General features: G+C 36.3%; 51 protein-coding genes (1 of these 51 running past the window's edge). 18 read left to right on the top strand and 33 right to left on the bottom strand.

From position 1 onward, the window contains the following. The 3 genes in view from FD31_RS01240 to FD31_RS01230 are tightly spaced (at most 12 nt apart) and all read right to left on the bottom strand, a layout consistent with a single transcriptional unit that may run on beyond the window. Positions 1-190 carry the 5' end (the start) of a hypothetical protein gene (locus tag FD31_RS01240; RefSeq protein WP_057890951.1) on the bottom strand. 197 nt of this gene lie to the left of the window's left edge, so 190 of the gene's 387 nt are visible here — the first part of the coding sequence; its start codon is at positions 188-190; its stop codon lies off the left edge, out of view. An 11-nt stretch (positions 191-201) separates the two neighbouring features. Continuing rightward, positions 202-1122 carry a site-specific tyrosine recombinase XerD gene (xerD, locus tag FD31_RS01235; RefSeq protein WP_186811219.1) on the bottom strand — a complete coding sequence of 307 codons (921 nt, stop codon included), beginning with the start codon at positions 1120-1122 and terminating at the stop codon, positions 202-204. Positions 1123-1134: 12 nt separating this feature from the next. After that, positions 1135-2004, bottom strand: a complete 870-nt coding sequence (locus FD31_RS01230; RefSeq protein ID WP_057890950.1) for a CvfB family protein — start codon at positions 2002-2004, stop codon at positions 1135-1137. A 347-nt stretch (positions 2005-2351) separates the two neighbouring features. Here FD31_RS01230 and FD31_RS01225 point away from each other — a divergent pair, with 347 nt between their 5' ends. After that, complete coding sequence (locus tag FD31_RS01225) at positions 2352-3473, top strand: NAD(P)-dependent alcohol dehydrogenase (RefSeq protein ID WP_057890949.1); 1122 nt, start codon at positions 2352-2354, stop codon at positions 3471-3473. A gap of 322 nt (positions 3474-3795) precedes the next feature. Beyond that, positions 3796-4215, top strand: coding sequence for a hypothetical protein (locus FD31_RS01220; protein ID WP_057890948.1), 420 nt, complete (start codon positions 3796-3798; stop codon positions 4213-4215). Positions 4216-4465: 250 nt separating this feature from the next. On the opposite strand, the gene FD31_RS01215 is transcribed toward FD31_RS01220, so the two are convergent. The 4 genes from FD31_RS01215 to dnaE form a co-directional block, all read right to left on the bottom strand. Further along, positions 4466-5278 (bottom strand): DUF4931 domain-containing protein, encoded by an 813-nt coding sequence (locus FD31_RS01215; protein WP_057890947.1) that lies wholly within the window; start codon positions 5276-5278, stop codon positions 4466-4468. Between the two features lie 201 nt (positions 5279-5479). Next, positions 5480-7249, bottom strand: coding sequence for a pyruvate kinase (gene pyk, locus FD31_RS01210; RefSeq protein WP_057890946.1), 1770 nt, complete (start codon positions 7247-7249; stop codon positions 5480-5482). Between the two features lie 70 nt (positions 7250-7319). After that, the gene (pfkA, locus tag FD31_RS01205) at positions 7320-8279 is read right to left on the bottom strand and encodes a 6-phosphofructokinase (protein WP_057890945.1); all 960 of its coding nucleotides are present in this window, start codon (positions 8277-8279) and stop codon (positions 7320-7322) included. A 99-nt stretch (positions 8280-8378) separates the two neighbouring features. Then, a complete protein-coding gene (gene dnaE / locus FD31_RS01200) occupies positions 8379-11702 on the bottom strand; it encodes a DNA polymerase III subunit alpha (RefSeq protein ID WP_057890944.1) in 3324 nt (1107 codons plus the stop codon). A 102-nt stretch (positions 11703-11804) separates the two neighbouring features. On the opposite strand from dnaE, the gene FD31_RS01195 reads away from it, so the two are divergent. Both FD31_RS01195 and FD31_RS01190 read left to right on the top strand, forming a co-directional pair. Further along, a complete protein-coding gene (locus tag FD31_RS01195) occupies positions 11805-12002 on the top strand; it encodes a YjzD family protein (RefSeq protein WP_057890943.1) in 198 nt (65 codons plus the stop codon). A 258-nt stretch (positions 12003-12260) separates the two neighbouring features. Beyond that, entirely contained in the window at positions 12261-12644 is a 384-nt protein-coding gene (locus tag FD31_RS01190; protein ID WP_057890942.1) for a VOC family protein, read from the top strand. Positions 12645-12959: 315 nt separating this feature from the next. On the opposite strand, the gene FD31_RS01185 is transcribed toward FD31_RS01190, so the two are convergent. From FD31_RS01185 to obgE, 7 genes are all read right to left on the bottom strand, one after another. Further along, entirely contained in the window at positions 12960-13694 is a 735-nt protein-coding gene (locus tag FD31_RS01185) for a hypothetical protein (protein WP_057890941.1), read from the bottom strand. Positions 13695-13754: 60 nt separating this feature from the next. Continuing rightward, positions 13755-13937 (bottom strand): 50S ribosomal protein L32, encoded by a 183-nt coding sequence (gene rpmF / locus FD31_RS01180; protein WP_057890940.1) that lies wholly within the window; start codon positions 13935-13937, stop codon positions 13755-13757. Between the two features lie 87 nt (positions 13938-14024). Further along, positions 14025-14339, bottom strand: coding sequence for a lipopolysaccharide assembly protein LapA domain-containing protein (locus tag FD31_RS01175; protein WP_057890939.1), 315 nt, complete (start codon positions 14337-14339; stop codon positions 14025-14027). A 12-nt stretch (positions 14340-14351) separates the two neighbouring features. Continuing rightward, entirely contained in the window at positions 14352-15149 is a 798-nt protein-coding gene (locus tag FD31_RS01170) for an SDR family NAD(P)-dependent oxidoreductase (RefSeq protein ID WP_057890938.1), read from the bottom strand. Positions 15150-15164: 15 nt separating this feature from the next. Next, entirely contained in the window at positions 15165-16091 is a 927-nt protein-coding gene (gene rnz, locus FD31_RS01165) for a ribonuclease Z (protein WP_057890937.1), read from the bottom strand. A gap of 16 nt (positions 16092-16107) precedes the next feature. Then, a complete protein-coding gene (locus FD31_RS01160) occupies positions 16108-18036 on the bottom strand; it encodes an acyltransferase family protein (RefSeq protein WP_057890936.1) in 1929 nt (642 codons plus the stop codon). Positions 18037-18050: 14 nt separating this feature from the next. Further along, on the bottom strand, positions 18051-19325 hold the full coding sequence (gene obgE / locus FD31_RS01155) for a GTPase ObgE (protein ID WP_057890935.1): 1275 nt from the start codon (positions 19323-19325) through the stop codon (positions 18051-18053). A 201-nt stretch (positions 19326-19526) separates the two neighbouring features. Between obgE and FD31_RS01150 the strand changes: the two genes are divergently transcribed. Genes FD31_RS01150 through FD31_RS01140 form a run of 3 tightly spaced genes read left to right on the top strand, consistent with a single transcriptional unit; the run spans position 19527 to position 23153 of the window. Beyond that, positions 19527-20279 (top strand): DeoR/GlpR family DNA-binding transcription regulator, encoded by a 753-nt coding sequence (locus FD31_RS01150; RefSeq protein WP_057890934.1) that lies wholly within the window; start codon positions 19527-19529, stop codon positions 20277-20279. Then, the gene (pfkB, locus tag FD31_RS01145; RefSeq protein WP_057890933.1) at positions 20280-21200 is read left to right on the top strand and encodes a 1-phosphofructokinase; all 921 of its coding nucleotides are present in this window, start codon (positions 20280-20282) and stop codon (positions 21198-21200) included. A gap of 18 nt (positions 21201-21218) precedes the next feature. Then, positions 21219-23153, top strand: a complete 1935-nt coding sequence (locus FD31_RS01140) for a PTS fructose transporter subunit IIABC (RefSeq protein ID WP_057890932.1) — start codon at positions 21219-21221, stop codon at positions 23151-23153. 302 nt (positions 23154-23455) lie between these two features. Here FD31_RS01140 and FD31_RS01135 read toward each other — a convergent pair whose 3' ends face one another. The 5 genes from FD31_RS01135 to uvrC all read right to left on the bottom strand — a co-directional run bounded on the left by FD31_RS01135 (position 23456) and on the right by uvrC (position 29337). Beyond that, positions 23456-23890 (bottom strand): hypothetical protein, encoded by a 435-nt coding sequence (locus FD31_RS01135; protein ID WP_057890931.1) that lies wholly within the window; start codon positions 23888-23890, stop codon positions 23456-23458. 230 nt (positions 23891-24120) lie between these two features. Next, positions 24121-25101, bottom strand: coding sequence for a GH25 family lysozyme (locus FD31_RS01130; protein WP_057890930.1), 981 nt, complete (start codon positions 25099-25101; stop codon positions 24121-24123). Positions 25102-25223: 122 nt separating this feature from the next. Next, positions 25224-26585 carry a PTS transporter subunit IIC gene (locus FD31_RS01125; protein ID WP_222592670.1) on the bottom strand — a complete coding sequence of 454 codons (1362 nt, stop codon included), beginning with the start codon at positions 26583-26585 and terminating at the stop codon, positions 25224-25226. Between the two features lie 73 nt (positions 26586-26658). After that, positions 26659-27501 (bottom strand): type I methionyl aminopeptidase, encoded by an 843-nt coding sequence (gene map / locus FD31_RS01120; protein ID WP_057890929.1) that lies wholly within the window; start codon positions 27499-27501, stop codon positions 26659-26661. 18 nt (positions 27502-27519) lie between these two features. After that, entirely contained in the window at positions 27520-29337 is a 1818-nt protein-coding gene (gene uvrC, locus FD31_RS01115; RefSeq protein WP_057890928.1) for an excinuclease ABC subunit UvrC, read from the bottom strand. Between the two features lie 317 nt (positions 29338-29654). On the opposite strand from uvrC, the gene FD31_RS14265 reads away from it, so the two are divergent. Beyond that, positions 29655-29807 (top strand): SPJ_0845 family protein, encoded by a 153-nt coding sequence (locus FD31_RS14265; protein ID WP_164480478.1) that lies wholly within the window; start codon positions 29655-29657, stop codon positions 29805-29807. A gap of 136 nt (positions 29808-29943) precedes the next feature. Here FD31_RS14265 and FD31_RS01110 read toward each other — a convergent pair whose 3' ends face one another. The 6 genes from FD31_RS01110 to pfkB (FD31_RS01085) all read right to left on the bottom strand — a co-directional run bounded on the left by FD31_RS01110 (position 29944) and on the right by pfkB (FD31_RS01085) (position 36024). Next, the gene (locus tag FD31_RS01110) at positions 29944-30540 is read right to left on the bottom strand and encodes a TMEM175 family protein (protein ID WP_057890927.1); all 597 of its coding nucleotides are present in this window, start codon (positions 30538-30540) and stop codon (positions 29944-29946) included. Positions 30541-30965: 425 nt separating this feature from the next. Then, positions 30966-31493 (bottom strand): hypothetical protein, encoded by a 528-nt coding sequence (locus tag FD31_RS01105; protein WP_057890926.1) that lies wholly within the window; start codon positions 31491-31493, stop codon positions 30966-30968. 136 nt (positions 31494-31629) lie between these two features. Next, a complete protein-coding gene (locus FD31_RS01100; RefSeq protein ID WP_057890925.1) occupies positions 31630-32334 on the bottom strand; it encodes an MgtC/SapB family protein in 705 nt (234 codons plus the stop codon). A 91-nt stretch (positions 32335-32425) separates the two neighbouring features. Then, positions 32426-32971, bottom strand: a complete 546-nt coding sequence (locus tag FD31_RS01095) for a PTS sugar transporter subunit IIA (protein WP_057890924.1) — start codon at positions 32969-32971, stop codon at positions 32426-32428. A 197-nt stretch (positions 32972-33168) separates the two neighbouring features. Beyond that, on the bottom strand, positions 33169-35091 hold the full coding sequence (locus FD31_RS01090; RefSeq protein ID WP_057890923.1) for a fructose-specific PTS transporter subunit EIIC: 1923 nt from the start codon (positions 35089-35091) through the stop codon (positions 33169-33171). Between the two features lie 3 nt (positions 35092-35094). Further along, on the bottom strand, positions 35095-36024 hold the full coding sequence (gene pfkB, locus FD31_RS01085; RefSeq protein WP_057890922.1) for a 1-phosphofructokinase: 930 nt from the start codon (positions 36022-36024) through the stop codon (positions 35095-35097). Between the two features lie 476 nt (positions 36025-36500). On the opposite strand from pfkB (FD31_RS01085), the gene FD31_RS01080 reads away from it, so the two are divergent. Beyond that, entirely contained in the window at positions 36501-37247 is a 747-nt protein-coding gene (locus FD31_RS01080; RefSeq protein WP_057890921.1) for a MurR/RpiR family transcriptional regulator, read from the top strand. A gap of 75 nt (positions 37248-37322) precedes the next feature. Here FD31_RS01080 and FD31_RS01075 read toward each other — a convergent pair whose 3' ends face one another. From FD31_RS01075 to FD31_RS01065, 3 genes are all read right to left on the bottom strand, one after another. After that, on the bottom strand, positions 37323-40193 hold the full coding sequence (locus FD31_RS01075; protein ID WP_147007258.1) for a hypothetical protein: 2871 nt from the start codon (positions 40191-40193) through the stop codon (positions 37323-37325). A 404-nt stretch (positions 40194-40597) separates the two neighbouring features. Beyond that, positions 40598-41053, bottom strand: coding sequence for a low molecular weight protein-tyrosine-phosphatase (locus tag FD31_RS01070; RefSeq protein ID WP_057890919.1), 456 nt, complete (start codon positions 41051-41053; stop codon positions 40598-40600). Next, a complete protein-coding gene (locus FD31_RS01065; protein WP_057890918.1) occupies positions 41054-41341 on the bottom strand; it encodes a helix-turn-helix domain-containing protein in 288 nt (95 codons plus the stop codon). Positions 41342-41507: 166 nt separating this feature from the next. On the opposite strand from FD31_RS01065, the gene FD31_RS01060 reads away from it, so the two are divergent. Then, positions 41508-41960, top strand: a complete 453-nt coding sequence (locus FD31_RS01060) for an NUDIX hydrolase (protein ID WP_057890917.1) — start codon at positions 41508-41510, stop codon at positions 41958-41960. 598 nt (positions 41961-42558) lie between these two features. On the opposite strand, the gene FD31_RS01055 is transcribed toward FD31_RS01060, so the two are convergent. After that, positions 42559-43437, bottom strand: a complete 879-nt coding sequence (locus FD31_RS01055; protein WP_057891037.1) for a LysR family transcriptional regulator — start codon at positions 43435-43437, stop codon at positions 42559-42561. Positions 43438-44211: 774 nt separating this feature from the next. Here FD31_RS01055 and FD31_RS01045 point away from each other — a divergent pair. The 3 genes from FD31_RS01045 to FD31_RS01035 all read left to right on the top strand — a co-directional run bounded on the left by FD31_RS01045 (position 44212) and on the right by FD31_RS01035 (position 47503). Beyond that, the gene (locus FD31_RS01045) at positions 44212-45834 is read left to right on the top strand and encodes a malolactic enzyme (RefSeq protein WP_057890915.1); all 1623 of its coding nucleotides are present in this window, start codon (positions 44212-44214) and stop codon (positions 45832-45834) included. Between the two features lie 34 nt (positions 45835-45868). Further along, a complete protein-coding gene (locus tag FD31_RS01040) occupies positions 45869-46834 on the top strand; it encodes an AEC family transporter (protein WP_057890914.1) in 966 nt (321 codons plus the stop codon). Between the two features lie 207 nt (positions 46835-47041). After that, a complete protein-coding gene (locus FD31_RS01035; RefSeq protein ID WP_057890913.1) occupies positions 47042-47503 on the top strand; it encodes a helix-turn-helix transcriptional regulator in 462 nt (153 codons plus the stop codon). 223 nt (positions 47504-47726) lie between these two features. Here the strand turns inward: FD31_RS01035 and FD31_RS01030 are convergent, their stop codons facing one another. Together FD31_RS01030 and FD31_RS01025 are read right to left on the bottom strand one after the other, a co-directional pair. Then, the gene (locus tag FD31_RS01030) at positions 47727-48056 is read right to left on the bottom strand and encodes a hypothetical protein (RefSeq protein WP_057890912.1); all 330 of its coding nucleotides are present in this window, start codon (positions 48054-48056) and stop codon (positions 47727-47729) included. A 48-nt stretch (positions 48057-48104) separates the two neighbouring features. Continuing rightward, positions 48105-50366, bottom strand: coding sequence for an ATP-binding cassette domain-containing protein (locus FD31_RS01025; RefSeq protein ID WP_057890911.1), 2262 nt, complete (start codon positions 50364-50366; stop codon positions 48105-48107). 441 nt (positions 50367-50807) lie between these two features. On the opposite strand from FD31_RS01025, the gene FD31_RS01020 reads away from it, so the two are divergent. Continuing rightward, positions 50808-51257 carry a GNAT family N-acetyltransferase gene (locus FD31_RS01020; RefSeq protein WP_057890910.1) on the top strand — a complete coding sequence of 150 codons (450 nt, stop codon included), beginning with the start codon at positions 50808-50810 and terminating at the stop codon, positions 51255-51257. 72 nt (positions 51258-51329) lie between these two features. Here the strand turns inward: FD31_RS01020 and FD31_RS01015 are convergent, their stop codons facing one another. Continuing rightward, the gene (locus FD31_RS01015) at positions 51330-52475 is read right to left on the bottom strand and encodes a glycerate kinase family protein (protein ID WP_057890909.1); all 1146 of its coding nucleotides are present in this window, start codon (positions 52473-52475) and stop codon (positions 51330-51332) included. A 14-nt stretch (positions 52476-52489) separates the two neighbouring features. Beyond that, complete coding sequence (locus tag FD31_RS01010; protein ID WP_057890908.1) at positions 52490-53773, bottom strand: GntP family permease; 1284 nt, start codon at positions 53771-53773, stop codon at positions 52490-52492. 266 nt (positions 53774-54039) lie between these two features. Between FD31_RS01010 and FD31_RS01005 the strand changes: the two genes are divergently transcribed. The 4 genes from FD31_RS01005 to FD31_RS00990 form a co-directional block, all read left to right on the top strand. Continuing rightward, positions 54040-55089, top strand: a complete 1050-nt coding sequence (locus FD31_RS01005) for a CdaR family transcriptional regulator (RefSeq protein ID WP_057890907.1) — start codon at positions 54040-54042, stop codon at positions 55087-55089. 411 nt (positions 55090-55500) lie between these two features. Beyond that, positions 55501-56226 (top strand): alpha/beta hydrolase, encoded by a 726-nt coding sequence (locus FD31_RS01000; protein ID WP_057890906.1) that lies wholly within the window; start codon positions 55501-55503, stop codon positions 56224-56226. An 89-nt stretch (positions 56227-56315) separates the two neighbouring features. Beyond that, on the top strand, positions 56316-56972 hold the full coding sequence (locus FD31_RS00995; RefSeq protein ID WP_057890905.1) for an HAD family hydrolase: 657 nt from the start codon (positions 56316-56318) through the stop codon (positions 56970-56972). Between the two features lie 223 nt (positions 56973-57195). Further along, positions 57196-57671, top strand: a 476-nt coding sequence (locus FD31_RS00990; RefSeq protein ID WP_157049136.1) for an RNA-guided endonuclease TnpB family protein, incomplete at its 3' end; no start/stop codon positions are given.

Below are 57671 nucleotides of genomic sequence, written 5' to 3'. Positions count from 1 at the left end.
CAGAAAATGACAAGGCGACGATTCCTGAAAAATCATCTAAATTACTTTTCCAAAGATATAATTGTCGATTGTCATCTTCTGAATACAGCTCTAATTCTTGTTCCATATTATCCAAATCTTTGAGATCGTTAATATACGACAGAAATCCCATCGCAATTTTTTTATTCTCGTCGCTATACTTATTAAGCATTGACTCTCCTCCTAAGCACGTGGAAATGATTCGTTATACACTTGTTTCATGTGTGTTTTGTTAACGTGCGTATAAATTTGGGTTGTCGAAATATCCGAGTGTCCTAATAACTCTTGAACAACTCGCAAATCGGCGCCATTCTCTAATAAATTAGTTGCAAATGAATGCCGCAAAGTATGAGGTGTTACATCCTTTTTAATCCCCACTTGGGCAATGTACTTCTTGATCATTCGCCAAATAGATTGTCGTGTCAGTTTTTTACCACGAAAGTTCAAGAAGACCTCTTTTTGAGCACCATATTTACCTACTAGTTCAGCTCGTGTTTCCACAAAATACTTCTTAAGCCAAGTAATAGCAGTATCACCAATTGGCAACAAACGCTCTTTATCACCCTTACCAAGTGTTTTAATCAATCCTAAGTCTAAATGCAAGTCATCCATACTCAAGTTGACCAATTCACTAACACGCAAGCCTGTCGCATACATTACTTCAAAAATCGTCCGATCTCTAACACCTAAAGGTGTTGAAACATCAGGTGATTCAATCAATGAATTGACTTCATCCATTGACAAGACAACTGGTAAATGTGTCCCCTTCTTAGGTGCATCCAGTTCATTCATCGGATTAACTGAAATCTTATCAACAATCTCCATCCATTGATAAAACTTCCGGAGCGAAGAAAACATCCGCATTTGGGATGTTTTTGACTTAGCTTGTTTATCCTGTTCAGCAAAAAATTGTGTCACCACAAAGTGATCCTCAGGATAAAATTTCATTTGTTTCTTTTCTAAAAAGCTACTGAATTCTAATAAATCAGTTTGATAAGAAATAATCGTATTTTTCGACAATCCCCGATCAAGCCGTAAATAACGGGCGTAATCAGCAATCGTATCAATCATAACTTGATTCTTGATGGATAATTTATCACTCATAAATTATCACCTCTATTTGAGATACGTGTAGCCATCTTTTTGCTCGATCTTGCGTTGTTTCATCAAGTTACCGAGTGCACGTTTAAAGCTACCCTTACTAATACCAAAGTATTCCATAATATCATCGGGATCGCTCTTGTCAGTATAAGGCATTTTCTTATCACGTGAGTGTTCCAAAACGGCAACAATCATTTGAGCATCTGGTGTAATTTCTTCATAGGCACGAGGTTTCATTGATAAATTCAAACGTCTGTGGCTTGAGCCAATGACACGAGCCTTAACATGTTGGCCAATGTGCAATGGTTGACCTTGTTCAGTCTTATGGATAAAGGCCATATAATAACTTTCAGTCATCACAAAAGCACCAGATTCTCTGATAGCAATCACAGTTCCCTCTTCATCCTTATTAAGCAAAGTTTTCATTTCACGTTCAGGACTACGAGCAATTTGCGTATATAGTTCAATGTCAGCTAATTTACCCCAGAGACGGCCCTTGTGGTCAATATCCAACTTAACCATTAATTTATCGCCTTTTTTAGGCCATTCATTGTGTTCCAAAGGTAAGTCATCTAGTGAAACAACAAAATCCTTATCTTCCAAACCAACATTTACGAAAGCACCCAAGTCAGTTCTGACATCAGTTACTTCAGCAAAATCCCAAACACCTTGTGTCACAAAAGGCATGACAGTAGTCATTTTATTTTTATGAGCCTGATTTTCATAAACAAAACCAGCAACTTCATCGCCTAGTTCGGGAACTTCAGTTAATTCATTAATATCCAAAGCAAAAGTGTATCCTTCGATTTGAACAAATGCTTCATCTTTATTAAGGTCAGTTACTGTCCCTGATAGTACTTGACCATACATTTCTGTTATATCCATTTTTCACCATAATCTTTTATATTTAACGCATGTCACTAATTCAACATCACCCTTTAGACACTCACGGGAACCGACCTTTGTTAACTAAAGGAATTTTGGGGTTCTTAAGATGGTAGATTTAATTAATATTACGCGTTATTTAATCAGTATCTATCTTACCGTACTTCGACGTTACATAACACTTTTTTCGTCGTTAATTCTAAATAAATTATCAACAATTTTTCAATAACATTTATAAAAATTGGCTTTTTTTAAAATGCAAGATTGAATTTAAGTGCCAATAGTGAAATAATTTTCAATGTGGTAAGCGTTTTCAAATATATTATTTATTGAGAGAAGGATTTTATATGAAAATTACAGCTGCTGTTGTTGATAAAGTAAATGATCCATTTGTTATTAAGGATGATGTCGAATTAGCTGATATGACTGATGACGGACTACAAGTTAAGGTCGTCGCATCAGGTATTTGCCACTATGACGAAGCCTTACGTAAAGGTGACGCCGCCTTCAGTTTCCCCGTTGTGCTTGGACACGAGGGTTCAGGAATTGTCGAAAAAGTCGGTAAAAACGTCAAGAACTTTCAACCTGGCGACCATATCATTATGTCATTTTATTCATGTGGCGAATGTGATAATTGTCTCAAAGGTAAACCAACCCAATGTCGTAAATATGCGGCATCGAATCTCTCTGGAACTCGCCCAGATGGCTCTGACCACTTCACTGAAGATGGTCACCATGTCAGTGATATGTTCAATCAATCATCATTTACAACTCACACCGTGATTGATAAACGTAACGCCGTCAAAGTTCCAAAGAACCTCGATTTAAGAAAACTGGGACCTCTTGGCTGTGGCTATGTTACTGGTAGTGGAACTGTCTTCAATACCTTACAACCAAAACCAGGTGATACAATTGCCGTCTTTGGTACTGGTGCCGTTGGTTTAGCCGCAATGATGGCCGGTAAAATTTCTGGTTGTGTCAATGTCATTGCTGTTGATATCGTGGACTCACGTTTGGAATTAGCTAAAAAGATGGGTGCAACCGATATCGTTAATAGTAAGAATGAAGATCCTGTTGCTGCCATTAAGAAAATCACCGGTGGTCTAGGTGTTGACTGGGCCGTTGATACAACTGGTGTTGCAACTGTAATGACCGATTCTATTGCTGCCTTAACTCAAGGTGGTACTACCGCAACAATCGCCGTTACTCCACACAATATTGAAATTAGCACATGGAATGACCTTTGTGTCGATGATAAGAAGATTGTCGGTGTTAACATGGGTGATTCAATTCCTCAAGTCGACATTCCTCGTCTCATCAAGTTTTACCAAATGGGTGTCTTCCCCTTCGACCTAACAGAAAAAATGTATGATTTTGATCAAATTAATGAAGCTGACGCCGATTCTGTTAGTGGAAAGACAATCAAACCTATTTTGGTAATTGACAAAGATTATCAGCCTGAAGCTTAACTTTTAAGAATTTTGAACATAATTAGATTCTAAATATTAGAGAGTGGAACAAAATAGGTTCATTCGAGCATTAAGGCAAATAGTTCCAGTAATCCGATTTTGGATTGCTGGAGCTATTTGTTTTAAGCGGAAAAGGCTATGTTTTGTTCCACGTTTATGCAGCACGTTTAAAAATAATAATAGTTTTGTCCCAGACTATTTCTGATATCCTATTTTTCAACCTTTTGTTCATATTATTAGGTTTTCGAAAAGATCTGTGGTTAAATACTCTCAAGTCAATATTGACTGGTTACTTAATTCATACCATATGGAGGAATTTTTCATGAAAAGCATGAAGAATTTAACAGTTGCACTGTTAGCCTTATCACTACCACTAACTACCCTACCTTTGACAAGCAGTACCACTGCTCTGGCTGCCACAAACTCACAAAAAGCCGAAAAGCATACATATACAGGCAATGGCTCTGTCAAAAAAATGACCAAAACCGCATATCATTCTAAGGATTCAAAAGGAAACATTTATTCAGCTTTATTTATGGCTGATAAACCAACCGTTGAATTAACTAAAAAGACAACTTTAAATCAGTATCGGACGACTTGGTATGCTACTAAAAAAATGTCAGTTCGTGTTGATAAGCACCATTCACGAACATACTATTACGTAACATCCAGTGATAAAAAGGTTTCTGGTTGGACTTGGAGTGGTTACTTAACTAAAGGAATCTTCAAATCAGCTGATTAATTGAAACAATATAATTAAAATGCTCCAGCAAAATACTTCATGATTGTTAGAAATAAATCTAATAGTTATGAAGTATTTTTTTGGTTTTTTCATCATCTTATTTTATAATTTGTTACTGGTTTTGTTTTTGTATTATATGTTTTCGTAAAACATATAGTTTTACACTAATATCGTATTCATTAAGGTTACATAACCTTTCTTCTCCGAAGTAAATAAAAAACGTTCAACTTTTTACAATTGAACGTTTGTATTATTCTAAATTTTTAATTTCATCAGATTGAGCATCATTTTGTAATTTCTTCAGTAAAACCGCTGCAATCTCATTAACCTGCTTATCACCATCGCGTTGTGATAGTCGATAACCCACAAAATATGGTGAAACAACGTATCTGGCGGTTAATTTACAAATAATTTTCCGGCCATCACGATAAAAGAAGATATTGTAGGAATCAAACTTCCCACCATAAAAATCATCTAAAATATACTTCACAGTTACGCGTGCAAACTCAGCTAAATCAGCCAAATACTGTGGATTATTAATGACAATATTAAATTCAACAAATCCCATAACCGGCTTATCAGAAATATTGACGTTGATATGTTTATTCTCAAATACCTTTGTTCCTGTAAAATTCTCTGGTTCAACATGCTTGTAACCATCCACCTTGTCTAAACCGATAATTTGAAAATGTGGATGACGCAATGATCCACCAGACATTGGACCGAAGTTTTTATACATTAAAACACTAGTATATTTTTGTGATTGAATCATTTGATTCCAACATTGATAAATATATTCAAACACTTCCCGATTTTTTTCGACCGAGTAATTAGAGATATCACCATAGTGATCATGTGATTCAATGACAATCGTCTGATTAGTGTCTTTCAACGTCTTAAACTTGTTCTCTAACCAAATCATATCACCGTTTTGATCAATGACATTGGTTAGATGTTCCGTGTCACAGAACGGACAATAATCAGCTTTCTTCTTTTGTTGAACGTCACGTGGTTTACCTTTAGCTTGCTCAATTTCAAAAACAAGTACATCTTTATTTGACAATAATTTCACCTCAAAAGTTAATTAAATTTTTGCGAATTAAATTTATCTCTTTATCACATATTCTATCTTTAATAGCTTAACATCAACAATTTAATATTAAAAACAATCCGAATTTTTAAGAGCACAAAAAAACTGAAAGAAAATCGTCATTTTCTCTCAGTTTTATTATGTTTAAAGCATTTTAAATTTAATTGTTAAAAATTAAAGTGAACGTGAAGCACCTTTGTAAACAACACCACGTCTTGAATCAACAGTAACAGTGTCACCATCGTTAACAAGGTTTGTAGCATTCTTAGCACCAACAACTACAGGTAGACCCATAGCGATACCAACAACAGCAGCGTGTGAAGTTAAACCACCGTTTTCAACAACAACGGCACTAGCTTTTTCAAGAGCTGGTAAGTAATCTTTGTCAGTCATTTCTGTAACAAGGATGTCGCCTTCGTTGATCTTCTTGTTAGCTTCTTCAGCACTGTGAGCAACTACAACGTTACCAACAACTGATTCTTCACCAACACCTTGGCCTTTAACCAATGTTGAACCGATCAATTGAACCTTCATCAAGTTAGTTGTACCACTTTCACCGACAGGAACACCGGCAACAACAAGGATTAAATCGCCTTCCTTAGCAAAGCCAAGTTCTTGAGCTTTCTTAGCAGCAAGGTCGAACATTTCATCAGTGTTTTCTGGCTTGTCAACGATAACTGGATCAACACCCCAGTTAACTGTCAAACCACGTTGTGTAGTTTCGTCAAATGTAAGAGCCAAAATATCAGCACTTGGACGGTACTTAGAAATCATACGAGCTGTGTAACCACTCTTAGTTGCAGTAACAATTGTGTGAATGTTTAGTTCTTCAGCAGTTCTAACAACTGATTCACCGATTGATTCTGTAACGTTTGAACCCTTGTAGTCTTCGAATCTTTGGATTGCAAGTGAGTTAGCTTTGTCTAATTGTTGTTCTGTACGTTCGTTGATACGAGCCATAGCAGCAACAGCTTCAACAGGGTAATCACCGTTAGCACTTTCACCTGAAAGCATTGTAGCATCTGTACCATCAAGAACAGAGTTAGCAACATCAGTAACTTCGGCACGTGTAGGACGTGGGTTTTCTTGCATTGAATCAAGCATTTGTGTAGCTGTGATAACTGGCTTGCCAAGTGCGTTACACTTGCGGATCAAGCTCTTTTGTACGAATGGTACGTTTTCAAATGGAATTTCAACACCCATGTCACCACGAGCAATCATCAAACCATCTGATACTTGAAGGATAGAATCGATATTGTCGATACCTTCTTGTGATTCAATCTTAGGGAAGATTTGTACGTATTCACAGTGTTTTTCTTCAAGGATTGCACGAATATCTAAGACATCTTGAGCTTTACGAACGAATGAAGCTGAGATGAAGTTGATACCTTCTTCAAGACCGAAACGAATATCATCAGAATCTTTTTCTGTGATACCTGGTAGACGAACTTCAACACCAGGAGCATTGATACTCTTTCTTGAGCCGATCATACCATCGTTTTGAACAACTGTAACTAATTCACGGTTCTTGTCATCTTTTTCAGTAATCTTCAAGTCAACAAGACCATCATCGATTAATACGTGACCACCAACGTGTGTATCATCGTATAGACCAGGATAAGTAGCAGCAATCTTTTCTGGTGTACCAGTCAATGAATCATCCATTGAGATACGGATTGTTTGGCCAATCTTAGCTTCGAACTTGCCGCCTTCTTGAACGGTTGTACGAATTTCAGCACCCTTAGTATCTAGAACGATACCAACAGTCTTACCAGTAATCTTTTCAGCTTCGTGTACCATTTCCATACGAGCTTTGTGTTCTGGATGATCACCATGTGAGAAGTTGAAACGGAAGATGTTAGCTCCGGCTTCAATTAGTTTAACGATTGTGTCAACATCGTTACTGGCAGGTCCAAGTGTACTTACAATTTTAGTTCTTTTCATCGAGAATCCCCTTTTCTTGTCTTAATTTCCAAGTTCATTGTAACAAATAAAAACTTTCTATGCTTTAAAATTATCTATTTAAAGATTCATTTAAATCATAGAGTGATAAATCAGGTTTGTGCTTGCTGTCAAATAAATCAAGAATATCATGAGAAGTAAGCTTGTTGTTTTCGATACCAACAGCCAAACCACCTTTTCCATCAAGCAATAGGTCTACCGCATAGGCACCCATCTTACTTGCTAGAACACGATCTTGAACAGTTGGTGAACCACCACGTTGGATATGACCCAATACAGTAGCACGTGAATCGAAATCACCATACTTATCTAATTCTTTCTTGAAATCTCCAGCATGCATAACACCTTCGGCCAAAACAATGATCATGTTCTTGTTACCTTGTTCACGACCAACTTTAACTTCTTCAGCAATTTCCTTGATGTCAAAGTCATGTTCTGGAACGATGATCTTTTGAGCACCACCAGCAACACCAGCCCAAAGAGCTACGTCACCAGCGCCTCTACCCATTACTTCAACAATAAATGTTCTTCCATGGGAGCTAGCAGTATCATGCAACTTATCAATGGCATCAACAGCAGTAGATACGGCTGTATCAAAACCAATTGTAAAGTCTGTGAATGGAATATCGTTATCAATTGTTCCTGGTAGTCCGATTGCATTGTAACCATGTTCAGTTAAACGCAATGCACCATGGTAAGAACCATCTCCACCAATAACAACCAATGCATCAATTCCAAATTTCTTCAATTGCTCAATACCCTTTAATTGACCTTCTACGTTAGCAAATTCAGGATATCTTGCAGAATACAAGAAAGTACCACCACGTTGAATACGGTCGGACACGTCGTCACTTGTTAGTGGGAAAATATCACCCGCAACAAGTCCAGCATATCCATAATTGATACCAAACACTTCGAGGCCATTGTCAATAGCTCGACGTGTGACTGCTCTGATAGCAGCGTTCATACCAGGGGCATCTCCACCACTGGTTAAAATACCAATACGCTTCATTTGTTCACACTCCAAAATTATTTGTTTCTAAAACAAAACCTAATCAAATATAACATTTTTACTGATTAGTTTGTAGAGCTGAAAACGTTTTAAGATAAATTAATCACTTTTTTTTAGCAAAACACTTCTTTTACCCAAAAGTTTTTCCAGTTCCTGTTGCACATTACTATTAAAATCTATCCAATGGTTCGATTTCAAGAGTAATGCTTGTTTCTTTTGTTCACGGTAAACGATCACAGGCATTTTACCACGTGAACTCTCAATAATACGATACAATTGCTCCATATTTTCAGGAGTATCCAAACTCTTTGAAACTCGTAAATACAATTTTTCACTTGGTAATTGGACCGTATATTGCTTAGGGTCAGACAATCGATCCGCAATCAGTTCCAAATCTCCACGTTGACCAACATTTGGATGACCAACAAATAGAAAGATTTTGCCATCAAGTTCCATTTCTTCAATCTTTTGGAACAATTTAGGAAAAATAGTCACTGAGATACTCCCGGATTCATCTTCAATCGTCATAAAACTCATCCGTTGACCCTTTTTAGTTCGAATAACACGTAGATTCTTAACCAAGCCAAGGACGTTAACCGTTTGATTTTGATAATTATTTAAATCTGCAATCTTAACAGTCCGCATATCCAATAAACGACTACGATATTTCTCAACTGGATGGCCTGATACATAAACACCCAAGTAAGTCTTCTCTTGATTCAAACGTTCGGTCAAAGTAAAATCGTCAACTTGATGCTTTTTGGGATCTAAGACGTCAAATAATGATAAATTACTCCCAGCCAACTGAATACTTTCAATCAAATCACGGAAATCATACAAAAGTTCTTTACGATTACGATTAAAAGAATCAAATGTGCCCGACAAGATCATGGGCTCTAAATAATCAGTTTTTACGAAACGACGATCGATACGTTGCAAAAAGTTTAACGCACTTGTGTATTCGCCATTTTTTTGCCGTTCTTCGATAATATTACTGGCTAAATCTCGACGCATCCCTTTAATACTTAATAGACCAAAACGAATAGACTTATCATGATCAACGAAATCATATTCACTTTGATTAATATCAACGTTGAGGATTTTCACCCTGGAATCCTTAGCATCTTGAATATAGGTCGTAACCTTACTTTCATTATTCAAATTTGAATTCAACAAACAGGCAAAGAAAATATCAGGAAAATGAGCCTTAATATAGGCTAACCAAAAGGCAATCATCGAATATGCGACTGAATGTGACTTATTGAAACCATAATTACCAAATTTTTCGATATATTGATAAACTTTTTTAGCTGAATCACGATCATGTCCTTGTGAAATAGCACCATTAATAAATTTTTGACGATTTTCTTCTATCAATTGTTCATTTTTCTTACTGATAGCTCGACGTAAAATATCGGCATCAGCTAGTGAAAAATTAGCCATTTCTGACGAAGCCTGCATTACTTGTTCTTGATAGACAATAATTCCATACGTTGGCTTCAAGATTTTTTCCAAGGATTTGTCAGGATAATCAACAGGCTCTTGCCCATGTTTTCTAGCAATAAACGTCGAAATATTTTGCATTGGACCGGGTCGATACAACGCATTTGTGGCGACAATGTCATCAAAACTTGTCGGAACTAACCTTCTTAAAACGCTCCGAATTCCATCTGATTCAAATTGGAAAACTCCATCAGTTGCACCTCGTTGGAACAGTTTCAATGTTGCTAAATCGTTCAATGGTATTTTCTCAGGAACAAATTCTTTCCCATAACGCCGTGAAATAGCTTGAATGGCTTTGTCCAAAATTGTTAGATTCTTTAATCCTAGAAAATCCATCTTCAACAAACCAACATTTTCAACGTTGTACTTCGTTTGCTGAGTCAGATTGATGCCATCATCTTCCAACTGGACGGCAACGATATCAGTCATGTTCTTTTTACTGAGTACGATTCCGGCCGCATGGGTCGAATAATGTCTCGGAATACCCTCAATTCTCTGAGCAACTTTAAAAATAAGCTGGTTTTCACGAGAATTATCAACTAATCCCCGCAGAGTACTCGACTCGTCAAAGGATTCTTTTAAGCTGATATTGAGCTTACGTGGAATTGCATTGGACCACTGCGAAATTTGAAATTGTGTTTGACTAAATGTTCGAGCAATATCACGTAAGGCCATCTTAGCTGCCAATGTTCCAAAAGTAATAATTTGGGCCATATGGTCCGAACCATACTTGTCATGCATATACATAACCATCTCATCACGACGGTCATCTGGCAGATCCAAATCAATATCTGGCATATTAGCTCGCTGAGGATTCAAAAATCTTTCAAAAAGCAAATCATATTTAATTGGATCAACTTGTGTGATTCCTAAACAATAAGATACCAAGGACCCTGCAGCTGAACCACGTCCAGGACCAGTTTTAATCCCAATTTCATGCGCATGCTTGATAACGTCCCAAACAATCAAGAAGTAGTCAGAGAAGCCCATTTTTTCAATGACACCTAATTCATAATCCAAACGTTCTTGATAATCTTTTGAAATTTGATTGGACAAACGTTTTCTGAGGCCCTTAGTGGCTAAATCGTGCAAAAATTGAATGGAACTAGTGCCATCGGGTGTCACAAATTGAGGCAGTTCAGTTTCCTTAAATTCAATATCCACATTACATTGATCAGCAATAGCATTCGTATTATCAATTGCTGTAATCATATCAACTTCCGCAAAATCATTAGCAAAACTAGTTGCTGTTCGTAAATAATGATCACCATTTTCAACAACTTGATCTAAACTTTCAAAACGCTCTCCAGTTCGCAAATTATTGACCACTTGATATGCCAAATGATCATCTTGATTGACATAACGAACATCACCAAGTGCAACTAATGGCAATTGCTGTGAACGTGCAACTGTCCGAATGTTTTTAACATTATCAATCTGGCCGGCATATAAGCTGACACCTAAATAAAATGAATCTGTATCCGTTAACTCTTGTAGTTGTTTCACATAAGCTGATACATCAACACTAAGAATTTCGGCATCACTAGCAGGCGTGATCACATATAAATCTGCTAAATACGTAGCTAACTCCGTAATTTCTACTGGATCTTTACTCGACATAACTTTAGATGAAATTTTTATTAAATGCTGATAACCACGATCATTTTTGGCGAGTAATAATAATGGATATTTATTTTCAGAATCAATAACGCCAGCAATTTCAATTGTTAAACCAATAATTGGTTTAATACCAATCTTTTTGGCATATTTATAAAAATCAATTGAGCCGTAAAGATTGTTGATATCTGTTAGAGCAATCGCTGCATAACCCCGAGCTTTAGCTTGATCGATCAACTCGGTCAATTTAGCGGGACTATGCAATAAACTGAAACTACTCATCACTTGTAGTTGTGCTTGCAATTTGTCGCCCCCTTTGTTTAAAATTATATCAAAATCAAGTGAAAGTTTATTGGGTAAAATTCCCTTTTGTGCTAAACTACTTGAGAAAGTGAGATGGAATAAATGAGATATATTGCTGTTATTTTCTGGTCTATCATGCTGGGACAAGTTGCCGGTTTTATCGGTGGTGCTTTGAACCAACAAAAGTTTAATTCAACGTACTCAATTATTATAAGTATAGTATTTGCTATCATTTTCAGTGTAATTCCATTGATTCTTGATAGTTCTGTTAAGGATACTAAGACCGAAAAGAACGCTTAATTAAGTTTAAGCGTTTTTTTATTTGCCGTTTCCGGACATGAGAGTATTCACCTGCTATGCGGACCGCTTCGAGCCAAGGTCTCGAAGCTCGGTTTGAAGCCTTGCAAAGTACGCAAGTCTCCAAACACGCCCGATGGTGTAAGAACGGCAAAAACAGCCGTCCTAACGCCATTATCACAGCTGGTGAATACTCTCGTGTCCTCCAACTAATTATTTTTCAATAGTTTGATTTAAATTCAATAATGGGAGTGTTCAATAATGAAAATAAATTCACTCGACCACTTAGTCCTAACCGTAGCCAACATTGAAGTAACCTGTCAATTTTACCGTGATATCTTAGGTATGCAAATTATCAGTTTCAATGGTGGGCGTAAAGCTTTAAGATTTGGTGATCAAAAAATCAATCTACATCAAAAGGGTCATGAATATGAACCCAAAGCCAAATTCCCTACTCCAGGGTCAGCGGATCTCTGTTTAATATCAGCTACGCCATTAGAAGAAGTCATTGCTGAATTAAAGTCAGCTGATATTACTATCGAACAAGGACCAATCGCAAAACACGGAGCACTTGGAGACATAAAATCAGTATATGTTCGTGATCCCGATTTCAACCTAATTGAAATTTCTAATTATAAAATCTAGAATCTTTATGATTACATTATAACTAATATAAATAATGCTTTGTGTTATTCAAATACGTACACAATTAAAAACAACTTAGCCATCGGGGGGGGTGGTAGACTGCCAGCAGTGATAGTGGTGTTAGAACAGTGATTTTCTGTTCTTACTCCACGGACGTATTTTGAGATTTGCGTTTTTTGCAAAGCTCAAAATCGAGGAGCGAGACCTTGGCTAGATCCGGTCCCACAGCAGGCAGTCTACCACACCCCCGATGGCGGCATATTTCGATAAACTACAAACAAAGAGCCTCAGCAATTACGCTGAAGCTCTTTTTGTTTAATATTTAGTTATGTATAGATAAAACTCTTTAGTCGATAAATTGATGTTAAAGTTAACACCATTTGAAGTAATTTGACTCATTGACGTCTTGGTAGAATTCTTGCTAGCATTTTTAGTTTGCTTACCAAAATCCTTCAAAACTTTTTTACCATCAGCACCAAGTAATTTTGAAGTGATCATTAAATCAGTTGCAAAATTCTTTTGGCCTGTCTTTGATTTCAAATCCTTGTATGAAAACTTAGTTGCAATACCCATCAATTGATTGTTTTGAACGTTGTAATACCATTTGGTTCCGTCAGTCTTCTTGTGCGTGAACATACCATCTTTAGAAATCAATTGTAATTGATCAGTCGGTTGTCCTAGTGACAATAACGTATAGTTATATGTTTGTGCAAAAGTCAGGTAGTCTTGAAGCGCCTTGGCTTTTTTTACTTTTACTAACTTGGTTTCAACTTTATCACCGTTCGTTGCTTTAATACGAACATTTTGGTCTTTAGTTGAAACTGGTACGGAAATGGCAAAATGATTATCGTTTACATCTACCTTCTCAGTCTTGCCTGCAACAGTGTATGTTAACTTGTCATAATCCTTGGCCTGACCTTTGACTACAGCAACTAAGCCATCAGCTCTGTATTCTTTGGCAGTTGTCGATAAACTCATTTTGGAACAACCAGTTAGTAACAAAAAGAATAGCGGAATAAACATCAATAACATGTATTTCAGTTTCTTCATCGTTGTTACCTCATATATTTAAAATATTAAAAAAAAGCCAAGTTAAACTTGACTTTTTCATTAAGCTTCTTTGCTATCGTCGATAACTTTTTCACCCTTGTACATGCCTGATGGTGAAACGTGGTGACTTAAGCGATATTCACCTGTAGCAACGTCGAATTGCATGTTTGGTGTACTTAATTTAAGATGTGCGCGTCTTGAGCGCTTTCTTTGTTTTGATGTTTTTCTCTTTGGAACAGCCATATTTAAAAACTCCTTTTATTTATTAACTCAATCAAATCTAACGTTTAATATAATACTATCATAAAAACGTTTGAGCAAGCAAATTTACTATTTAGTTTGTTTTTTTGCATTATTTTCTTTTAATGCATCAGCAATTTGATTATCGTTTGAAACTTTAACACGGGAAATTTGTTTCTTTGCGTGACGATTGAAATCATCATCGTTTTTCTTGCCAGTAGTAGCCAAAAGCAATGTAATTACAGCACCTAGCAATAATGTGACAATAATTAAAATAATCAGTGGCAATTTAATTTTAGTAAAACCAAAACTAACTGTCACAGGATTAACATTCAAAACAGCAAAAATTACTACGATCAAAGTAATAACTAAGCCAATTACGAATCTTGATTGTTTACCCTTCATATGAATCCTCCCCTATTTACGATTGCCGAGTGTTGCAGCAAAGTAATCTCCAAGTTCTGGAGCAACTTTATAAAGCACCGCTGCCAATTCCATATAACGTGGACGATTGATTTCACGTTTTCTACGACCAAACGTATTAACAATATCCCAAGCTAATCGATCAGGATCAAGCACAAAATATTTTACTGAATCAAGATAGTTACCTGAATGATCCGCTACATTGAAGAAATTAGTGTTTACAGGGCCGGGATTAACCGTCGTAACATAAACACCCATTGGCTTCAATTCGAGTCTGAGACCGTCTGAAAAGGCGATTACAGCCGCCTTGCTAGCTGCATATGCTGCAGACTTCGGCGTTGTGATTTTACCAGCCATAGAACCAACATTAATAATGTGTCCACGACCGTTTTCAATCATACCAGAAGCAATTAAACGTGTCATCAACATTAGACCCAAGACATTGACACGGAACATTTTTTCGATTTTATCAAAATCAGTATCCATGTAATTAGAAAAGTCACCAAAACCGGCGGCATTAACTAAAACGTCAATATCATCACTAATTGTCGCAATTTTTTCAACGGCAGCATTGATTTGAGCTGGATCACTCATATCAACTGACAAATATTCATGCTGGGCACTCTCGGCTCCCACACGAATACATTCATTCTTAACTTCCAGTAGCTTATCTTCACTACGGGCAATTAAGATAACATTTGCACCACATTTTGCTGAATTAATGGCAACATCTTTACCGATTCCGGAAGATGCACCAGTTACAATAACTGTTTGATTCAATAAATTAGTCATATTCATCCTCTTTTCCTAGTTGAAAGGAACCTCGTACAAATCAAAATCACTAGCTACACGCGTATTCTTAAAAATCTTTTGAGCTTCCTTTTGTAAGATCAAAGCACCCCTACCAGTATATCTGGCAGAAATATGTGTCAAAATCAAACCTTTAGCATGGCATCTCTTAGCAACTTCTGCTGCTTGCGTAGCAGTTGAATGATAATAATTGTAAGCTAATTTCTTTTCATCATTAGAGAAAGTTGACTCATGAACGATTACATCGGCATCTTGGGATAGTTTGTCTATCTCAGGTGTGTAACGTGTATCAGAAATGATTGTAACAACTTTGCTAGGCTTATCTGGGCCAATAAAGTCCTTACCATCAATTACTGTTCCATCATCCAATGTGACAACCTTACCAGCCTTCAATTGGCCAAAAATCGGACCATTAGGAATATGATATTCCTGCAATTTATCGACTAATAATTCACCAACACGAGGTTTTTCAACAACACGATAGCCAAAACAAGTAATTCGATGCTTTAATTTCCCAGCATAAACACTAAATGTCTTATCATTGAAAACCTCACCATCGTTTTTTAGTTCGATATATTTGATTTGGTAGCCTAATCTGCTGCCTGTCACTTTTAGCGATGTTTCAACATATTCTTTGATGCCAACAGGACCATAAATCTCCAGTGGCGTATTTCCGCCTTGGTTGGCCCGGCTAGCTAATAACCCTGGAAGTCCAAAAATGTGATCACCATGTAAATGAGTGATAAAAATTTTGGTTATCTTTCTTGGTTTAATTGCTGTTTTTAATATTTGATGCTGCGTAGCCTCACCAACGTCAAAAAGCCAAACTTCGTTTCGCTCATCCAGCATCTTCAATGCAGTACTCGAAACGTTGCGACCTTTCGATGGAACTCCGGCACCAGTTCCTAAAAATTCTAATTCCATAAAAAAATTTACCTATCTACTTTTTGTCTAATGATTTCAAAATTTCTTTTGCGACAAATGAAGTATAGTACATTGATCCATCAGGATTTGGATGTACATCATCATCATAGAACCAATCGGTATGACCTTGTGAATAAGTATTCCAGTCGATTATCGTCAAGTTCTTATACTTCTTTGTTGCTTCGGACAAGACACCATTAACTGTCTTTTCCCATGGTCTTGTTGGTACGTGAACATTGATCCAGTAAACATGACGTTGTGGACCAACCAGTTGCATAATTTGACCAACTTGATCCATATTAAATGGTCCGTTAGTTCCTAATCCAATCATGACATTTGGTGCAAGAACACCTTGATCTTTATAATTTTGCAAAAGATCAACACTGGCACCCATCTGACGACTGACAGCTGCATCAATAATAACTTTCTTGTCATCGAATAACTTCAAGAAGTTGTCTGAACCATCAGCCATAACTGAATCACCGACTGCTGTCAAAGGAACATCCTTTAAGCGTTGCAAGTCGATTTGACTCAAGCCATACTTTTCAAACTCAGTGTTAACTGGATGACTCTTAGCTGCCTTCTTATAACGAGCATAATCAGCACTAGACATCTTACCAGTAGCATTCTTTTGCTCGGATTTGGCTTTCTTCAAGTTCTCAATTGCTTTTTGTTTCTTAGCTTTAGTAGCCTTCTCATTCTTAGTGATCTTATTAGCTAAAGCACTGTGGTTAACATTAGGTTTAGGAGCACTGACAGCTTTAACCACACCGTATGAACCAGTTAAACAAATAACTGCAATTACTAAAGCTAAGACACGTTGAACAGCTGTTGAAGTACGGAAGAACTTCTTCACGTCACTCCATTTAGCGTGGGCTAATGGTTGTTCAACAAATCTGAATGAAAATTCAGTTACTAAGACGATCAAAATAACTTCAATTACAGGATAAAGTATTGGATGATCAGCAATATTTCTGAATTTTGATTCGAAGAAAATCATTACTGGGAATTGATACAAGTAAAGTCCATAACTTCTTGTTCCAATATAATGGAAAACTTTATTTGATAAAACACCATTCCAGAATGAATCAGGATGGGCAACCACCCCGATAAAAATACAAGTTGTGATAGAGAAAATAAACATCCCACCACGATACAAGAATGGATCAGAATCTTTAATTGTAAAGATCATCAAAATCATCAAAGCAAATGACAACAAGCCAACTAAGTTTAACTTCAGCTTGTCGTTTTTCTTCAGACCACTCTTCAGTTTCTCAGCTGGCCAAATCAATGCTAGACCACAGCCAAGTAAGATTGAGAACAATCTTGTATCTGTACCATAATAAATTCGGCTAGGGTCAACACCTGGCTTGAACAAAATTGCCATCCAAATAGCTGAAGCAATCGAAAGAATCATGGCAAAACCAAAAATACGGCTCTTTTTAACGCCATATTTAGCAAACAAAATTAGTAGAATTGGCCAAACAATATAGAACTGACCTTCAATTGACAATGTCCACAAATGTGTAAATGGTGATTCATTATTAGCAAATCTTTCAAAATAAGATTGACCATTAAAAATTTGCCACCAGTTATAAACATTCAAGACATTCGTTACAAAAATCTGATCTAAATGGTATAGCAACCCCTTCAAGAACATTACAATATATGCCCCAGATGCTAGTAAAACAAACAACATCCCTGGGTATAATCTTTTAATTCTTTTAACATAAAAATTACTCAACGAGAATGAACCACCATAATCAACAGTATTAAAAAAATGATCTGTGATTAAGTAACCTGATATAAGGAAGAAAATTGGTACTCCTAAATATCCGCCAGAAAAAACATTGGGATTTAAGTGATACATAATGACACCAATAACCCCTAAAGTACGTAGTCCATCAAATCCAGTAATAAATCTTCTTTTTGGTGATTTATTCATTATCTTAATTGCCCCTAAATAAATTCAAAAGTGAAATCGAGAATTGTTACTGAATCGCCTGATTCAGCACCTGCGTCGATTAATGCATCTTCAATACCCATAGACTTAAGTTGTCTAGCAAAACGCATAATTCCATCTTGGTGATCCAAATTAGTTCTTTGAAGAAGTAATTCGACTTTAGCACCTTTAACAACAAAGTCATGATCGGCTTCTTTTTCAATGGTAAATGCTTTAGCTTCAGGTTCGTAATTGTATTCTTTCGTCTCATCAGTTTGAACATCAAAGTGAATTGGTTCAGCCTTTGATAAGACTTCACTTGTGTGATTCATTAAAGCTTTCACACCAGTGTGTTGAATACTTGAAATTGGGAAAATATCAGCATCGTCTGGTAATTTCTCTTTGAATTCAGCCATGCGTTCTTCAGAACCAGGAATATCCAACTTAGTTGGTACGATGACTTCTGGACGTTTTAAGACGTTCTCGTCATAATTTCCTAATTCATTTCTAATTGCTAAATAATCTTCATATGGATCACGACCATTGTTAGGATCCATGTCGACTAAGTGCAAAATAACTCTCGTACGTTCAACGTGGCGTAAGAATTGGATTCCCAAACCAACACCGTTGGATGCACCTTCAATCAAACCTGGTAAATCGGCTATAACAAAATCACGACCGTCATCTAAACGAACCATACCTAAATTAGGTGACAAAGTTGTAAAGTGATAGGCTGCAATTTTTGGCTTAGCTGAAGTAGCAACTGATAATAAGGTAGATTTACCCACAGATGGGAAACCAACCAAACCAACATCAGCAATTAGCTTCAACTCAAGTTTGATCATTTTTTCTTGTCCAGGCTCACCATTTTCGGCAACTTCTGGAGCTTGGTTCTTTGAATTAGCAAAGTGAATATTTCCACGTCCACCGTCGCCACCTTTGGCTACTACTAATTCTTGGTTATTTTCAACTAAATCACCGATTAAACGACCAGTTGCTTCATCATATACTGAAGTTCCTGTTGGAACCTTAATATAAACGGGATCGGCTTTATGCCCATACATCCCCTTGATTTGACCATTTTGACCTGCTTCAGCCTTGAAAATTCTCTTGTATCTAAAGTCCATTAAAGTATTCATACCTTCATTAGCCTTTAAGATGATATCGCCACCGCGACCACCATCACCGCCGGAAGGTCCACCGAGTGGAACATATTTTTCGTGACGGAAGGCAACAGCCCCGTCGCCACCCTTTCCGGATCTAACGGTGATTTTAACGTTATCTACAAACATTAAAATCCCCCTTTCTAAACTATAATTATCATTTCTAAATTTTAGCACAAAAACAGACTTCATAATACTTTGAACTCACATTCGTTGTCCAGTCTTTTATAAAAGTTTCGATATTTCTTGAATGTTTTTGACTGTTTTTGATATTTTATGATTGATTTTGACCGAATATGGTTGTATTATATCTCTTGTGAGGTGATGTAAGTGCTTACTGAAGAAAGACAACAAATTATTTTAGAACAATTAAAATTACATAATATTGTCAAACTCCATGATTTAATTCCATTAACTGGTGCTTCCGAATCCACCTTGCGCCGTGATCTCCAAGATTTAGAAAACTGTCGCAAGTTGTTGAGGATTCACGGTGGAGCTCAAAACGTTATTTCTTTACATGAAGAACCGGCACTTTCTCAAAAAGCTGCTGTTCATATTAATGAAAAGAAAATGATTGGTCAGACAGCCGCAAATCTCGTTCAGAATCACGAAGTAATCTTTCTTGATTCAGGGACCACGATTCAATTCATGATTCCCTATTTAATAGAACATAACGATCTGTTAGTCATTACCAATAGTGTCGACAACGCTTCGATGCTGGCCGATTATAACGTCAATACTTTTCTTCCTGGGGGGAAGTTAAAGTCATCTACCAAAGCTTTGGTTGGAGCTAATATCATTCAAACTTTGGAAAACTATCATTTTGATCGAGCCTTTCTAGGTACTAACGGTTTCTCAGTGGAAGCTGGTTATACAACACCAGATCCTGAGGAAGCTGCTATTAAGAGCTTGGCAATCGCTCAATCAAATCAAGCTTATGTTCTTTCCGATAGTTCCAAGTTTTCGCAAGTGAGTTTTAGTCGTTTCGCGACTTTAGAGGATGTCCCACTAATCACGGACAAATTATCAGACAAAGAAATAAGCATTTTAAGTAAATATACTAAGATAACGGAGGCTATTTAGTTGATTTATACAATTACAGTCAATCCTTCAATCGATTACGTTTTACAATTGGAGAATTTAAATACTGGCGAAGTTAACCGTACATCAAGTGATGTCAAACTTCCTGGTGGAAAAGGTATCAACGTTTCACGAATTTTAAAGGCTTTGGACATCGATTCAACAGCTTTAGGATTTGTCGGTGGTGCTACTGGTTCAATGTTTGAAGAATTGCTTGCTCAACATGAACTAAAAACTGCTTTCACTAAAGTTCAAGAAGATACTCGTATCAACGTTAAGATTAATGCCACAGTCCAAAATGAGGAAACCGAGATCAACGGTGCTGGACCTTCGATTAGCGCTGACGAACGTCAAACGTTCATGAATCACCTTTCAGGTATTGGTGATGGAGATATTGTCATCATGGCTGGAAGCCTTTGCAAAAACCTTGATGCTAAATTTTATTTAGATATTGCTCAAACAATTCAACAACAAGGCGCCGAATTTGTTATTGATACAACTGGCCAAGCATTACTTGATACATTGCCATTGCACCCACTAGTTGTTAAACCTAACCATCATGAACTAGCCGACTTGTTCAATGTAACTTTTAACAATGAACAAGAAATCGTTACTTACGCACGTAAGTTATTAGATCAGGGTGCTAAACATGCACTTGTTTCTATGGCTGGTGATGGTGCCCTACTTGTTACAAAGGACAAAGCTTACAAAGCTAACGCTCCTAAGGGTACAGTGATTAATTCTGTTGGGGCTGGTGATTCAATGATTGCTGGTTTTGCCGGAACATTTATGGAAACAAAAGATCCAATCGAAAGCTTCCATATGGGTGCTGCTTGTGGATCAGCTACAGCCTTCAGCCAAGATATTGCCGTTAAGACAAAGATTGACGAAGTTTATCAAGAAATATCTATTACAGAGCTCTAATTGAGGGGGACTTTTAAAATGGACTTGAAACAATTACTATTAAAAGACGCCATGATCATGGACTTGAAAGCTACTACTAAAGAGGATGCCATTGAAGAAATGGTTGATAAGTACTATCAAGTTGGTGTTATTGACGATAAGAAATTATACAAAGCAGATATCCTTAAACGTGAAGCCCAAACAAGTACTGGTATTGGCGATGGAATTGCCATGCCACATGCTCGTGACAAAGCCGTTAAACGTGCCACAGTGCTTTTTGCTAAGAGTGCTAAAGGTATCGACTATCAATCACTTGACGGACAACCTGCTTACCTATTCTTCATGATTGCTGCTCCAGACGGGGCCGACAATCTTCACTTGCAAGCTTTAGCCGCATTATCATCACTTTTAATTAATCCCGAACTTGTTAAAAACTTGAAAGCTGCTACAACAGCTGATGAAGTTCAAGCATTATTCGACAAAGCTATGCAAGAAAAAGAAGCCAAAGATAAAGCTGATGAAGAAAAGCAAAAAGCTAAAGAAGCTGCTGCTGAACAAGCCGATTCTGCTGATCAAAAGCCTTACGTTGTTGCCGTTACTGCTTGTCCTACAGGTATTGCCCACACATACATGGCTGAAGCTGCTCTAAAAGAACAAGCTGAAAAGATGGGTATCGACATTAAAGTTGAAACAAATGGTTCTGAAGGTGTTAAGCACAAGTTAACAGCCAACGAAATCAAACGTGCTACTGGTGTTATTATTGCAGCTGACAAAAAAGTTGATATGCCAAGATTCGATGGCAAACATCTAGTTAACCGTCCTGTTAGTGACGGTATTAACAAAGCCGAAGAATTGATCAACCTTGCCGTTGAACAAAAAGCTCCTGTCTTCCATGCTGAAGGTGGCGCTGTCGCATCAGATGAACCTGAAGAAAAGAAATCACTTTGGTCAAGAATTTACGCTGATTTAATGAACGGTATTTCAAATATGCTTCCATTCGTTGTTGGTGGTGGTATCTTGATGGCCATCTCCTTCCTATTGGAAAACTCCGTTGGTGCACATTCACAATGGTTCTTGTTCTTCAATAACGTTGGTAACTATGCTTTTAGTTTCTTGATTCCTGTTTTAGCTGCATACATCGCCGTTTCAATTGGTGATCGTCCTGCCTTACTACCTGGTTTTGTTGGTGGTTACATGGCATCACAAGCAACAGCTTCTGTTGTTAGTTCTAAGAGTCCTGCCGGATTTATCGGTGGTCTACTTGCCGGTTTCATCGCTGGATGGGTTATCATCTTCCTTAAGAAATGGCTCAAGAACTTGCCTCACACCTTAGATGGTCTAAAAACTATCTTGATTTACCCAGTACTAGGTTTGCTCTTAACCGGTGCAATCATGTACTTCATCGTTGATCCAGTATTCGCCGTTGTTAATGCTGCAATTACTCACTTCCTAGAATCAATGGGTACTGGTAATGCCGTTATCTTAGGTACATTGCTCGGTGGTATGATGTCAATCGATATGGGTGGTCCTTTCAACAAGGCTGCTTACACATTCGCTATTGGTACATTTACAGCTACACATGACGGTGCTTTGATGGCTGCCGTTATGGTCGGTGGTATGATTCCACCACTAGCAATCGCTATTGCAACAACATTCTGGAAAGATAAGTTTACAGAACAAGAAAGACAAGCTGGTCTATCTAACTATATCTTAGGTCTCTCATTTATCACTGAAGGTGCTATTCCATTTGCTGCCGGAGATCCATTGCACGTTATTGTTTCAAGTGTAATCGGCTCTGCTATCGGTGGTGGCCTAACACAATTATGGGGCGTTAACGTACCTGCTCCTCACGGTGGTATCTTCGTTACACCACTTGCTAACAAACCATTACTTTACTTATTAGCCGTTGTTATCGGTGCGGTAATCTCAGGTGTTATCTATGGTGTTTGGAAACCCGCTAAGAAAAATAACTAATGATTAAATAACAAAAGCGTCCGAATCAATTACGATTCGAACGCTTTTTTGCTGTCTTTATTGAACATAATTATTATTAACTTACTATTCAAAATACAAATCAAAATACAAAGAATACAATAGCCGGAGGATTGGAAGGATGGTTACCAGCAGTGAAAGTGGTGTTAGGACATTTTGTCCTTACAGCACAGGACGTATTTTGAAATTCGTGGTTTGTGCGAAGTTCAAAATCGAGTCTCGAGACCTTGGCTCGAGACGGTCCCACAGCAGGTAACCGTCCTTCCAACCCGGAGGCGGAAAACCTACATCATGTTTTGTTCATCTCGAGTATAACTAAAATACAAATCCAACATAATTGATTTATCACGTGTTGAAATATCATTTAAAGTTTGAATTGCCGTAGCTACCATCAAATCGTCATCCAAACCTTCATCTGAATGATAGTATTCCTTTTGAATACCAATTGATTCATCGAACCAGTCACCCATTCTAATAACAAATTTATAAAAATCATTATCATCGTTTTCATTTAAATAATTAATCTGCAGATCATTAAATAAGTCTGCTAACGCCATAACCTCCGAATACTTCAAGTTATTAACGAAATCTTCAACATGTTTCTTTGCTCTTGTTTCCGTTAACGATTTCAAACTAATCCCAGTAACACGGTGGATCTCTAACGTTGTAATTGAATCATCTTTCAATAATTCAATTGCTCGATCAATATCAGTTAACATAGTAACTACCTCGCTTTTCGTGAAGCTATACTTTGTTGCTACTCTTATTTTAAAACAAAAGCTTTTTTCCTGTCGCCTATTAGCCTTAGTTTTAGGTTAATTTAGCGTAAAGAATCCTTTACATTACGTCCATTCTTTTGATTTTAATCTTAACATAGTTATTTTTAGTAACAAAAAAACAATCCAGCCCTCGAAGGAACTAGATTGTTAACTTTCAACCGTCAGTAAAACTAGCCAATTACATACTGAGCTGAAACCCATTCATTTGTGGCAACTCGATGATAAGTTACACCATCCACTGTTCTTGTTTGATCAGTCTTCCATGACGAATCATTAGCTAAACCACGGTTTGTAACAACTTTCATGCTACCATCCGCTTGTAAGGCCATTAAATTAATAAAATCAGAAGCAGAATTTCTAACCTTGATTACACTCATCGTAGATGAATCTGTCACACTATTATTTGTCGTTGTATCAGGTTTTACAGTTGTATCCGTATTTCCTGCAGTAATACCTTGTGGTGCTTGATAACTTGTAAAGAAATTATCATACAATTGTGAAACATCAAAATTACCATAACTACCGTTAAAGTTATAAGTACTTGTCCATTGCCATCCATGTGCCCAACTGTATTCATACATATCAGTGGCATTGTATGGATAAGCAGCTAACCAGCCTTTATCAATATTCATCTTGTAGTTCAACCATGAACCCATCGTATAAATATCTGAACGATAACCATACTTCGCAACCTCATTAATAAAAGCCGCATTATTAGCATTATTTTGAGAAACTGATAAAGCCGCTTGTTCAGAGCTTTCCACATCAGTAATCAAAACAGCTCCTGCTGGTAACCCATCTGCTTTTGCCGTTTGGGCTGCAAAGTCAGCTTCAGCAATTGCTTGAGCTACGGTACTGTAATGAGCATAGTGATAACCATTGATGTACAATCCAGCTGCCTGAGCAGTTTTAATGTCATTAGCGGCATAAGCATCTTTGAAGGTTGTACCCTCACTGATTTTAGTTACAGCTGCCTTAACGCCGTAATTGTCATGCATGTCTTGAAAATTAGCGACTGACATATTCCCATTATAGTTTGATACATCAACCATATCCATCCGTGCAGCATCAACATTACTTGCGCAGAAAAAGACCGTCACAACTGATAATACTGTCGTAACGGCAGCGATAACCCATTTTTTTAAAACCATTAACCGAATCCCCCTAGTAATTTTTGTAACTTAAATTAGTATAGGCTAAATTCTCTAATTTTTGCCAAATATTACAGGGTTGTTCAAGGATAGTAATAATTATGTAATATTGTTTAATTATTTTATTTATCAGAAGTATAACTTACATTCCGTTTCTTCATTCTTGTTGCATACCAATAAAAAAGTAGTAAATAAACAATCAGACAGGCAACTGTGATTAAAATAAATTTCACATCACCTGATGATGATTTACCAATCATAATAGCAAGTAATTGTTCAATTGGTCCTTCTTTAGTAGCTGAGCCAATCATCCCAATGTTGACATTTTTTGATAACAAGATGTTTTTGAACATTGATGTCACAAATGGTGCTGTCAAAGTAGCTGAATAAAGAAAGATGGGGATTTCCACTATTCCAATAACAATCATCCGCATAACTTTACCTCTAGTAACAACCAACAATGATGGTGTAATTCCCATAGCTATTAAACCGCCTAGTGGAATAATTTTGTTACCTGGCAATAGAAACGCTTCAATAATTAAACATGGTGCCAAAATATTGGCGACTGACCAAACTTCTGGACGACTAGAAAGAAATGCCCAATCTAAGCCAATGAAATGAATATCCGTCCCTACTAACTGATTTAATTTATTAGTAATCACTTGAATAATTGGGTCGAGGGCTGATGTCAGCCATGATCCAACAACGTTAAAGAGCTCCACAAATGCACCTAATAGTAGCCCTAACGTAAAGATATCTTTAACATCTATTTGACCAAATAAACCAATTAAAACTCCGACAAAGAAACCAGTCGCAAATTTAGAACTCCAAAAACCAACAGCTTTATTCAACTTAGCTGAATTAAAGCTTATGTTATCAATTTTTGGTATCAAGATCGTACACAAGTCATTCAACAGCATCACAATCGGATTCATTAAATAATTCATGTGCGTTGAAGTCATCGGACTACCGTCACTTTTCATCAAGTCATTAAATGTTGGTTTCATCAAATCTGAATTAATAAATTTTAAAATTCCTAAAGCAATTACAAAGACTAAACTAACGAAGAAATTTGCTCCCATATAAACTGCTAATAATCCGACAAATGATAAATGCCAAATATCAAAGACATCGACATCTAAGGTTTGCGTTAAATGATAACGTAATAAAATCAAATTAACTATTATCATAATGAACAAAATCAACAAGTTATAAGCTGAGCTCCACGTAATAATTGCTGCTGGAGTCCATCCCAAATCAATAATATTTAACGACTTAGTTGTTTTTTCAACTAGTTGGCTGATATCAGGATTATACGTCTGCATCAAGAGCACTACTAATGACGTTGTCGCCATAATAGCAATGAGAAACTTAACGATACTTTCAACCATCTTAGTAACTTTTAGTTTTCCAAATATCATCAGACCGACCAAAATCAGACAGACAATTACTAAACCATTGGCATAACTCAAAATATTTAGCAAAATACATTCCCCCCAGAAAAAAAACTAAGGAAAAACAATTCCTTAGTTTTCTAATATACATATTTTACATCAATTAATTATTATTTTGTTTGTGTTCTTTAAGATAATCTTGAGCCCACTTCATATACTTAGCATCTTCAGCAGCATCTTGTGATGTCAAAATCTCAGGACCATTTTCAGTAATTGCTAAAGTATGTTCATATTGAGCTGACCATGAACCATCAGCACTAGCATAGTAAATCCAGTCATCATTAGGGTCCTTTAGTGAACGGTCAACGATTTCCCAGGTACCTTCATTAATCATAGGTTCGATTGTAATAGTCATACCATTCTTCAAACGCAAGCCCTTACCTGGTTCACCATAGTGCAAAACATCAGGTTCTTCGTGCATTGTAGGTCCAATTCCGTGTCCACAAAGATCACGAACATCACCATAGCCATGTTCATCTTCAGTATAGTGTTGGATAGCATAGCCGATATCGCCTAAACGATTACCTTCAATACTTTGAGCAATTCCCAAATATAGTGATTTCTTAGTTACTTCCATCAAATCAGAAGTTTCTTGACTAACTGAACCAACGCCGTAACTCCAACAAGAATCACTTTCGTAGCCCTTGTAGTTAACAGTCATATCAACTTTAACCACATCACCCTCTTGTAAAATCAAATCCTTACGTGGTGTACCATGGGCAACTTCATCGTTCACGTCAATACATGTTGCGTATTTGTAACCTTCAAATCCCTTTTCAGAAGGAGTAGCACCGTGACTAACAATATAGTCATTGGCAAATTCTTCAATTGAATAAGCGGAAATTCCTGGTTTGATCATGTCGCGTAAGCCCAAGTGAACTCCAGCTAAAATCTTTCCAGATTCACGCATTCCTTCAATTTCTCGTTCTGATTTTAATGTAATCATATAATAAATCTCCCTCAATTATCCTTTATGATATTTTTTATGAAAATCGGTACTTGCTAAAGTGATTTTAATTGTTTGTGCGGTTGTTTTTGGAATTCCTAATTCAGTCAATTGGTCAATGGTAGCTTCCTTCATCTTTTTGACTGAACCAAATTTCTTCAAAAGCTTGGTTCGTGTCTTGGGACCAACCCCTTGTATATTATCCAGTTGCGAAGATAGAGCATTCTTACTTCTTGTTTTCCGATGGAAAGTTATCGCGAAACGGTGCACTTCATCTTGAACACGTTGCAATAAATAAAACCCTTGACTCTTTCGATCCAATGGCACTTCAATACCATCCTCACCGACAATCAAATGTGACGTATTATGGTGATCATCTTTAACCATACCAGCTACAGGAATATCAATCCCTAACTCATTATTCAAGACATCCATAACAGCACGTAATTCAATGATACCACCATCCATCAAGATTAAATCTGGTAAGGGATCATTTTCCTTAATTAAACGCGAATAACGTCGATAAATAACCTCACGTGTATTGGCAGCTTCATCCGCACCCGATTGATGTTCAACTTCACCTTTGATTTTATATTTCCGATAGCCACTCTTTTCAGGACGACCATCTTTGAACATAACCATCGCCGAAACGGGATTTGTCCCTTGAATATGGGAGTGGTCAAACGATTCAATAATATGACCATAAGGTAAATCTAACGCTTCGAAAATTTGCTTTTGCGCACCATATGTTTGACGATTGTCTAGTTCCATCAAACGGAATTTTTCTTGCAAAACCAATTTAGAATTTTCAGCAGCCATATCCATCAAATCCTTCTTTTGACCACGTTGTGGTGTCCGGAAAGGAATATCCAAAACTTGTGAAAGCGTCTGTTTATCTAAATTATCTGGCACCAAAATTTCTTTTGGTAAAACTTGATTTCGACGATTATAAAATTGCAAAATAAATGTCGACAATTCTTCTTCCGGACTGTTGATACAAGCAAAAACTTTCTTCTCTCGTTTCATCAATCTTGCTTGACGGATAAAGAATATTTGAATCGAAATCCAGCCTTTTTCAACATAGTAATTAAAAATATCACGTGGTGTACTGTCATTTGAAATAATTTTTTGTTTCTCAACAGTCGTTTCAATATATTTGATTTGATCACGCAATTCAGCTGCTCGCTCAAATTCCAATTCTTTAGAAGCATTTTCCATGCGTCCTTCAAGTTGTTGTTTGATTTCGCCAACATTCCCGCCTAAAAACTTCTTAATTTTTTCTATCTGAGCATCATATTTTTCTTTAGGAACAGTTTGAAAACAAGCTCCCAAGCATTGTCCCATGTGATAATACAAACAAGGTCTTCCTAAATTACCCTGACATCTGCGTAATGGATAAACCTTTTGTAAGAAATTCAAAGTATTAGAAGCCGCCCAAACGTTTGGATAAGGTCCAAAATAGTAAGCCCCATCCTTTTTGATCAAACCGGTGATCTCCATTTTAGGATCACGTTCATTGGTAATCTTAATATATGGATAACCAGTTCCACGCTTCAATTTAATATTGTAGTAAGGTTGGTGCTTTTGAATCAACGTAATTTCTAGCAAAAAAGCTTCCTTATCATTGGAAGTGATGATTGTTTCAAAATCACGAATTTCAGATACTAAGCGAGCCGTCTTACCTTCATGCGAACTCTTGAAATAAGACCGAACCCGATTCTTCAAGTTTTTGGCCTTTCCAACGTAAATAATTTTTGAATTGATATCCTTCATCAGATAACAACCTGGACGTGGTGGTAACAAGCTCAATTTATGCTCCAAATATTCAGTAGCCAACAATATCCCTCCCTCAAAAGCTTTTTGTGTTTAATACAACCTCTTGTAATATTAATTTAAACAATTTAATTGTCAACTGAAATGCAACCATATGTTCTATTATACAATTTTTGTAATAATTTGGTGTTGATTAAATATTCTCGATTATTCCTCAATTACGACCTAAATTTATTACCTTTTGTAAACGGCGTATTTAACCACTACTTCACAAAAATTCCAACGATATCTTCAAAAATTTGAAGTAAATAATTGTTATTTTAACTAAGAGGCATTATAATGTACTTAATTATAAAGATAACTGAAAGGGGCTGATACCGATGGGCCTAACAGTGAAACGTGAAAGTAATTTTGGCAGTTTATTTGATAAATTTGCCTCTCTTCCCGATGATGTAAAAGAAAACGTAAAACGCGTAGATTCTGCAGATAAGAAATCTTCGAAAGATCAAAAGAATCTTAAAGATAAAAAATAAACTTCTCTTGTTTAATGTCACTTCTAGTAAGTGAACGAATGCCATTTATTTTACTATTTCTTTAAATAAGAACCCTTTTGATTATAGGAAAAGACCTAGGATAATTTGTCCTAGGTCTTTTTTTGTTGTCATCAATTTAGAAAAGCTTATCGCTATCGGAGTTAGCGTGTCCACCAACTGCCAACACTTGAAATGCAATTAATAACATTTGTAGAGCCGGCATGTAGATTAGAGCTAAAACCCAAATAACAATTTCCACACCAACAAATTTCCAACTAGTTAGTGCCCTATAAATTTTCATATTGCGAATGCTAGTAGCCACCTTGTGATAACCAGCTAATTCGTTTTCCTTGGCAATAGTATATGACAAAACAGCATAGGCAAATGACCACAAAAAATAAACAATCGCATAAAATATTTCTGGACCTTGAGCATTCAAATCACGTCCTACCCAAGATGTTGCTACAGGAATAAACGACGTTGTGAACATCCAAAAATTATTAGTCCAAAAAACTTTCCTTGTAATAACTTTGGCTTTACTAAACATATAATGATGATTGTACCAAGCAATTCCAATGAATAACCACCCCACTGCGTATGAAACCATATAAGGTACTTGCGATACAATAGCTGATAATTTTGCTGAATCAGGTGTTTTAAACTCTAAAATCATAATCGTTAAAATAATAGCAATAACAGCATCAGTAAAAGCCTCAACCCTCGATTTATTCAAAATAATCCCTCCCTTTTTGTAGGAAAATTATATCAATAAATCAGAATTGAGACTTTTCTATTATCGTAATAATATTTAACATAAAATAGAATTACTAATATTCAATTATGTATGTTGCTAGTTAAATATGCCGTCTCCAGAAACGAGAAATAGTTACTGGCTATGCGGACCGGTCTGAGCCAAGGTCTCATACCTCGGTTTGAAGCCTCGCAAGCGAGTCTCCAAACACGCCCGGTGCTGTAAGCACGGAAAAAAACACCCGCACTAACACCACTGTCACAGCCAGTAACTATTCTCGTTTCTTCCGACTGAAGTCTTTTTTGAATCTAATTTTTTAAAATATCTGAAATATATTAAGTTATGGCAAATATACTATTGAACTTGGTGGTTACAAATCAACTAACACCAAACCCATATACAATTATCTAAATAGCTCCGTAATTACCACTGTAGTTAACTTTGGTCTGAATAAAATCAGCTGCAATCACCGGACGATTAACGTCTCTTCCCTTATCGTTAAGGTAACTATCCGTGGCTAAGACCCGACCGTAAAACTTAATTGGGTCATTTTCTTGAATACTGGCATTACCTTTTTCAAAGTTGGATAAGTTATACTTCAACTTAATTGTCCGTGTTGCATCATTACCATCCAATGCTACTAATAAGTATTTATGTTCCATATCTAAATCTTTGATGTGTCCACGCTGACAAATCTTTGTTCCATAATACAAACTTGTATTTGAATACAAATTATCAAATGACACATAAGCGTATTTTTTACGTTCTTTGCTAAATTCAGAAACTGTTTTTTGTTTCGATTTATCCATCAAACTGATTTTTGTTTCTTGAATACTACCAGCAATTTTTCCCTTAGGCATGACCAAATATATCGTTGCCAAAATGAGCGCACATAAAAACGCGATCAAGAATCTGGTCGGTAAATTTCTTATCATTTAACTCCCCCAATAATCCAAAGATACCAAAGGTCTAAACGAATTACAATCTGTTTAGACCACTTAATTATTTAAATATTTCCATATGAAATAACCAATAAAAAATACTCCTAAACAAAAATTTAGGAATATTTTTTTATACATTTATTGTCTCTACTTTAATAATATTATCGTTCATCGACAAGCCTTCAACAATGTCGACATAATCGAGACTCTTCCCAAAATCGATTGAATAGACATTAGTATAAACTTTCTCATTATCGCGTCGTGTTACGCTAAAACGCACACCTTCAACGGTAATATCATTTTCTTTAAAGTAATCATCAATAAATTTCTTTGTATCAACCTTGTGCAAATATTCAATTTTCAACTTCCGCACAGGACTGATACGAATAATTTTCTTTAAAAATCCTAACACTGCATACACCACCAGAAATCCTGCGATTGCAATAATATAGTCACCCATACCAACCGCTAAACCGATACATGCGACAACCCATAAACTAGCCGCAGTTGTTAAACCACGAATTGAATGGTGTTCAACAATGATTGTTCCTGCACCTAGAAAACCAATTCCACTAACTACTTGAGCAATCAAACGAGCATCATCTGCTCTTACAACGCCCTTTAATTGTGGATACTGTCTGGCAATATCCAATGCATTAAATCCAATATTTTGCTGAATCATCGCAATGATACAGGCTCCCAAACAAACTAAGACGTGTGTTCTCAATCCTGCTGGTCGATGCTTATATGCTCGATCAATCCCGATTACACCTGCAAACAGAACTGACAACAGCAATCTAATTACTACTGTAAGAACACTTAATTGACTCTGCAAATAACCCCTCCAATGTTCTTGTTCAGTTTCATAATATTAAGTATAACATTATCGAAATTATTCTTTTGCGATACCAGACGATTTTTTAGTATTAACCAAATAACTTTTTAATTTCATCTGAAGTTTTGGCTCTTGCTAACGAATGAAGGAATCCCTTCTTTAAAAGTAACCTAGCCACCGTTGATAAATACGGTACATGTTGATAATTTTTTTCAGGGTCAGGAATCAACAAGGAAATAACTGTTTGTACTGAATTACTTTTATCCCAAATTATCGGTTGTTTCAATTTAACAATCAACATAGTTAAGCTAGTCACTGATTTATCTTGAGCATGCGGAACAGCTATGCCATCACCCAAATCAGTTGCCGCATCGTTTTCACGTACTAAATATTTTCCATAGATTGCTTCTTCATCAATTGATTTGTCGTTTGTTTGCGCTAAATTAGATAAATATTTTAACAATTCATCTCGGGATTTGACATCTACATCAACGACAATATTTTTGACATCTAAAATTTGTGAAAAATCACTCATGGGCTCTTTTTGTGATCCTGTTACATTTTGATCATTCGTCCTAATTGTTTGTGAACTGCTACTTGGATTCAGAAAATCACCAATTTTTTGCCAAAATGACATAAAATCAATCTCCCTTCTTTTCTTTATATAATACTATTATTTTTCAGTAAGTGCTTTCATCAAACAAAAAAAGACCCATCTCATAAGAGATAAGGTCTCTAAAGTATGATTACACATACTACGGACTCGAAGTCCACATAAGGTCAATGCCTTATGTATCTACCATATTAGTTTTATCAAACATTGTAAAGTCTCAATTATTCTTGAAACAATTTCAAAATTTCAGTTTTAGTCTTAGCATTCCGCAAAGCTTCAACAAATTCATCGTGCATCAACAATTTTGAAGTACTAGATAAGTATTCCAAATGATTACTGCCATCATCTTGGTCAGGAATCAAGAATGATATCACAATATCGACTGGTTGATTATCAAATGTTTTCCACTCAACTGGTTGTTTTAGTTTGGCAATCAACATAGCGGAACGATTGATGGTTTTATCCTGGGCATGAGGAATAGCAATTCCCTTCTCCATACCTGTTGAACTTTCAGCTTCACGTGCTAAATATTTCTTATCTACAGCACTTGCATCAGTTGCATAACCGAGTTTCTTAGCAAAATCTGCTAAATATTGTAACAATTCGTCTCTTGAAGCAACATCAACATTTAAAGCAATGTTGTCCTCATTAATAATTTCACTCAAATCATTTTGTTTTGTTTCCGTAGAAACAGGTTCTGGATCACTCTCAACTGCTACATTACCCACTGGTGTTGCCACGATAGCAGCATCATGACGACTTTGACGACCAGCAATTAGTGATAGCAAGAATCCTGAGACCAAAGCACCAATCACGATCCAGAGAACCCACAAGAATGGCTTATTAACTAGCGGTAAAACAATAAAGCCACCATGTGGAGCGGGTACTGAAATCTTGGTTACATACGACAAGATAGCAGCAATTGCGGAGCCAATCATAAATGATGGAATATTTAATAACGGATTCTTGGCCGCAAACGGAATAGCACCTTCAGTAATATGAGTTGAACCTAGTAAGAAGTTAACATAACCTGCACTACGTTCTTTAGCGGTATAAGCTTTTTTGTTGAAGAGAACGGCAAAACCAGTTGCTAGTGGCGGAGCGATACAAGCTGCGGAAACTCCAGCCATGAAGAAGTAATTACCTTGTGCTAACAAAGCTGTACCTGTTAAGTAAGCAGCTTTGTTAATTGGACCACCCATGTCGGCAGCACACATAATACCAACAATCAATCCAAGTAAAATTGGACTAGTATTTTCCATACTCTTTAAGAAAGACATCATTCCTTGATTGATATCTTTCATTGGTACTGAAACATACCACATAATTGTTCCTGAAATCAGAACACCTAATACCGGAAAAATAAAGATTGATTTCAAACCATCAAGTGACTTAGGTAATGATTTAAATAATTTTGCTAAGAGGACAGCCACGTATCCAGCTAGGAAGCCACCAACAATACCGCCTAAAAAGCCGGTACCATTAGAATAAGCAATCATACCTGTAACAAAACCGATAACTAAACCAGTTCTTTTACCAATTGCTTCCGCAATATAAGCACAGAGCACTGGTACCATCAAATTCATGGCAAAACCACCAATAGTATTAAGTAAAGCAGCTAAGGCGTTGTACTCAGCACTCTTGGGATCAGCTGAATTAATACCCCAGAAAAATGAAACGGCTGTTAAAACACCACCTGCAACGACCAATGGCAACATATGTGAAACACCATTCATTAAATATACATACATCTTGTGCCAAAATGTACCCGTTAATTCTGCTTCCTCAGAACCATTAGTTTTTCCACTACCAGATCCATGATAAACAGGAACATTCTTATCGTTTAAAATTTTCTCAATTAACTCATCTGGTTCTTTCATACCTTTCGTAACTGAAACGTTAATCAGACGTTTTCCATCAAAGCGGTCAATATCAACATCCTTATCGGCTGCAATGATAACTCCATCTGCTTGATCAATTTCTGACTGTGTAAAAGCATGTTCAACCCCAGATTGTCCGTGTGTCTCAACTTTAATGGAAATACCACGTTTTTTAGCAGCTTCTTCCAAAGCTTCTTGAGCCATATAAGTATGAGCAATCCCCGTCGGACAACCAGTTGCAGCAATAATTTTATACTTTGCCATAACTTATCCCTCCAATTGTTTAATTGTAATTTGTTGCATTAATTTATCGACATCTTTAAAATCCGTTAACCCTGCACTGGCAGCAGTTGAACTGGCAGCTGCAATACTACGTTGTAAATTATCTTCAAGTGACATTTTTTGTTCCAAACCAGCTAGGAAAGTTCCTAACATCGTATCACCAGAACAGGCCGTATTAACGACTTTTATCTTAGGGGCATTGCCAAACAAAACATAATCTTCATTGACGAAGAGCGCCCCTTTAGCGCCGAGTGATAACAAAATATTTTGAGCACCTTTTTTAAGTAATTCTTTGGAATATTTCACTAATACATCTATATCTTCAGTGCTTGGTTGATCAAACCACGATAATAATTCCTCATCATTTGGTTTAATCAAAAATGGTTGGTGACCGATTGCATCTACTACCTCAGGATAACTCGTATCAATTATCAGCTTGAAACCTTGCTTTTCAGCCATTTCGGAAATTTTAACAATTATATTTGCTGGAATCCCTTTCGAAAAACTACCTGAAACGACGAGACTATCGTCATTCGTTAATTTAGCAACTTTTTGGAGAAACTCTGTCACCTTGTCTTCACTGACTTCTGGTCCATTATTAACTTCTTTATATTCGGTATCAGTATCGACCACACGAGTAAACACATTGATACGTGAAATACCATCAATATGGGTAAAATCAGTTGCAATGCCCTTTTTCTGAAGTGACTCCTCAATAAAATTACTAGTAAAACCGCCCCCAACGCCCCAAGCAGTATTATCAACGCCAAGATGTTTCAAAATAAAGGAAACATTGACACCCTTTCCATTTGGTTGAATGTCATAACTATTTGTTCGATTTACAACTTCCGGTTTAAGATGATCTGTTTCAATAAATAAATCTATCGCCGGGTTTAAAGTACAGGTATAAATCATTTATTTAACCCCTTTTCAATTTCATAAGAATTGTGCTGGTTAATTATTCAGTTGCCGTCTCCAGATGTGGATTTCCACATCTTCCGACTAATTTTTTAAACTATACTTAAAGGAGAACTGTCGAAAATTATCTATAATGTACGACTATGACAAATTGTCGTACATTAACAAAGAAATAGCTGGAAAAAGCAAGAATTTAGGTCGCTGTGTAGGTGGCGTTATGGCTTTAGCCATTACACCACGGGACGAGTTTTGAAACTCGTGGTTTTTGCGAGGTTCAAAATCGAGGTTCGAGACCGTCCTTTGGCTCGAACCGGTCCCCATAGCGACCTAAATTTCTTGTTTTTGGAAGCGGCATATTTAACTGGCACCAACTGATATATACATCATAACTTGTGTTATCATGTAAATGTTTTCATAAACGTACCACATGACCATTATATCGAAAAAATCTTTACAATTTAGGATGATTTGTAATGACAAATAAATTAAGTTCCTCTGAGCAATACTTATGGGATTATATTCAAGAAAATCTCAATGACATCCCCGATCTCTCGATTGTTAAATTGAGCGAAGATGCCAATGTCTCGACTGCAACTATTGTCCGGACAACTAAGAAAATGGGTTATTCTGGTTATACTGATTTTCGTCAGCAACTAATAACTAAGGGAAAAAATAACTCTCAATATCAAAACTTAGAAAAAGTTGACCATGATATTAAACAAGCTATTTTTAAAAATAAATATGAAGTCGACAATACTCTTAGCATGCTCAATGTCGGTTCAATTGAAGATGCCGTTCAAAAAATTCGCGAGTCAACGGACATTTATATTTTTGCTCGAGGATTCTCTGAATTTATCGCTCAAGAAATGCTTGTTAAATTACAGCTATTAGGCAAAAACTGTGTTTTAAGTTCCGATCCCAACATCATTGTTACAATGAGTAAACGAATTAAGCGTGAAGCACTAGTTATCATCATTAGTCTAAACGGGGAAACCAAAGAATTAGTAACTGGTGCCAAAAATGCTTTCAACAATGGTGTTAGTACCATTACGATAACGACAAACGAAACTAGCTCAATTGCTAAATACTCCGAAATGATTTTATTGGGCTATAAATCTCAGACTTCATATTTCCCTGATTACGAAGTCCGATCACGCCTACCATTACAAGTTATCAGTCGAATTCTATTAGATTCTTATGTTATAAGAACAAAAAAATAATTTTGGACAAAACAAAAACACCTATAAAATTTTAGGTGTTTTTGTTTTGTCTATAGATAATTAACATCAGGTTTTTCACTGAATGGAATCAACGGTTGACCATGTCCATTGGCTCATATATTTTCCAGTTGAAACTCCAGTTTCTTTAGCTCGAAAATTCAATTGTAATTTCTTCTCGATTTCTGGTGTCAAATCAGTCGTTTGGCGCCATTCATCACTTTTGAAACCATCTGTTCTACCAACAATTAAATGTTTAGAATTAACGGCTTGTCCATTCCAAATCACATCATGAACCAGTGAATCTCTGGACGAAGCACGTGATTCGATTGACGACAGACTATCATCACCATCATCCTCGTCGTCGGTATCAACATTATCCGTAACTTTGTAGAACTTTTTAATGGATAACTTGATTTTCAACGGACTTGCTCCTTCCTTTCGAAAATCTTCTAACAAGACTTTCTTACCGTTCAAATTGGTTGGAATAGGTTGATCGGATGTTGGTGTAACAGACACCCTACCAAAATCAATTTCTTCAGGAGCAACTAAATGAGTTCCGCCACCAACGTGTTTAAAGTAAAAGATATCTGTATCAACCTGATTATTTTCATCAGTGATTTTGACAACTAATCGATGTTTTTCAAAATCATTATATTCGGAAATATTGTAGGCCTTAATTTTCCAAGGGACTAATTCACCCAAGGCGGGATTATCAATATCTTCTTGTACAACATTTTCCGTGCCACCATCAACCGCATAGCTGATTGATTTAATTTTCTTACTATTTTGATCTGACCAAAAGCCCTGTAAATTAAACTTATCAGTCACTGGTATATAAGGATTTCGTTTCGTTCCTGTCGGAGAAGTGATATCAATCTGGGGACCTTTATTTTCCACAGCCGATTTAATCAATTTGAAATTATGTTCTTGAAGAATCGATTTATTACCTTCGCCATCTTCAGCAATTAGGTACATTTTATGCATCCCTTTTTCCAAACCATCTAAACTAACTTTTTGAGAAAAATCATGAAATCTTCCCATGACTGCTTCTTCCTCAGTTTGTGTATCGTCCATTAAAGTATTTTTTTGAATATCTTCCGGGTCCTCACTATCAATCGCATACTTGATGGAAACATTCCGACTATCAAAATCATACCAATGGCCCTCCATAATCATATTTTCTGTCCCTAATGTTAAAACTTTCGGGAAATGTTCCGTGCCAATTTCATCGTACTCTACCACAGGATGCGAAACTGTTCCGGGAATATCCATCACGGTCCCATATTGAATATGAACTGTTTTTCCGACTTCTAAATCAATCGGTGAAGAACGCATCGTCACTCCTGCATCCCATTGTGGATCCTTTTCTTTGTTAGTTCCCAATCTAGTTCCGGCAGCCATTTTTTGACCCTTGTCTCCTAAATCCTTTTGATCAACAAAGGCGTTACTAATACCATCTGGCGTGTAAGAAAACTTATACGTATTAGTCTTTTTATCGTAAAAGTTTTTATCCATCGGCTTTCCAATTTTCCATGGATAAAACGCCTCCTTATGTGAACCGATGAATCCAAGAAAACCAGGCTTAAGAATGTAACCCTTTGTTGCTAGATATCCCCGACTAGCTGATCTTGCTGCCCAGGCTGCTGGTCCTTTTTCATGATCCATATAAATCGTCGTTCTTATTTCATTATTAGGAGCCTGAAAATACATTCCACGCTCATTACCTAACGACCGAATCGAAATATAATTACCTATTTTCTTACCATTTTTATCAGTTAATTCAGTTCCATCTTTATTCAATGATAAATCATGATTAGAAAAACCACTGAAGTTATTAAATAAAACTTTTCCAGTATTTTTAAAGGCAATATCAGTCACAACACGACCTGTCTTAGTAAATGACATTTTAATCCTTGTCGTAATTTCAGGATTAGTCTTTCCCAAGTGATCGTTGTAAAAAGCTCGTTGCTTATAGACTAACCGTTGCTCTTCAAATCCCGTTTTAGGGTCTATGCGATAATACAAATTTGGCTCACCTAGCATTGCATACGACTTCCCAACTTTATTAGGTCCAGAAGTCCCCGGTTTGCGCCAATTATCAGAATGGGAAACAAAATTAAATAAATTAGTAGAGGTGTAACTTGTCGGAGTTCCATAAGGCAGGTCTTCTTGGGCACTCAAAGCGGGATTAAAATCTTTATTTTGCGAATCACCATAATGAGTCGTATAAATGTGATTTTTAGGATTATTAGTTCCATCTTCAATCTTACCACCAGGTTCTGAATAAATAATCCCACTATTAGGTGCTGTCAAACTATTCTCACGCGACTTCCGACGAGGAATCCATGTTGATGATACCTTCATCACACCACTTTCAGAATAGCGATAGTCTCCAAAATAAAGAATCGGTTGCATACAAGACCCGTCACTATTTTTTAAAACTGGTCCTTTAGATACTCGCAATTTATCAACCCGCGTCCACGTTGATTCTTCTGCTGGATCATCATCAACGAGTGGATCGACATTTTCGGTATGATTAAACTGATGCTTAAACATATCTTTACGGTCAGCATCTTGAACCGTCAATAAAAACGGTACTGTTTTGGAAACATGTAATTTAAAATCAATTAAATCAGGATTATCTAATGTAACAACTATTTCTTGTTTCGAATCAGTCGATTGAACATTATCGGCACCTAGTTCCTCTTTCAAGGCTTCTAAATCAATCATTTCCTCATGATCGGTCTTTAAAACTAATTCTTTTTTATCTTCCAAAACGTAGCTGATTGTAACTTCATTATCTTCTTCTTGTTCAATAATCGTTTCTAAACCAGCACTCGTTACGGGCTGATCTTCAGTCGTTTCGGCCATTACTGGAGTAGTAAAATAACTCGAACATATTAACCAAAGGCAGGCCAATATTAACGTTGGTCGTGTCTTTCTCATAAAACAAAACACCCTTTCACAAATGATTTTTAAATCTTATCATTCGTGTAAAGGCTTTCTGATCCAAAATATTATAAAGACTTTCGTTCAAAATGGAGTGCCAAATATTAATCTAACAATGGTTTTTATTTGTTCGGATTTTGCTATTTGTGAATTCAATTTTTTAAACATCTCGTCAAATATTTAATTTTTAAAACTTTGTGAATTATCAAAATGTATGATTACCATGCATAAAACCACTTTAGGAGTGACTTTCAAAAAAACGCTAATGAGGATATTAATGTCAAAGTTTTAATGTTTAAACATTTATTTAATACTGGTTGATAATTTTTAAGAACAAAAAAAGAACTGGTTCATCAATATTGATTACCAGTTCTTCATATTTTAAGTTGAAAAAATTTTAATTAATTTGAAATGACTTTATCTAACCACAATGGTAACAGCTCTTTTAACTGACGATAAGTACGGTCAAACTTATGATCATACCAAGGATCCTGCACTTCATCATCCTTACCGACAATTTCATACGCTAGATGAACTTTCGCTTGGTCAGAAACAGGTGCCATTTGTTTTAAATCGAGAATATTTTGCTGATCCATGCCAATAACTACATCTGCCTTATCGAAATCAGCCGTTGTGATTTGCTTAGCTACATGTTCAACAATTGGAATATTCTGCTTTTGTAATTCCCGAATCGCCCCTGGATGTGGAGAATTACCAATTTCATAAGTTGAGGTTGCCCGTGACTGGATCTGAATTTCTTCACTCAAGCCTTTCTCAGCAACCAACTGTTTCATCATCATTTCTGCCATCGGTGAACGACAGATATTGCCTAAACAAACAAAAATGATTTGCTTCATCTAAATCAATCCCAATCGCTTTTTAACTTCTATCAACTGGGCTTCAAGAACAGGATCTTTACGGCTTAATACATCAAGTGTACTAGTTTCAGTTGTCGTTGGTTTATTCTCTTGTGGTTTCTCAGTCTTAGATTTTTTTGTCATCGTTGAGCCTTTTTTATATTTTCTGACCCAAGCGGCCACTTGTTGATATGAAATTTCGTATTTCTCACCGGTAGCCTTGTAATTGTTGTCATGCTCGATAGCATATTGTGCAATTTCTTTTTGTTGACTCTCATTGTAATTCATACTAAAAACTCCTAAATCGCTTATTAATAAAAATTATACCATAGAAAATTACTCTCATATTGCTGTAACACAGTTTTAACAAAATGTTGAAAATAAGACTCTTCTATTTTTGCATAGTTGTCTGTGCCATACTAGAGTTAATTTAGATGAAAAAGGAGCTACACTTATGGCAAATTACATTCAAGAAATTCGTCGTTTAGTTGGTCATCGTCCCATAATTTTAAACGCGGCCGGGGCAATTCTTGTTAACTCTCAAAAAGAAGTTCTTTTAAATCTGAGAACAGACACTCATAACTGGAGTTTGCCCGGAGGTTACCTAGAATATGGCGAAACGTTCGAACAAGCCTGTATCCGCGAATATAAAGAGGATGCTGGTATTGATGTTGAAATCGTTCAGTCCCTAGGAATTTTCGATCAAGGTTTCACAACTTATCCTAACGGCGATGAAGCTCAAGTAATTTCTAAGCTATATTTAGTTAAGCAAGTTGGCGGTCAAGCATTGCAAGAAGCAACAAACGAAACGCTTGACTTAAAATACTTTCCATTCGATCAGTTGCCCCCACTATTGAATCAGCAAAATGCCGACATGTTAGCAGTGGGAAAAGCTTATTTATTTTAACTAAAAACGCACTTTAAGCCTTGGTAATCTGGTCATAATAGACGCTGAAGTAACCAAGCCAAACAATAATATTTCAATTTATTTACTCTTAAATTCAAAAAAGGCCCACATTCATCTCTGAATGTGGGCCTATAATTTTTTTAATTAGACAAAAAATGGCAGCTCAGGGAGGAACCACCATTATATCGACAATAGTTATTTAACTATTATAATCATGAAATTATCAAGAAAGAGGAAACGTAGGAATTGATTTCCTCTTCATTAGTAATGATAACACAATCAAATTTGAAATCAGTATTTTGTCCAAATTGGACATATTTTTATAAACTTACCGAAAAAAAGAAAGAAAGCCAGTCATACTGGCTTCCTAACGTTAAAATGGACGGTTGTAACCATGCCCTATCCCTCATAATTTCATCCATTTTAATTATAAAAAGTGATAATAATGTAATAAAAACATAATAAAAACTAATATATTGATGAGATATAATTTCCTATTATATACAGTTACCACTGATTCACACCAATAATGATTGGCATTTACATTGTAACGTTACTGGACTATACCTGTATACCACGTTTTATTTATAAATAAATATCATTTTTTATATATGCTCTTAAAAATATGCATCAGTTTGCCTAATGTTTCACTACCAACCATGTTGTGACGATAAACAAACAAGATATAAAAAGCTGGCAGTTGAATATCGTCCATATCAATTACTTGAATACCTGGCACTCCTTGAAATGCGGTCTCGGTAATGAAACTAATACCCTTATTTGCTTTAACTAAATTCAACATTAACTTGTAATCATCAGTTTGAAACATTGTTTTAGGGGTGACATTGTAATGTTCTGTCAGTCGACGTAGAACTTGACTGTGAACTGATTTTTCATCTAATGAAATAAAATCTTCTTCAAATAATTGCTCAATCGTTTTGATATGTGAAATGTCTTTATCTGCTGAAGCAATAAATTTAAATTGATGTTCCTTTAAAAGCTGATAATCTAAATGATTTTCTTGTGGTAAAACAGTTGTTCCTAAAAATGACATGTCAATTTCGCCATTTTTAAGTTTCTCCAATAACTCCTTCGAACCATCGGCAACTGGTTCAATTGCAGCTAAGAGATCTTCGTCACGCAATGAATCAAAAACCTTAGGGATTACGTAATTAGTAATAATTGGTGGCCATCCCATAACAATTTTTTCACGTTTAATCCGTTCCATATCAACATTAATCAAATCGTTTTCTTGAAGAATTCGATTAATATGCATCAATAACTGTTCCCCAGCATACGTCAACGACAATGAATTAGCATAACTTTTCCGTTTAACAAGCGACAAGCCACAACTATCTTCAAGTCGTTTCAAAGAATAAGTAATTGTCGGTTGACTGACACCAAAGAAATTAGCAGTATCAGAGAAATTTTTTAATTCTGATAATTTTTTAAAATATTGATAATCTTTTAAATTCATTTTCTCACCTATAATTATAATCTGAAATTTATATGCCGCTTCCAAGAGCAAGAAATTTAGGTCGCTATGGGGACCGGTTCGAGCCATATGGCGGTCTCGAACCTCGATTTTGAACCTCGCACAACCCGCGAGTTTCAAAACTCGTCCCGTGGTGTAAGGACTAAAGTCCTAACGCCACCTGCACAGCGACCTAAATTCTTGCTCTTTCCAGCTAATTTATTCGTTGTTTTTTTTTTTCAAATTGCTAGAGTACCAAAGCTTAAAGACTACTTTCAAGCTTTAGATATATATAAAGTTATGGCAAAAATACATCATAGACAAAATTGAAATTAGTGGTTACAAATCAACCAACACAACACGCCAGCTTAGAAATTTTTAGAACTCAAAATTTTCTTCTATCCTTTAGTTATCAATTTAAAGTAAATTTGTCATAATTTTTTTACATTTCATTAATCTAAAAAATCAAATCCAAAAACTAGTCGGAAACATCGAGAATAGTTACTGGCTGTGAAAGTGGCGTTAGAGCTTTAGCTCTTACACCACCGGGCGTGTTTGGAGCCTTGCCGAATTTTGGCAAGGCTTCAAACCGAGGTCTGAGACCTTGGCTCAGACCGGTCCGCACAGCCAGTAACTATTTCTCGATGCTGGAGACGGCATCTTTCATCTACCAACTTCCCACTTATAAATATTATTTATCAATAATAACATATTTGACTATATTTTTTATAAGGGTATATAGTACAACACGAAAGTTAATTAGGAGGCATTAAATTTATGAAATATACTGGTTTAGATTTATTAAATAATCACTTCTTAAACAAAGGTACTGCCTTTACTAAAGAAGAAAGAAAAGAAAATCATATCGAAGGTTTACTACCACCTTTCGTCCAAACTTTGGACCAACAAGTAGAACAAGCCTACGAAAACTACTCAAGTAAAGAAACATTCTTAGAAAAGAGAATGTACTTGATGGACTTATTCAACGAAAACGTTACCTTATTCTACAAATTATTCAGTCAACACGTTAACGAATTCATGCCTGTTGTCTACGATCCAACTATCGCTGACACAATTGAAAATTACAGTCACTTATTCTTAGACCCACAAAATGCTGCTTACCTATCAATCGATGACCAAGATGATATCAAAGCTACATTAAAGAATGCTTCAGAAGGTCGCGACATCAAGTTGATCGTTGTTACTGACGGTGAAGGTATTCTTGGTATTGGTGACTGGGGTGTCCAAGGTGTTGACATCTCTGTTGGTAAATTGATGGTTTATACAGCTGCTGCTGGTGTTGATCCTAAGTCAGTTCTACCTGTTGTGCTTGATGTTGGTACAAACAGAAAAGAATTACTTGCTGATGACCTATACATGGGTAACCATCACGAACGTGTTACAGGTGACAAGTACTACAACTTTGTTGACAAATTTGTTGAAACTGCCGAAGACTTGTTCCCTGACATGTACTTGCACTTTGAAGACTTTGGCCGTAGCAATGCTGCTAATATCTTGAACAAGTACAAAGATAACATTTTGACATTTAACGATGATATTCAAGGTACAGGTATTATTACACTTGCCGGTATCCTTGGAGCATTGAACATTTCTAAAGAAAAACTTACTGATCAAGTTTACTTGTCATTTGGTGCTGGTACTGCTGGTGCTGGTATCACAAAACGTATCTTTGATGCCATGGTTGAAGAAGGTCTTTCAGAAGACGAAGCTAGAAAACACTTCTACTTAGTTGACAAGCAAGGTCTATTGTTCGATGACACTGAAGACTTAACACCAGAACAAAAATTATTTACTAGACAACGTAGTGAATTCAGTAACGCTGATGAACTAACAAACTTGGAAGCTGTTGTTAAAGCAGTTCACCCAACAATCTTAGTTGGTACATCAACACAACCTGGTACATTCACAGAACCTATCATCAAGGAAATGGCTGCTCACACAGAACGTCCAATCATCTTCCCTCTATCAAATCCTACAAAATTAGCAGAAGCTAAGGCTGAAGATCTTTTGAAGTGGACTGATGGTAAAGCTCTTATCGCTACTGGTATTCCAGTTGAACCTGTTGAATACAACGGTGTTACATACCATATTGGTCAAGCTAACAATGCTTTGGTTTACCCAGGTCTTGGTCTTGGTTCAATGGCTGTTAACGCTAAGGTTCTATCAGACGGTATGATCAACAAAGCTGCTCACTCATTAGGTGGTATCGTTGACCCTACACAACCAGGTGCTGCTGTTCTTCCTCCAGTTTCAAAATTGGATGAATTTAGTATGACAGTTGCTGTCGGTGTTGCTCAACAAGCTATCGACGAAAAACTTACTGATGCTAAAGACGCTAAACAAGCTGTTGCTGACATCAAGTGGGAACCTAAATATTAATTAACATATTTGTCAAATAAAGGGGAATTTATTCATGGAAGCATTTATTACTTCACTGGAAAGTGTTGCTGAAATCGTTCTTGTTATCGCTTTGGGGTACTGGTTAAGAGGTTCCGGTCGTTTGGGCGATGAATTTAAAGGCAATATCTCTTTCATCATTATGAAAATTGCTTTACCTGCATCAATCTTCGTTTCTGTTCTTAAGTATTTGAACCGAGACAAACTAGCAAGTCTATCTGGTGGTTTAGTTTTCACCTTCGCCAGTTTTACAATTGGTTACATCGTTGCTTGGATCTTAACTAAGGTCTTCCGTATTCGTAAAGGTCGCCGTGGTACATTCATTAACATGTTCGTTAATGCTAATACAATCTTCATTGGCTTACCTTTAAACATGGCTTTGTTCGGTACTAAGAGTTTGCCTTACTTCCTTATCTACTATGTTATGAACACAATTTCAACTTGGGCTATTGGTATCTTCTTTATCTCAAGTGATGATCCAACTGTTGAAAAAGGTGCTAAAAAAGACTTCAACTGGAAGAAATTACTTCCTGCTCCACTTGTTGGTTTCTTAGTATCACTAGTATTCTTGCTTCTTGCTATTCCTGTACCAGAATGGATTAACAAGACCCTTGATATGGTCGGTGGTATCGTTACACCTATGTCACTTATCTACATTGGTATTATCTTAGCTGATGCCGGTTTGAAATCAATCAAATTCGACCGCGATACAATCCTTGCCCTACTTGGTAGATTCGTCGTTGCTCCAGCTATCATGATCAGTATTATCTTGATTGGTGGTTCAGTAATGGGTGGTTCATTACCAACTATCGAATCAAACTCATTCATTATCCAATCAGCTGCTCCTGGTTTGGCTGTCTTGCCTATCCTAGTTGACCAATCACATGGTGACGTTGATTATGCTACTAACTTAGTAACAACATCAACTGTTCTATTCGTTATCGTTGTGCCAATTCTTATGCAAATTGCCAACTTGATCTAATTAAATTACTCCGTACATTCACACATTCAAAATTAAATCCTTCTCAAATAAATATACAAGTAAAAAACCCCAGTCAACATTCTGCAGTTGACTGGGGTTTTTTTATATCTAAGTAAAGAAACCGAGCATATTTGACAGTTATAATTGGTGGGAACAGTCCATAGTAAAACATATACTAAAATTATCAACCAATAAGGAGGCGCAATAATGAATCTTGGCAATAGCTTATTTCAAGCACGAAAACGGTCTAGCCTTTCTCAAGAGGAAGTGGCCGAGAAATTAGGAATCAGTAGACAAACTATTTCAAAATGGGAAACGGATGAAACAGTTCCTGATATTCGTCAATCAAAGAAAATGTCGGTATTATATAATGTATCTTTAGATGAACTGATTGACTTTGATCTTGATATTAAAGAAATTCAAGAAACTATTGATAAAACCAATCCTGAATCTGAAGAGAAAGTTAATTGGACCAATGTTTGGGGAAATAAATACCCGATTCTTCTTAAATACCAAAATGATGTGAATATACCCAATTACGCTCGAAGGATAAATATCATGTTGGAAGAATTAAAACAAGACTATAGTCTCACTGAGCAAGATGCAATGCTCGTTCTAAAAGATATCCTATACAATGTCTGGAAACAACGTAAAAATCAAACAAAGTAGACTAAAGAGCATTGGGTCATTTCTATCTAAAGGTTAAACGATTCAAAATAAAGAATACACTAACCGGAAAAACAAAAAAGACTAGATTATTTTGAGCAAATCTAGTCTTTTTTGTATTCCATTCTACTAACACTAAAAATAGCTAATACACCAACCTCTGGGTGCAAGAAACGGCATCTAACCAAACTTAAGAAAGAACCTTATTCTGACTTCAACGACATAATTACTTAGGTGCTACCAACTTAATTAATCGTTTGACTAATTCAATAATTCGTTGCGTATCATTCGAAATATCTTCTGCTGCACGATTATTAACCATTGTGTGGTTGACTTGCAATAGACCCACTGAATCACTTTTATCACTAAACTCAGCGATTGGTAAATCTACTTGATGGTCATACATGGGTACCTTGCCAGCAGTCACATTCACAATTTTTTTACCCTCTGGCATACTCAAAATATAACTTTTGATACGTTTTAAACTAAATTGATCTTGATAAAAACCATAGATAACCCCAAGTTCATCCATAATATATTTAATTTCATTATTCATTTGCGTTATCACCTCTAAAAACATCTCTACTATATAAGTATCACGCAACTAGTGGTTTGTTGACAAGCAAAAACTGCGTAAATGTTGGGCGGTGAATGAAGTCTGATTCTTGATTAAATCAACTGGATAACCTTGGAAAAGTATCTGTCCACCATAACGTCCACCACGTGGTCCCAAGTCAATAATCCACTGTGCCTGTGAAATGATTGATAAGTTATGCTCTAAAACAATCAATGTTTTACCAGTTGTTATCAAATTTTTCATTAAACTCAATAATTGTTTAATATCTGATTCGTGTAAGCCTGTACTTGGTTCATCCAAAATCAATAAATTACTTTGTTTTGATTCACCTAAACTTTTAGCAATCTTTAATCTCTGTAATTCGCCACCAGATAAAGTATCTAAACTTTGTCCAAAGTTCAAGTATCCCAAATTAGCGTCCAATAAATTTTGTAAAACTTGATCAATTCGTTTAGAAAACAGACCTAAGCCATCACTAGCCGTTAGTTGTAATACTTCAAAGATATTTAACCCCTGACACTTAATTTTTAAAGCTTCATCACTGTACCGTTTACCATGACATTTTTCACAGATTTGTTTAACATCCCCCATATATGCCAAATCAAATTTAATGTATCCTTTTCCGTGACATTCTGGACAACCACCTTGCCCATTAAAACTAAAAAGTGAAACTGGTTGCTGTGAAACCTTGGCAAACTGTTTACGAATTTCATCGAAAACACCCAAGTAAGTTAAAATATTTGAGCGATTGCTTCCTTTAATAGCACTTTGATCAAATGTCACTGCTTGAGGATATTTCTTGGTAAATAGTTCTCGAATCAATGTACTCTTACCAGAACCAGCAACACCAGTAACAACGGTTAAAGCGTTCTTAGGAACTTTTATGGAAGCGTCTTGAACGTTATATTTATGAGCATGCTGTAGTTGGTAAAAATTTTGAAAATCTTTTTTATTAGTATTCAAAGAATGCTTTTGACATAATGCCTGCCCTGTTACAGTTTGAGAGCTTAATAAGTTTTGATATGTACCTTCGAAGGTAATCTGACCGCCCTTTTTCCCAGCTCCGGGACCCATTTCAACCACGTTATCAGCAATTTTAATAACATCTGGATCATGATCAATTAGTAGCACGGTGTTCCCTTGATCACGTAATTTTTTAAAAATCTTATTAATTCCCATCAAATCTTGTGGATGTAGACCAACGCTTGGTTCATCAAAAATATAACAAACATCACTCAATGCACTATTCAAATGCTTAGTCATTTTAATTCGCTGCGACTCACCACCAGAAAGTGAAGTAGTTGAACGACTTAACGTTAAATAATCTAATCCGACAACTTTTAAACTATTTAATCTAGTTAGGAGATTTTTCAACACTAAATTAATTTCTTGATTACCTTGTATTTGCTGTAAAAAAGCAATCAGATCATCAATTGCCATTTCACTACAATCTGCAATTGATTGACCGTTAATTTTGGCTGACCGAATCATTTTATTTACTCGCGTTCCGTGACAATCTGGACAAGTTTGTTCATTAAAAGTTTCATTTAAAGCTTTCTGATAATGTAATCCACCTTTTTCCATAATTGTCGTTTTTATGCGTTCAACTATTCCAATATACTTGGACGTTTTAGGCCATTTTGATGTCGGATTATCTGGTTGACTTCCTTTATCAAATAATAGTTTTTCTAATTCTTTATCTGAATAATCACAAATTTTTTTATTATTATCAAAATTACCTGTTTCTGTATATCGTAACCAACGAAAACCACCAGGTTGAAAAGTCGGAAATTGAATAGCACCTTCGTTAAGCGATTTATCAAAATCAAGCAACTCATGGATATCCACTTGCTTAGTGACACCTAATCCCTGACAAGTGGGGCACATACCGGTTGGATTGTTAAACGAATATACCATTGAATAACCAACGAATGGTTTGGCTATCCGTGAGTAAAGTAAACGCAGGCCAGTATAAATTTCAGTAATCGTACCAACAGTAGACCGTGCATTGCCACCGATTTTCTTCTGATCAATCACAATGGAAACTGGCAAATTTTTAATGGCAGCAACTTGAGGAGCTTCATATTTAGGCAACATTTGTTGTACAAAAGCTGAATAAGTCTCATTTAATAAGCGTTGCGATTCAGCTGCAATCGTATCAAATACTAGCGAAGATTTACCTGAACCGGATAATCCTGTGAAAACAGTAATTTGGTGCTTGGGTATTTTGACCGAAACATTCTGTAAATTATTATTGTTAGCACCTACAACTTCGATAAAATCGTTCAACTATTCTTCCCCCTTGTTTGCACTGGACAAATAGCATACTTCAATTAAAAATCTAATTCAAACTTATTTTTAAAATTAATATAGTATGATTAATTCAGGGAAATAATCATTATGTACTAGTTTATTAACAATAACGCGTTGTGCTAGTTATACCGTCTCCAGAATTGAGAAATAATCTATAGGAAACGTTATTCTACACATCAAAATAAAAAACAACGAACAACTAGCCGGAAGGAACAAGAATTTAGGTCGCTGTGAAGGTGGCGTTAGCACTTTAGTGCTTACACCACGGGACGAGTTTTGAAACTCGCGTCTTTTGCGAGGTTCAAAATCGAGAGGCGAGACCTTGGCTCGACTCGGTCCCCACAGCGACCTAAATTTCTTGTTCCTGGAGGCGGCATATTTAACTAGCACAACGCGATAACAATAAGGAGATAAATCTTGAAAATAATTCCAGTAACTAAGCGTAGTCAAAAGCTTATCAAACAATTAACAGTCGTTTGGGAAAACGCTGTTCGCAATACGCACTCCTTCTTAACTGAAACTGACATTCAATATTTCAAAGATTCTCTGCCTGATATTCTGACGCAAATTCCAAACTTAATTATTGCCGTTGATAATCAACAGCAACCCATCGGATTTATGGGTATTGATGGTTCAGAAATAGCGATGCTTTTTATTGATCAACAACATCGTGGTCAAGGTATTGGCAAGCAACTAATCCAATTTGGTATCAATCATTACCAAGCTGACAGGTTGACTGTCAATGAACAAAACCCTCAAGCAGTTGGTTTCTATGAACATATTGGTTTTGTTGCATATAAAAGACACGCGACTGATGATCAGGGTAAACCATTCCCTATATTAAAAATGAAATTAAGTACACGGTAAAAAATAGTTTTTCTACTCAAAAATAAAGAGCGCTCATAATCAATTTCGATTACGAACGCTCTTATTATTTTTTTAGTTTTTTTGCGTATTTTTGATTAAGCGACCGATATTTTCGGCAACTTGTTGTAGGTTCTGATCTGTATTTTGAATGGCAGTCGATAGTTCTTCAACACCCGGAACACAAGTGAAGATGGCATCGATGCCTAATGGATATAATTCTGAAATTTTTTCACCAATCGAACCGGCAACAGCTATGACAGTTGCATCAGGATTAACTGCTTTAGTAGCTTGTGCTACGCCCATTGGTGTCTTGCCAAATTTAGTTTGAAAATCAATCTGACCTTCGCCAGTTACAACGACATCGGCGTCTTTCACTTTAGCTTTTAAATCAGTATAGTCGACCACGATGTCAACGCCTGAGCGCATTTGAGAGTTAGTAAAGGCCAATAAACCAGCTCCTAATCCGCCCGCGGCACCAGCACCAGCGACTTGTTCAAGATCTTTTTTTAAATCACGTTTCAAAATATCTGCATAATGTGACAATGCACCATCCAAAAACTCAACCATTTCTGGACTGGCACCCTTTTGGGGACCGAAAACATGACTCGCACCATCTGGTCCCGTAAGTGGATTTGTCACATCTGAAGCAATAACTACGTTAACATCATCTAATTCAGGCATCATCTCGGAAGTGTCGATATGGTCAAGCTTTTGTAACATGGCACCACCATATTGCAATTCCTCGCCTTTATCATTAAGCAAGTGAGCACCTAGTGCTTGAGCCATACCAGCACCACCGTCATTTGTTGCTGAACCGCCAATGCCAATAATGATTGTTTTGGCACCATGCTTAATAGCTGATTTAATCAATTCACCAGTTCCAAAAGTAGTCGTAATATAAGGATTTTGGGTGAATTTATTGATGAATTGAATTCCGCTGGCTTCAGCCATTTCAATTACGGCCACTTGACCATCATTAATCAAGCCATAATGTGCTGCAGTTTTATTGCCTAGCGGATTAATAACCTCTTCAGTTATAATTTGTCCATTTTTAGCATCAACTAATGATTGAACCGTACCCTCACCGCCATCAGCCATTGGTACATTAACATATTCAGCATCTGGATAAACTCGTTCAAAACCCTTGCGTAAAGATTGAGCAACTTCCTTAGCCGTTAAAGAATTTTTATATGAATCTGGAGCTAAAACAATTTTCATTTATAATTCCACCTCTAGAACAAATTTCCATACATTAATGTTGCAACAATCGTCATTGAAAGTCCAACGAGCATTTCCCAAAAGACGACACTCATACGTTCTTTAAAGTGCATATCAACCGCTTTAGCAGTTACGTGGAAGTAATTACCATGTGGCAATTGATCAATTACGGTGGCACCCGTATGAACCATTGCTGCGGCACCAGTTCCAGAGATACCAAATGACATAATAGACTTACTAAATGAATTAGAAGCCAAAATAACCCCGGTAGATGTAGAAGCTGTGGCAGCTGCCATTAAAATACCAGCAATTGGTGCTAAGAATGTTCCGGAAATTCCAGAAGCTTGGACGATTTCGACAACTTTTTGTGGCAAATTAGAAACTGAAACTAAACCGGCAATCGCACCAGCTCCAATTAAAATCAAAACAACATCTGTCATGCGGGCCAGACCCTTTTGCATATATTGTAAGAACTTCTTACCCTGACCCATTGCTAGTGTGCCAATTAATCCGGCAATCGGTAAAATATACATAGCATCTAAATTGAAGGCAGCCAAAGCTTTCAAGCCTAAAATATCACCGACAGGAGTAATCAATAATAAAATTACTGCAACTAGTGGTGTAACGATTGCAGCTTTTAAACTAGGTAAATCTGCTTGTGCTTTACTTTCAAATTTTTCGCTTTCGGATACAAATTCACCACGATTTTTAATTAATGTCGCTAAAATAACTGTCACAATTAACCCAACAATAGCTGGAACAAAATCAGCAATCATTACTTGTGATAAACCAACGTTGAAACCTTTGGCAGCCGCAATTGTATTTGGATTAGGAGAAATAATATTTCCAGCTTTACCGCCACCAGACAGTGCAACAAGTAACGAAAGCTTACTATAATGCATTTTTTGACCAACTTCCAAAGCAATTGGTGCCACAATCAAAACTGCAACTGGAATAAAAATACCAACACCAGTTAATACCATAGTTGAAAGTGCCAACGCCAAAATAGCTAAGCGGTCACTAAAACGATTGACAATATTTGAAGCAATCACATTAGCTGCTCCAGATTCCATCATCACGCCTGCTAAAACACCAGCGGCAATAACGCGAATAATCGTCCCCATGACACCGGAACTACCTTTAACAATCGTATCTGTCGTTTGTGCAAGTGACAAACCACCAACTAAACAACCAACAATTGCTCCAAAAATCAGTGCGTAAACTGGATTGACCCGAAACAAAATCAAACCAATCGCTAAAAGCAGCCCCAATAACGCTGCCCACCATGCAATAACCATCCTTAAAAATACACCCTTCCTCAATAGCTCGTGATATTGTTAAATCTTTAACAATCAATTTACGAGTGTATAATACAGTGATAATTTAGCTAAATCAATGTACAAATGCACAAAGGTTATTGGCAAAATAGTTAAGAATTAAAATAATTCCTTGATAAATCAATGTTTTAAAATAAAAAAATATTGTAAAATATTTATATGCACAAGTTTTTAAATTATTATTTTCATGAAAGTTTGAATAATACTGAACAAGGAAGTCGAAAAAAATGAAATTAGACCCGAATCTGGCACAGTCAATTGTTGATAAAATGATGGCGAGTGTCCCCTACAACATTAATATGATGAACGAAAAAGGTTACATCATTGCTAGTGGTAACAAAGAACGAATAAACACCCTCCACATTGGAGCAATTGATACGATCCAGAGCGGTAAAACTAAGCCCATGGCAGAATCATTTGGTAAGTTTGGACAACCAGGTGTCAATATTCCGGTTGAATTTAATGGTGAAACGATTGGCGTAATCGGAATTACTGGTGATCCAGAGAAAGTGACACCATTAGCTTCCCTTTTGAAAATTTCGACGGAATTACTAATTTCACAAATCAATAATACTAAATTAGAAAATCAACGTAAGGAAAGTCTCAACCATTTTCTGTATCAATGGACAAGTACGGATAATATCCTCAATAATGAAGAATTAAAAATGCGTGCTCAAGCACTCAAAATCGACTTAACAATTAAGCGTTACGCTGTGATTATTGAAACTAAATCATTAGTTAAATTACAGTTGAACCCAACCGACTTTACTTTCAGCAAGACGACCGAACAACAGTTAATCATCACTAAAAATAAATCAGACTTGCTACGTTACCTAAAATTTTGTCAAGATAACCACCTAAAAATTGGTATCAGCAATCAAACTATCAACCTCAAAGAAGCTGTTAAACAGGCTCAGGATACAATAAACGTCAGTAATGAATTGGAACTAACTGACGTTTATTATTTCAAACAAATCAGCTTTCTCAATCATGTCCTTGAAAGTAATCTTCACTCTAATCGAACATTAAGTGTTTTTAAAGGCTTTCTAAAAACCAATTCAGGACTAGAGTTACTCGAGACATTGGACGCTTATTTCAAACATAACGGTAATGTAACGGAGACCTCACAAGCACTGAAAGTCCATCGTAATACTACTAACTACCGGCTAAACAATATTTCCGAATACTTCGGTTTAAATTTGCACGACATTACCGACGTCTTACAGCTTTACGTTAATTACTTATATTTCAAAAAGTATCAGCACGAACACAAGTAACTCATCACTTAATTAATCCTAAATAACCCGTAGTGCTGGTAGTTTTTTTTAGTTTAGTAAATTTGTAAGAATATAACCTATTTTTCCACGTGATTATGGTAATAATTACGACGGCAAATTACGACAAATTGTTACTCATTAAAAATAACTAGCTGGAAAGAGCAAAAATTTAGGTCGCTGTGTAGGTGGCGTTATGGCTTTAGCCATTACACCACGGGACGAGTTTTGAGATCCGCGTACTTTGCGGAGCTCAAAATCGAGACCTGAGACCTTGGCTCAGGTCGGTCCCCACAGCGACCTAAATTTCTTGCTCTTGGAAGCGGCATATTTAACTACCTATCTATTCAATGGACTTTCGATTAAAAAATGCTTATCATTTGGTTGAATCTACAATATTGCGAGGCTTATACAATGGTATTAATGAATCTTAGTTATCGTACTAATTACTTACACACTTATTTCAAAACAACTGTCGTCGTTCCTGACACTAACGAACAAAACTACACCACTGTTTGGTTACTACATGGCTACACTGGTGACGATTCTGCTTGGATTAGACACATTAATATTGAAAAAATTGCTCGTGAACACAATTGGGTCATCATCATGCCTGAGGGACGAAATGCTTTTTACTCCGATTCGGACTTCATCCCTTATTACTCATACTTCATTGACGAATTCATTCCAAAAATGCAAAGTCTCCTACCAATTTCCAAGGAACGTTCAAAAAATTATATTGTCGGTTCTAGCATGGGCGGTTACGGAGCTTTAAAGATTGCCTTCTTGAATGACCTGCAATTCAGTAAAGTAGCTGCACTTTCACCAATCACAGATATTGAACATTTCCGCGATAATCCTAAATGTCCCATGGCTAAGGAAGCCTTTAACAGCATTTTCAATACGCCTGAAAAAATTGCTCGAAATCAATTGACCAATATTTACAATAATCGTCAACCAAGACAAGAAATTCTCACACTCTGTGGTGACGCTGATTTTATGCACGAAGATAATGTTATGTTCAAAAATTTCTTATCAATTCATGCAAAGGATCGTTACACTTGGATGCCAGTTGAAGGTGACCACTCTTGGAAAACTTGGGGCGATAACATCGAAAAGGTTTTCAAATGGCTCGATTAATCAAAAAATTATAGCAACATGAGTTTTTCTTTTCATAAAATGTTACGATAATTTTATATAATACATTTTATAGAAAAGAAGTCATTTGTATGCAAAAATTTCTTACTTTCGATTGTTACGGAACACTACTTCACGAGGAACCAACTTATGATGCTGTTGAACACGCTGCTAAAGTAATCGGTGTTGACCATAAATTAGCTCGTCAAAGATTTTCAGAATATCAAAGTGATCGGAATAATATGCATCCCTATCAAGATTATTCAATTCTCACACGTAACAATTTAATCCATCTTGATTACCAATTTGGACTCAATCATCAATTCGAAAAATATTATGTCGATGTTTTAACCGCCCATCGCAGTTTGACACCATTTCCAGAAGTCATTTCAACATTGCAACAATTCATTGACTGTGGCTACAAACTAATTATGATGTCTAACTCTTCTTGGGATATCATCGACGCTAATGCTAAAGCACTTCAAGTCCCCTTCGATATTTGGACTGCTGAGGATGTTCATGCTTATAAACCTGATTTACATTTCTTTAAAACGGTTGACGAACATTATGGATTTACACCTGAAAATCACTGGCACATTGCCGAAGGTTATCCTTCTGATATTGTTCCTGCTGATAAGATGAATTGGCCTTCTATTTGGGTCAATCGTCCACACAACAAGGCAACGACTGATATTAAGCCAACACATATGATTGAAACACTCGACCAAGCTTTACCATATCTAAACTAAAAATTAATAAAAGAAGACTTGCAAAATCCCAATTTGGGTTTTTACAAGTCTTTTTATAAAAGTTGCTAATTGAGAAAACTCGGTAATTTATTGCCGAGATGAATCAATGTCTGGAGCAACTCAATTTTTTTAAAATATATTCATACATTCGTGTTTTTTAACCAACATAAATCTCCTCATGATGATATGATTTACCCACATCATAACGAATGGAGGTGAATGTATGACTTTAAAAGGAATCAAACTTCGAATATATCCTACCGAGTTTCAAATTCAACATATCGAAAGAAATTTCGGATGTGTTCGTAAAGTCTGGAACTTGATGTTAGCTATGCAAAAAGACCGATATGAAAACAATCATGACTGTAAGTTTGTATCTAACTTCGATATGAATATTCTTCTTCCACTACTGAAGAAGGAATATCCTTACTTGAAACAAGTAGAAAGTACTAGCTTACAATGTACCAACAAAGATCTTTCAGAAGCATTCAAGAAATTCTTCAAAGAACATACTGGTTATCCAAAATTCAAAAGTAGAAAATATCCCCGCCAGAGTTACCAATCGAAGAATGTTAATCACAATATCCAACAAGTCAGTGATTCATACATCAAGTTACCAAAACTTGGAGAGATGAAATTTAAATGTGGTAGAGATATCCCTGAAGTTATCAAATCGGTTACTATCCGTAGAAGTCCAGC

This window comes from Companilactobacillus nantensis DSM 16982, from assembly GCF_001435815.1.
Lineage (GTDB): Bacteria > Bacillota > Bacilli > Lactobacillales > Lactobacillaceae > Companilactobacillus > Companilactobacillus nantensis.
Note: the sequence above shows the minus strand (reverse complement) of the source record. Positions and strands in the feature narration are given on the sequence as shown.

Coding starts and splice junctions, on each gene's coding strand:
- FD31_RS01220 (WP_057890948.1), top strand. CDS start 3,796: ATGAAAAGCATGAAGAATTTAACAGTTGCACTGTTAGCCTTATCACTA.
- FD31_RS01080 (WP_057890921.1), top strand. CDS start 36,501: ATGACAAATAAATTAAGTTCCTCTGAGCAATACTTATGGGATTATATT.
- FD31_RS01225 (WP_057890949.1), top strand. CDS start 2,352: ATGAAAATTACAGCTGCTGTTGTTGATAAAGTAAATGATCCATTTGTT.
- FD31_RS01170 (WP_057890938.1), bottom strand. CDS start 15,149: ATGACTAATTTATTGAATCAAACAGTTATTGTAACTGGTGCATCTTCC.
- FD31_RS01060 (WP_057890917.1), top strand. CDS start 41,508: ATGGCAAATTACATTCAAGAAATTCGTCGTTTAGTTGGTCATCGTCCC.
- FD31_RS01190 (WP_057890942.1), top strand. CDS start 12,261: ATGAAAATAAATTCACTCGACCACTTAGTCCTAACCGTAGCCAACATT.
- FD31_RS14265 (WP_164480478.1), top strand. CDS start 29,655: ATGGGCCTAACAGTGAAACGTGAAAGTAATTTTGGCAGTTTATTTGAT.
- FD31_RS01075 (WP_147007258.1), bottom strand. CDS start 40,193: ATGAGAAAGACACGACCAACGTTAATATTGGCCTGCCTTTGGTTAATA.
- pfkA (WP_057890945.1), bottom strand. CDS start 8,279: ATGAAGCGTATTGGTATTTTAACCAGTGGTGGAGATGCCCCTGGTATG.
- FD31_RS01095 (WP_057890924.1), bottom strand. CDS start 32,971: ATGTCATTTTGGCAAAAAATTGGTGATTTTCTGAATCCAAGTAGCAGT.
- FD31_RS01135 (WP_057890931.1), bottom strand. CDS start 23,890: ATGTTAACTGATATTGATCGAGCAATTGAATTATTGAAAGATGATTCA.
- rnz (WP_057890937.1), bottom strand. CDS start 16,091: ATGGAATTAGAATTTTTAGGAACTGGTGCCGGAGTTCCATCGAAAGGT.
- FD31_RS01160 (WP_057890936.1), bottom strand. CDS start 18,036: ATGAATAAATCACCAAAAAGAAGATTTATTACTGGATTTGATGGACTA.
- FD31_RS01055 (WP_057891037.1), bottom strand. CDS start 43,437: ATGAATTTAAAAGATTATCAATATTTTAAAAAATTATCAGAATTAAAA.
- FD31_RS01140 (WP_057890932.1), top strand. CDS start 21,219: ATGGACTTGAAACAATTACTATTAAAAGACGCCATGATCATGGACTTG.
- obgE (WP_057890935.1), bottom strand. CDS start 19,325: ATGTTTGTAGATAACGTTAAAATCACCGTTAGATCCGGAAAGGGTGGC.
- FD31_RS01045 (WP_057890915.1), top strand. CDS start 44,212: ATGAAATATACTGGTTTAGATTTATTAAATAATCACTTCTTAAACAAA.
- FD31_RS01065 (WP_057890918.1), bottom strand. CDS start 41,341: ATGAATTACAATGAGAGTCAACAAAAAGAAATTGCACAATATGCTATC.
- FD31_RS01185 (WP_057890941.1), bottom strand. CDS start 13,694: ATGAAGAAACTGAAATACATGTTATTGATGTTTATTCCGCTATTCTTT.
- FD31_RS01175 (WP_057890939.1), bottom strand. CDS start 14,339: ATGAAGGGTAAACAATCAAGATTCGTAATTGGCTTAGTTATTACTTTG.
- FD31_RS01035 (WP_057890913.1), top strand. CDS start 47,042: ATGAATCTTGGCAATAGCTTATTTCAAGCACGAAAACGGTCTAGCCTT.
- FD31_RS01040 (WP_057890914.1), top strand. CDS start 45,869: ATGGAAGCATTTATTACTTCACTGGAAAGTGTTGCTGAAATCGTTCTT.
- FD31_RS01130 (WP_057890930.1), bottom strand. CDS start 25,101: ATGGTTTTAAAAAAATGGGTTATCGCTGCCGTTACGACAGTATTATCA.
- FD31_RS00995 (WP_057890905.1), top strand. CDS start 56,316: ATGCAAAAATTTCTTACTTTCGATTGTTACGGAACACTACTTCACGAG.
- FD31_RS01230 (WP_057890950.1), bottom strand. CDS start 2,004: ATGGATATAACAGAAATGTATGGTCAAGTACTATCAGGGACAGTAACT.
- map (WP_057890929.1), bottom strand. CDS start 27,501: ATGATTACATTAAAATCAGAACGAGAAATTGAAGGAATGCGTGAATCT.
- xerD (WP_186811219.1), bottom strand. CDS start 1,122: ATGAGTGATAAATTATCCATCAAGAATCAAGTTATGATTGATACGATT.
- FD31_RS01070 (WP_057890919.1), bottom strand. CDS start 41,053: ATGAAGCAAATCATTTTTGTTTGTTTAGGCAATATCTGTCGTTCACCG.
- FD31_RS01030 (WP_057890912.1), bottom strand. CDS start 48,056: ATGAATAATGAAATTAAATATATTATGGATGAACTTGGGGTTATCTAT.
- FD31_RS01000 (WP_057890906.1), top strand. CDS start 55,501: ATGGTATTAATGAATCTTAGTTATCGTACTAATTACTTACACACTTAT.
- pfkB (WP_057890922.1), bottom strand. CDS start 36,024: ATGATTTATACCTGTACTTTAAACCCGGCGATAGATTTATTTATTGAA.
- FD31_RS01105 (WP_057890926.1), bottom strand. CDS start 31,493: ATGATAAGAAATTTACCGACCAGATTCTTGATCGCGTTTTTATGTGCG.
- FD31_RS01090 (WP_057890923.1), bottom strand. CDS start 35,091: ATGGCAAAGTATAAAATTATTGCTGCAACTGGTTGTCCGACGGGGATT.
- FD31_RS01005 (WP_057890907.1), top strand. CDS start 54,040: ATGAAATTAGACCCGAATCTGGCACAGTCAATTGTTGATAAAATGATG.
- pyk (WP_057890946.1), bottom strand. CDS start 7,249: ATGAAAAGAACTAAAATTGTAAGTACACTTGGACCTGCCAGTAACGAT.
- FD31_RS01010 (WP_057890908.1), bottom strand. CDS start 53,773: ATGGTTATTGCATGGTGGGCAGCGTTATTGGGGCTGCTTTTAGCGATT.
- FD31_RS01015 (WP_057890909.1), bottom strand. CDS start 52,475: ATGAAAATTGTTTTAGCTCCAGATTCATATAAAAATTCTTTAACGGCT.
- rpmF (WP_057890940.1), bottom strand. CDS start 13,937: ATGGCTGTTCCAAAGAGAAAAACATCAAAACAAAGAAAGCGCTCAAGA.
- FD31_RS01195 (WP_057890943.1), top strand. CDS start 11,805: ATGAGATATATTGCTGTTATTTTCTGGTCTATCATGCTGGGACAAGTT.